At 69.4% G+C, this 57,077-nt stretch carries 49 protein-coding genes, 2 tRNA genes, 1 other RNA gene and 1 pseudogene (1 of these 53 running past the window's edge); 22 read left to right on the top strand and 31 right to left on the bottom strand.

Features of this window, described 5'->3' with window-relative positions; translation table 11 throughout:
* Positions 1-31: 31 nt before the first annotated feature.
* Positions 32-556, top strand: coding sequence for a hypothetical protein (locus tag ACIBF5_RS09160; protein ID WP_396809696.1), 525 nt, complete (start codon positions 32-34; stop codon positions 554-556).
* Positions 557-619: 63 nt separating this feature from the next.
* On the opposite strand, the gene ACIBF5_RS09165 is transcribed toward ACIBF5_RS09160, so the two are convergent.
* Genes ACIBF5_RS09165 through ACIBF5_RS09175 form a run of 3 tightly spaced genes read right to left on the bottom strand, consistent with a single transcriptional unit; the run spans position 620 to position 3,638 of the window.
* Entirely contained in the window at positions 620-1,828 is a 1,209-nt protein-coding gene (locus ACIBF5_RS09165; protein WP_396809697.1) for an ABC transporter permease, read from the bottom strand.
* Positions 1,825-2,496: an ABC transporter ATP-binding protein gene (locus ACIBF5_RS09170; protein WP_396809957.1), complete on the bottom strand. Its 672-nt coding sequence runs from the start codon at positions 2,494-2,496 to the stop codon at positions 1,825-1,827. Before ACIBF5_RS09170 ends, ACIBF5_RS09165 begins: the two co-directional genes overlap by 4 nt.
* A gap of 5 nt (positions 2,497-2,501) precedes the next feature.
* On the bottom strand, positions 2,502-3,638 hold the full coding sequence (locus tag ACIBF5_RS09175; RefSeq protein ID WP_396809699.1) for an efflux RND transporter periplasmic adaptor subunit: 1,137 nt from the start codon (positions 3,636-3,638) through the stop codon (positions 2,502-2,504).
* Positions 3,639-3,792: 154 nt separating this feature from the next.
* Between ACIBF5_RS09175 and ACIBF5_RS09180 the strand changes: the two genes are divergently transcribed.
* Positions 3,793-4,482 (top strand): response regulator transcription factor, encoded by a 690-nt coding sequence (locus tag ACIBF5_RS09180; protein WP_396809701.1) that lies wholly within the window; start codon positions 3,793-3,795, stop codon positions 4,480-4,482.
* 32 nt (positions 4,483-4,514) lie between these two features.
* Positions 4,515-6,299, top strand: a complete 1,785-nt coding sequence (locus tag ACIBF5_RS09185) for a sensor histidine kinase (RefSeq protein ID WP_396809703.1) — start codon at positions 4,515-4,517, stop codon at positions 6,297-6,299.
* Between the two features lie 62 nt (positions 6,300-6,361).
* Here ACIBF5_RS09185 and ACIBF5_RS09190 read toward each other — a convergent pair whose 3' ends face one another.
* The 3 genes from ACIBF5_RS09190 to ACIBF5_RS09200 all read right to left on the bottom strand — a co-directional run bounded on the left by ACIBF5_RS09190 (position 6,362) and on the right by ACIBF5_RS09200 (position 9,277).
* Entirely contained in the window at positions 6,362-7,183 is an 822-nt protein-coding gene (locus ACIBF5_RS09190; RefSeq protein ID WP_396809705.1) for a hypothetical protein, read from the bottom strand.
* A gap of 37 nt (positions 7,184-7,220) precedes the next feature.
* Entirely contained in the window at positions 7,221-8,054 is an 834-nt protein-coding gene (locus ACIBF5_RS09195) for a GNAT family N-acetyltransferase (protein WP_396809707.1), read from the bottom strand.
* A gap of 173 nt (positions 8,055-8,227) precedes the next feature.
* Positions 8,228-9,277, bottom strand: coding sequence for a YeiH family protein (locus tag ACIBF5_RS09200; RefSeq protein ID WP_396809709.1), 1,050 nt, complete (start codon positions 9,275-9,277; stop codon positions 8,228-8,230).
* A 97-nt stretch (positions 9,278-9,374) separates the two neighbouring features.
* Here ACIBF5_RS09200 and ACIBF5_RS09205 point away from each other — a divergent pair, with 97 nt between their 5' ends.
* The 3 genes from ACIBF5_RS09205 (at position 9,375) to ACIBF5_RS09215 (ending at position 11,993) form a co-directional block, all read left to right on the top strand.
* The gene (locus tag ACIBF5_RS09205) at positions 9,375-10,310 is read left to right on the top strand and encodes a LysR substrate-binding domain-containing protein (protein ID WP_396809711.1); all 936 of its coding nucleotides are present in this window, start codon (positions 9,375-9,377) and stop codon (positions 10,308-10,310) included.
* Positions 10,311-10,422: 112 nt separating this feature from the next.
* On the top strand, positions 10,423-10,956 hold the full coding sequence (locus ACIBF5_RS09210) for a hypothetical protein (RefSeq protein ID WP_396809713.1): 534 nt from the start codon (positions 10,423-10,425) through the stop codon (positions 10,954-10,956).
* Between the two features lie 92 nt (positions 10,957-11,048).
* A complete protein-coding gene (locus tag ACIBF5_RS09215) occupies positions 11,049-11,993 on the top strand; it encodes a LysR family transcriptional regulator (protein WP_396809715.1) in 945 nt (314 codons plus the stop codon).
* Positions 11,994-12,008: 15 nt separating this feature from the next.
* On the opposite strand, the gene ACIBF5_RS09220 is transcribed toward ACIBF5_RS09215, so the two are convergent.
* The 6 genes and pseudogenes from ACIBF5_RS09220 to ACIBF5_RS09245 all read right to left on the bottom strand — a co-directional run bounded on the left by ACIBF5_RS09220 (position 12,009) and on the right by ACIBF5_RS09245 (position 19,766).
* A complete protein-coding gene (locus ACIBF5_RS09220; RefSeq protein WP_396809717.1) occupies positions 12,009-13,703 on the bottom strand; it encodes a protein kinase in 1,695 nt (564 codons plus the stop codon).
* A 31-nt stretch (positions 13,704-13,734) separates the two neighbouring features.
* The gene (locus ACIBF5_RS09225; protein WP_396809719.1) at positions 13,735-14,202 is read right to left on the bottom strand and encodes a hypothetical protein; all 468 of its coding nucleotides are present in this window, start codon (positions 14,200-14,202) and stop codon (positions 13,735-13,737) included.
* Positions 14,203-14,418: 216 nt separating this feature from the next.
* Positions 14,419-18,060, bottom strand: a pseudogene (locus tag ACIBF5_RS09230) (adenylate/guanylate cyclase domain-containing protein); the annotation flags it as partial.
* An 8-nt stretch (positions 18,061-18,068) separates the two neighbouring features.
* Entirely contained in the window at positions 18,069-18,974 is a 906-nt protein-coding gene (locus ACIBF5_RS09235; RefSeq protein WP_396809721.1) for an MBL fold metallo-hydrolase, read from the bottom strand.
* A gap of 178 nt (positions 18,975-19,152) precedes the next feature.
* Positions 19,153-19,614, bottom strand: coding sequence for a RidA family protein (locus ACIBF5_RS09240; protein ID WP_396809723.1), 462 nt, complete (start codon positions 19,612-19,614; stop codon positions 19,153-19,155).
* The gene (locus ACIBF5_RS09245; protein WP_121157972.1) at positions 19,611-19,766 is read right to left on the bottom strand and encodes a DUF4177 domain-containing protein; all 156 of its coding nucleotides are present in this window, start codon (positions 19,764-19,766) and stop codon (positions 19,611-19,613) included. The genes ACIBF5_RS09240 and ACIBF5_RS09245 overlap by 4 nt, the downstream gene beginning before the upstream one ends.
* A gap of 327 nt (positions 19,767-20,093) precedes the next feature.
* Between ACIBF5_RS09245 and ACIBF5_RS09250 the strand changes: the two genes are divergently transcribed.
* The 3 genes from ACIBF5_RS09250 to ACIBF5_RS09260 are packed head-to-tail and all read left to right on the top strand — an operon-like array spanning position 20,094 to position 23,246.
* Complete coding sequence (locus tag ACIBF5_RS09250) at positions 20,094-21,035, top strand: hypothetical protein (RefSeq protein ID WP_396809725.1); 942 nt, start codon at positions 20,094-20,096, stop codon at positions 21,033-21,035.
* 27 nt (positions 21,036-21,062) lie between these two features.
* The gene (locus ACIBF5_RS09255) at positions 21,063-22,040 is read left to right on the top strand and encodes an ArsA family ATPase (RefSeq protein ID WP_396809727.1); all 978 of its coding nucleotides are present in this window, start codon (positions 21,063-21,065) and stop codon (positions 22,038-22,040) included.
* Between the two features lie 54 nt (positions 22,041-22,094).
* The gene (locus ACIBF5_RS09260; protein WP_396809729.1) at positions 22,095-23,246 is read left to right on the top strand and encodes an ArsA family ATPase; all 1,152 of its coding nucleotides are present in this window, start codon (positions 22,095-22,097) and stop codon (positions 23,244-23,246) included.
* Here the strand turns inward: ACIBF5_RS09260 and ACIBF5_RS09265 are convergent.
* On the bottom strand, positions 23,233-23,529 hold the full coding sequence (locus ACIBF5_RS09265; RefSeq protein WP_121157967.1) for a WhiB family transcriptional regulator: 297 nt from the start codon (positions 23,527-23,529) through the stop codon (positions 23,233-23,235). The two genes, ACIBF5_RS09260 and ACIBF5_RS09265, sit on opposite strands and share 14 nt — an antisense overlap.
* Before the next feature lie 409 nt (positions 23,530-23,938).
* On the opposite strand from ACIBF5_RS09265, the gene ACIBF5_RS09270 reads away from it, so the two are divergent.
* The 3 genes from ACIBF5_RS09270 (at position 23,939) to ACIBF5_RS09280 (ending at position 31,488) form a co-directional block, all read left to right on the top strand.
* Positions 23,939-26,374: a penicillin-binding protein gene (locus tag ACIBF5_RS09270; RefSeq protein ID WP_396809731.1), complete on the top strand. Its 2,436-nt coding sequence runs from the start codon at positions 23,939-23,941 to the stop codon at positions 26,372-26,374.
* A 630-nt stretch (positions 26,375-27,004) separates the two neighbouring features.
* The gene (locus ACIBF5_RS09275) at positions 27,005-30,988 is read left to right on the top strand and encodes an SGNH/GDSL hydrolase family protein (RefSeq protein ID WP_396809733.1); all 3,984 of its coding nucleotides are present in this window, start codon (positions 27,005-27,007) and stop codon (positions 30,986-30,988) included.
* Positions 30,985-31,488: a hypothetical protein gene (locus tag ACIBF5_RS09280; protein ID WP_396809735.1), complete on the top strand. Its 504-nt coding sequence runs from the start codon at positions 30,985-30,987 to the stop codon at positions 31,486-31,488. The genes ACIBF5_RS09275 and ACIBF5_RS09280 overlap by 4 nt, the downstream gene beginning before the upstream one ends.
* A gap of 14 nt (positions 31,489-31,502) precedes the next feature.
* Here ACIBF5_RS09280 and ACIBF5_RS09285 read toward each other — a convergent pair whose 3' ends face one another.
* Positions 31,503-31,958, bottom strand: a complete 456-nt coding sequence (locus ACIBF5_RS09285) for a GatB/YqeY domain-containing protein (RefSeq protein ID WP_396809737.1) — start codon at positions 31,956-31,958, stop codon at positions 31,503-31,505.
* Between the two features lie 25 nt (positions 31,959-31,983).
* On the opposite strand from ACIBF5_RS09285, the gene ACIBF5_RS09290 reads away from it, so the two are divergent.
* Complete coding sequence (locus ACIBF5_RS09290; protein ID WP_396809739.1) at positions 31,984-32,877, top strand: metallophosphoesterase; 894 nt, start codon at positions 31,984-31,986, stop codon at positions 32,875-32,877.
* 108 nt (positions 32,878-32,985) lie between these two features.
* A tRNA-Pro gene (locus ACIBF5_RS09295) sits at positions 32,986-33,059 on the top strand.
* 88 nt (positions 33,060-33,147) lie between these two features.
* Here ACIBF5_RS09295 and ACIBF5_RS09300 read toward each other — a convergent pair.
* Positions 33,148-33,699 carry an SMI1/KNR4 family protein gene (locus ACIBF5_RS09300; protein ID WP_396809741.1) on the bottom strand — a complete coding sequence of 184 codons (552 nt, stop codon included), beginning with the start codon at positions 33,697-33,699 and terminating at the stop codon, positions 33,148-33,150.
* 341 nt (positions 33,700-34,040) lie between these two features.
* Between ACIBF5_RS09300 and ACIBF5_RS09305 the strand changes: the two genes are divergently transcribed.
* Positions 34,041-35,420 (top strand): diguanylate cyclase, encoded by a 1,380-nt coding sequence (locus ACIBF5_RS09305; RefSeq protein WP_396809743.1) that lies wholly within the window; start codon positions 34,041-34,043, stop codon positions 35,418-35,420.
* 50 nt (positions 35,421-35,470) lie between these two features.
* Here ACIBF5_RS09305 and ACIBF5_RS09310 read toward each other — a convergent pair whose 3' ends face one another.
* Together ACIBF5_RS09310 and ACIBF5_RS09315 are read right to left on the bottom strand one after the other, a co-directional pair.
* Positions 35,471-36,541 carry an aspartate-semialdehyde dehydrogenase gene (locus ACIBF5_RS09310; RefSeq protein ID WP_396809745.1) on the bottom strand — a complete coding sequence of 357 codons (1,071 nt, stop codon included), beginning with the start codon at positions 36,539-36,541 and terminating at the stop codon, positions 35,471-35,473.
* Between the two features lie 6 nt (positions 36,542-36,547).
* Positions 36,548-37,813: an aspartate kinase gene (locus tag ACIBF5_RS09315; RefSeq protein WP_396809747.1), complete on the bottom strand. Its 1,266-nt coding sequence runs from the start codon at positions 37,811-37,813 to the stop codon at positions 36,548-36,550.
* A gap of 315 nt (positions 37,814-38,128) precedes the next feature.
* Between ACIBF5_RS09315 and ACIBF5_RS09320 the strand changes: the two genes are divergently transcribed.
* The 3 genes from ACIBF5_RS09320 to leuA all read left to right on the top strand — a co-directional run bounded on the left by ACIBF5_RS09320 (position 38,129) and on the right by leuA (position 41,726).
* Positions 38,129-39,034, top strand: coding sequence for a hypothetical protein (locus ACIBF5_RS09320; protein WP_396809749.1), 906 nt, complete (start codon positions 38,129-38,131; stop codon positions 39,032-39,034).
* 85 nt (positions 39,035-39,119) lie between these two features.
* Positions 39,120-39,665: a nitroreductase family protein gene (locus ACIBF5_RS09325; RefSeq protein ID WP_396809751.1), complete on the top strand. Its 546-nt coding sequence runs from the start codon at positions 39,120-39,122 to the stop codon at positions 39,663-39,665.
* A 312-nt stretch (positions 39,666-39,977) separates the two neighbouring features.
* The gene (gene leuA, locus ACIBF5_RS09330) at positions 39,978-41,726 is read left to right on the top strand and encodes a 2-isopropylmalate synthase (protein ID WP_396809753.1); all 1,749 of its coding nucleotides are present in this window, start codon (positions 39,978-39,980) and stop codon (positions 41,724-41,726) included.
* A gap of 111 nt (positions 41,727-41,837) precedes the next feature.
* Here leuA and ACIBF5_RS09335 read toward each other — a convergent pair whose 3' ends face one another.
* Entirely contained in the window at positions 41,838-43,313 is a 1,476-nt protein-coding gene (locus tag ACIBF5_RS09335; RefSeq protein WP_396809754.1) for an MFS transporter, read from the bottom strand.
* An 88-nt stretch (positions 43,314-43,401) separates the two neighbouring features.
* On the opposite strand from ACIBF5_RS09335, the gene ACIBF5_RS09340 reads away from it, so the two are divergent.
* Positions 43,402-44,055: an HNH endonuclease family protein gene (locus ACIBF5_RS09340; protein ID WP_396809756.1), complete on the top strand. Its 654-nt coding sequence runs from the start codon at positions 43,402-43,404 to the stop codon at positions 44,053-44,055.
* Positions 44,056-44,146: 91 nt separating this feature from the next.
* On the opposite strand, the gene ACIBF5_RS09345 is transcribed toward ACIBF5_RS09340, so the two are convergent.
* From ACIBF5_RS09345 to ffs, 11 genes are all read right to left on the bottom strand, one after another.
* Positions 44,147-45,223, bottom strand: coding sequence for an ABC transporter ATP-binding protein (locus ACIBF5_RS09345; RefSeq protein ID WP_396809959.1), 1,077 nt, complete (start codon positions 45,221-45,223; stop codon positions 44,147-44,149).
* An 83-nt stretch (positions 45,224-45,306) separates the two neighbouring features.
* On the bottom strand, positions 45,307-46,290 hold the full coding sequence (locus ACIBF5_RS09350) for an ABC transporter ATP-binding protein (RefSeq protein WP_396809758.1): 984 nt from the start codon (positions 46,288-46,290) through the stop codon (positions 45,307-45,309).
* Positions 46,291-46,357: 67 nt separating this feature from the next.
* Entirely contained in the window at positions 46,358-47,314 is a 957-nt protein-coding gene (locus tag ACIBF5_RS09355; RefSeq protein ID WP_396809961.1) for an ABC transporter permease, read from the bottom strand.
* A 77-nt stretch (positions 47,315-47,391) separates the two neighbouring features.
* Positions 47,392-48,399 (bottom strand): ABC transporter permease, encoded by a 1,008-nt coding sequence (locus ACIBF5_RS09360; RefSeq protein ID WP_396809760.1) that lies wholly within the window; start codon positions 48,397-48,399, stop codon positions 47,392-47,394.
* Positions 48,400-48,495: 96 nt separating this feature from the next.
* The gene (locus ACIBF5_RS09365; RefSeq protein ID WP_396809762.1) at positions 48,496-50,175 is read right to left on the bottom strand and encodes an ABC transporter substrate-binding protein; all 1,680 of its coding nucleotides are present in this window, start codon (positions 50,173-50,175) and stop codon (positions 48,496-48,498) included.
* 332 nt (positions 50,176-50,507) lie between these two features.
* A complete protein-coding gene (gene recR / locus ACIBF5_RS09370) occupies positions 50,508-51,101 on the bottom strand; it encodes a recombination mediator RecR (RefSeq protein WP_396809764.1) in 594 nt (197 codons plus the stop codon).
* Positions 51,102-51,111: 10 nt separating this feature from the next.
* Positions 51,112-51,420, bottom strand: a complete 309-nt coding sequence (locus tag ACIBF5_RS09375; RefSeq protein WP_396809766.1) for a YbaB/EbfC family nucleoid-associated protein — start codon at positions 51,418-51,420, stop codon at positions 51,112-51,114.
* A 156-nt stretch (positions 51,421-51,576) separates the two neighbouring features.
* Entirely contained in the window at positions 51,577-51,996 is a 420-nt protein-coding gene (locus ACIBF5_RS09380) for an RDD family protein (RefSeq protein WP_396809768.1), read from the bottom strand.
* A 27-nt stretch (positions 51,997-52,023) separates the two neighbouring features.
* The gene (locus ACIBF5_RS09385) at positions 52,024-52,425 is read right to left on the bottom strand and encodes a DUF2752 domain-containing protein (RefSeq protein WP_396809770.1); all 402 of its coding nucleotides are present in this window, start codon (positions 52,423-52,425) and stop codon (positions 52,024-52,026) included.
* A 143-nt stretch (positions 52,426-52,568) separates the two neighbouring features.
* On the bottom strand, positions 52,569-55,073 hold the full coding sequence (locus ACIBF5_RS09390; protein ID WP_396809772.1) for a DNA polymerase III subunit gamma and tau: 2,505 nt from the start codon (positions 55,071-55,073) through the stop codon (positions 52,569-52,571).
* A gap of 232 nt (positions 55,074-55,305) precedes the next feature.
* An RNA gene (gene ffs, locus ACIBF5_RS09395) (signal recognition particle sRNA small type) lies at positions 55,306-55,395 on the bottom strand.
* 84 nt (positions 55,396-55,479) lie between these two features.
* Between ffs and ACIBF5_RS09400 the strand changes: the two genes are divergently transcribed.
* Positions 55,480-55,567: transfer RNA gene (locus ACIBF5_RS09400), tRNA-Ser, on the top strand.
* 84 nt (positions 55,568-55,651) lie between these two features.
* Here the strand turns inward: ACIBF5_RS09400 and ACIBF5_RS09405 are convergent.
* Both ACIBF5_RS09405 and ACIBF5_RS09410 read right to left on the bottom strand, forming a co-directional pair.
* Positions 55,652-56,143: a hypothetical protein gene (locus ACIBF5_RS09405; protein WP_396809774.1), complete on the bottom strand. Its 492-nt coding sequence runs from the start codon at positions 56,141-56,143 to the stop codon at positions 55,652-55,654.
* Between the two features lie 402 nt (positions 56,144-56,545).
* A complete protein-coding gene (locus tag ACIBF5_RS09410) occupies positions 56,546-56,749 on the bottom strand; it encodes a helix-turn-helix transcriptional regulator (RefSeq protein WP_396809776.1) in 204 nt (67 codons plus the stop codon).
* A 130-nt stretch (positions 56,750-56,879) separates the two neighbouring features.
* On the opposite strand from ACIBF5_RS09410, the gene ACIBF5_RS09415 reads away from it, so the two are divergent.
* Both ACIBF5_RS09415 and ACIBF5_RS09420 read left to right on the top strand, forming a co-directional pair.
* Positions 56,880-57,023: a hypothetical protein gene (locus tag ACIBF5_RS09415; RefSeq protein ID WP_396809778.1), complete on the top strand. Its 144-nt coding sequence runs from the start codon at positions 56,880-56,882 to the stop codon at positions 57,021-57,023.
* A gap of 46 nt (positions 57,024-57,069) precedes the next feature.
* On the top strand, positions 57,070-57,077 hold the 5' portion of the coding sequence (locus ACIBF5_RS09420) for a hypothetical protein (RefSeq protein ID WP_396809780.1). Its footprint extends 187 nt past the window's final position; the window shows 8 of its 195 coding nt (coding positions 1-8); it begins with the start codon at positions 57,070-57,072; its stop codon lies off the right edge, out of view.

Consider the following 57,077-nt stretch of genomic DNA (forward strand, 5'->3'; position numbering starts at 1 on the left):
GGAAGGGACCACGATGGGGAAGGGGATCACGATGAGGCGGTTTTCGACCGCGGTGCTCATCGCGGCGGTCATGCTCGGCAGCACTGCATGTGCGTCTACACAGGACGACTCGGCCAAGTCAAACGAGGCGAGCGTCGCCACACTGCGCAGTGCCGAGCCCTCCGTCGCCGCGTCGGAGGCGTCCGCCGAGCGGGAGCGCTACCGTCTCGACGACACCCTTGAGGACCAGAAGGCACGCATGAAGCCGTGGGAGAAGTGTATGGCCGAACACGGCGTCGACATCAATGAACCTGGGTGGAAGAAAGACGGTCCCGTCAAGGACTGCGACAATCTGTTGCCGTTGCCGGCTTGGGAGTTGGACCCGACCAACCCGGAGGCCAAGGACTTCTCTCGCGACGTGGTGAAATGTCTCAAGGACAAGGGCGTTCAGTACGCCGAGGTCGCACCTGAGGGTGTGGGCTGGGAGCTCGGCGGCAAGGACAATGACCCGGAGTCGATCTCGAAGGGTATGACTCTCGGGCCAGTTTGCCAGCGCGAGGTCGCCGCGAAGAAGTAGCGGCAGACGATGAAGGGCGCCGTCCGCTGCGGACGGCGCCCTTCATCGTTTCGGGAGGCGGAATCAGGTAGAGGCGAGCGCCTTGGTCGGGGTGAGGTGGGAGGCCCTGACTGAGGGGTAGACCCCTGCGATCACACCGACCGCGACGGCGCCGCCGAGCCCGGCGAACGTCGCGGACAGCGAGACCACGATCGGCCAGCCGTGATAGACCGCGTAGCCAGCCGTGGCGACCAGGCCGATCGCGGTGCCGGCGATCCCACCCAGCGCGGCCAGCGCCACCGACTCGGTGAGGAACTGGGCCCGGATCTGTCCTCGGTTCGCGCCCAACGCCCGGCGCAGGCCGATCTCGGAACGGCGTTCGAGCACGGAGATGACCATCGTGTTGGCTACCCCGATTCCGCCGACGAGCAGGGCGACCGCGGCGAGGCCGAGGAACAGGGAGGTGAAGTTGCTCTCGGTAGCCCGTTTCGCGGCAAGGGCGTCGGACGGCCGGGTCACCATGACTTGCCCGGGGTCGACGGGCGAGATGGTTTCCGGCAGCACCGAGCGGACGGCTTCGATCGCCGATTCCTGGCATTGGATATAGAGGGTGGTGGGGTGCCCGTCGAAGCTGAGCTGGCTGCGGGCCGAGTCCCAGCCGACCAGGACCGAGCGGTCGATGTCCGGCGACAGCGGTGTCTGGTCGAGGATGCCGACGACGGTGAACCACTTGTCACCGATCATCACCAACGGGCCGGGGGCGGCGGTGGCCGGCAGGTCACCGAAACCGAGCCGGGTGGCGGCGACCGAACCGAGCACCACGGCCGGGAACTTCTCGGTGACGGCGGTGAGCCAGTGACCGGAGCGCACCTTCGTGTTGATGGCCTGGGGCAGGTCGAGTTGGGCGGCCAGCACGGTCAGGCCGGAGCCGTCTTGGGGATCGGTGCGGTCGTTACGCCGTACGCGAGCGTGGGTGTTGGCGACGGCACTCGCGACCGTAACGGGGCCGATGCGCTTGACCATCGCGACCGACTCCTCGGGAAGTTTCGGCGTCGTTCCCGGGCCCGTCATGTTCGTCTGGGCCATGGCCTGGAGATTGTTGGTGCCGAGCGCGGAGAGGTCACGCAGCAGCGCCGCCTGGCTGGAGGCGGGGATGCCGGTGACGACAACCATGGTGGCAATGCCGATCGCGATGCCCAGCGCGGAGAGGGCAGCCCGCATCCTGCGGGTGCGGATGCCGAGCAGCCCGACGTCGAGCATGTCGAGCGGGGAGAGCCGGATCCGGCGGATCATCGGGTGGCCGCCGTGTCGCGCACCAGCCGGCCGTCGCGGATCTCGACCCGGCGGGGCAGACCGGCGGCGATCTCGTTGTCGTGGGTGATGATGGCTATGGTGGTGCCCTCCTTGTTGAGCCGACGCAGCAGTTCCAACACAGCCTGTCCGTTGCCGGTGTCGAGCGCACCGGTGGGCTCGTCGGCCAGCACGAGGGCGGGGCCGTTGACCAGGGCGCGGGCGATGGCGACGCGTTGGCGTTCGCCACCGGAGAGCTGGGCCGGGCGGTGGCCGACGCGGTGGGCAAGGCCGACACGGTCCAGAGCTTCGAGGGCGAGCGGGCGTCGCTGTTTTCGCGGAACGCCGGCGTAGAGCAGACCGGTGGCCACGTTTTCGGCGGCGGTGAGGCCGTCGGTGAGGTGGAACTGCTGGAAGACGAAGCCGAGCCAGCGGCCGCGCAACGCGGAGAGCTGCCAGTCGGAGAGCGAAGCGATGTCCTGACCGCTGATTAGGACGGTGCCGGAGGTCGGCCGGTCCAGGGTGCCCATGATGTTGAGCAAGGTCGACTTGCCGGAGCCTGAGGGCCCGACGATGGCGAGCAGTTCACCCTTGGCGATGTCGAGGGAGACCCCGCGCAACGCGTCGACCTCGCCGGCGTAGCGCATGCCGACATTGCGGACAGCCAGCACGGTACTCACGAGGTGGTCACTACCTTCGTACCCTCGGCGAGGCCATCGCCTTTGATCTCGACGAAGCCCTTGGCGAAGATGCCGGTCTCGACCGCCACCAGGGCGCCGCCCTCGACCTGGACGGCGTAGCCGCCCTCACTGAGCGCCAACAGCGCACCGACCGGGGCGACGAGGATGCCCTTGTGGGTCTCGGCGACAAACTCAACCTGCACGTCGGCAAAGTTGATCTTGTCGACTGTGGCGGGCTGGTCGATGGTGATGGTCACCGTGACCTTGGGTGGGGTGCCTCCCGCGCCGGGGTCGCCCGCCGCACCTGTCACAGTGGTGCCGACGGTGGCGACTGCTCCACCGACCTTGCTCTCGTCGGGCAGCCGAACCGTGACCTTGTCGCCCTGTTCGATCGAGCCGGCGTTACCGAGATCCGCCTGAACGGTGATCACCTTGGCGGTCGGAGTGACCGACATCAACGGGACGTTCGCACTGTCGCCGGGCTCGACGGCGACAGAATCGACCCGGACCGCACCGGTGAACACGGCGACGTCCCCGGGCTCGATCGTGCCGGTCACCGGCACCTTCAGGTCGCTCTGCCAGCGCTTCACGGCATCGCGCAGCGCGGCGGTCAGGACACCGTCGCCCTTCTGCACAGTCACGCGGGCGGAGCCGGATGACGACGGAGTCAGCCGGGTACCAGGTGCCGGCTGATTACCGATGGCATAACCGAGGGCGCGCAGATTGTCAGCGACGATCCACACGTCCCGGCCGGTCATGTTGAGGTCGGTCAACGGGCGGAACAACGGCATCCCGCCGTAGAACAGCGGTACCGGCCTGTCGTCGATCCGGTAAAGCTGCTGGCCACGCTTGACGGACGTACCCGGGCTCGGCAGCCAGGTAACCGTGGCGTCTTTGCCACCCTTGACCATGCGGGGCGTGCCGTAGCCGAGGCTGCCCGACAGCGACTGTGACGTCGAGATGTCCTGCTTCACCAGCGCGATGCTCTGCACTCCGGTCGGTTCTTCGGCGACCGGGGGAGCAGTGGAGCCGCGACCAGTCCAGACGATTCCGGCCGCAGCGACGAGCCCGGCAAGGACGACAGCGGGAATGACTACTTTCAGGTAGCGACGGCGTGGCGGATCAGACCTCACGGCAGGTATGACCTGGGTCTCTGAATCCGACGGCGGCACCGTTCGGGGCAATGGCATGGCGCCGATTGTGGCGAGGAAATATGAGGATCTTGTCAGTCTTGGTGAGATACCTATCTCACGGTAAATCGCGCTTCACCTGCATATAGTCGCCGCCATGTGTGCACGGGTGTTGCTCGCCGAGGACGACGTACGGCAAGCCGAGGCATTGCGTCGTTACCTCGTGGCAGAGGGCCACGAGGCCACCGTGGTACATGACGGTGAGGCGGCACTGCGGCGGGCCAGGCAGGAGATGTTCGACCTGCTCGTGCTGGACGTGATGATGCCGAAACTGGACGGACTGCACGTCTGCCGGGTACTGCGGCAGGAGTCGGACGTCCTGGTGTTGATGCTGACCGCCCGCGCGAGCGAAGACGACCTGCTACTCGGGCTGGACCTGGGCGCCGACGACTATCTGACCAAGCCGTTCAGCCCACGGGAGCTGATAGCCCGGATCCGGACGCTGCTGCGCCGGGCCCGCACGACGCCGCAGCAGTCGCCAGTACACCGGGTCGGGCTCCTCACCGTGGACGAGGCTCGACACACGGTGACCGTCGACGGGATCAGGGTCGACTGCACCACCGGCGAGTTCGCGATCCTGGCCGCGTTGATCCGCCAGCCCGGCCGGGTCTTCACCCGAGGACAGTTACTGGAGCACACCCGCGGCGTCGACCGGGAGTCGACCGAACGCACCATCGACGTGCACGTGATGAACCTGCGCCGAAAGGTCGAGGCGAACCCGCGCCGACCACGACAACTGCTGACCGTGTACGGAGTCGGCTACAAGCTGAGCGCCGGCGCGCTGTGAGACGCCAGCGAGTTCCACTGCATCGCAGTTTGGTGACCCGGCTGTTGGTCACCTCGGTCCTGGTGGCTGTGTGCGCGATTCTGGCGACCGCGTGGTTAGCCGTGCAGTCGACCACCCACGCGATCCAGCAGGAGCAGGGCCGCTCGCTGGCCGACGACAAGAGCGTCTACGACACGCTCCTGGGCTACGCCGCCACCCATCACGACTGGTCGGGGGTGAGCGCCATTGCCACGGAGCGGGCCGGCGAGCTCGACCGGCGGATCACCCTGATGACCCAGGACCGGCAGTTGATCGCCGACTCCGCGCCGGCCGGCCCCTCGCTGCAGACGGCTCGACCATCGGCGACCGTCGACCCGCTGCAGGTGGATCTGGGCCTGACCGGCGGGACCGAGCGGATCGACGCGCGTGCGGTCGGGCCGTTCCAGCTGAGCCCGCAGGAACGCGACGCCACCCGGAGGTGGGCCGGCGAGCAACTCGACTGCATCCGCGACCAAACCCCGTTGGACGGGGAGATCGTGGTGAGCCCGACGGGGCGGGCATCGGTGCGGGTGATCGGGTGGGACTCCCGGAACGTGGCGGACACCTGCCTGCCGACCGAGCTGGCGAGGCCGACGCCGAGTGAAGCCAATTGGATCAAGGAGTTGTCGACGGCGACCAAGGCATGCCTGCATGATCCGGACGCCAGTCTCAAAATCAAGCTGGACCTCACGGCGGTGAGTGTCGGGGACGCCGATTTCGACAAGCGGATCGACAGTTGTCTGCTGAAGTCACGGCAAAATCAACTGAAGGCGTACGTGGCGCCGCCTGCACTACTGTTCGTCACCGACAAATCACAGGAGACCACCGAGGTAGCGTTCAATCTGTCTCGCGCTAACAAGATCCGGATTGCCGCGGTGACAGCGGCGGTGCTGGCCGCCGCCGTACTGATCACGATCTTGGTTGGACGTCGCCTCGTACGGCCGCTGCGGGTGCTGACCGACGCCGCTCGCCAGCCCCTGGACGAGCAGACCCGGGTACCCGTGACCACCCGCGACGAGATCGGCCACCTGGCCACCGCCCTCAACGAACTTGCCACCCGCCGCGAGCAGACCGAGGCGTTGCGCAAGAGCATGGTCAACGACGTGGCGCATGAGCTGCGAACACCGGTGAGCACCATACGTAGCTGGCTGGAGGCCGCCCAGGATGGTCTGGCCCAGCTCGACCCCCAACTACTCAACCTCCTGCTGGAGGAGACGTTGCTTCTCCAGCACATCATCGACGACCTGCGGGACCTTGCCGCCGCCGATGCCGGCGACCTGCGTATCCACCACGAGACGTGCTACGTGGCCGACCTGCTCGAACAGGTCGTCGAGGCGCACCGGGGCGCCGCCGAGCTCGCCGGGGTACGGCTGAACAGCGACACCGCCGCCGACCCGGAGGTGGCGGTGGACCCTGCCCGGCTGCGCCAACTCGTCGGCAATCTCGTCGCCAACGCCGTCCGACACACCTCTGCGGGCGGCTCGGTCACCGTCCGCTGCACGGTGCTCGGCGACGAACTGACCATCGCCGTGATTGACACCGGAACCGGCATAGCACCCGCCGACGTGCCCAGGGTCTTCGACCGTTTCTGGCGGGCCGACGACTCACGGACCCGCAGCACCGGGGGCAGCGGGCTCGGCCTGTCGATCGCCCGCAAACTCGCCGAGGCCCACGGTGGGACGATCACCGTCGAGAGCGTCCTCGGTCAGGGCAGCGTCTTCACCGTCCGGCTGCCGATCGTCGCGCCGCCCGACTTCGCGCACCGCGCACCGCGCACGTATTCGTCGCACCTGCGGTGAAGTGTGACTCGCGCTGGCCGGTGCTGGCGGCAGTGCCTTCCGGCCGCCAGCACCAGACCGGATCAGTCCGTCGTGGCCGGGGCCTGCCAGATCCAGTCTTGGCGGTCGTACAACGGGGTGAGCCCCAGGCGGATCAGGTTGTTCAGGGACGGGTTCGAGTCGCCCGACTCGGGCCGGCCGGTTTCGGCGACCAACCAGCGGCATCCGGCATCCGCCGCCGCCCGTGCCCGCACCGCGATCAGCGCTGACTGCGCGCCCCGTCCACGGTGGCTCTCCAGGGTGGCGTCGGAGTTCAGTGAGGCGACCTCACCGTGGACGAAGAGGTTCGCGCCCGCCACCATCTCGTCGCCGTCCCAGGCGGCGTACCCACGGAAGGCGGGCAGGCCCACCGAGGCGGTGCTCGCCACGGCGAAGAGCTCCGGCATTCCGAACACGTCCGCCATCAGCGACGCCCACTGCCCGGCCTGCGTCGACGTGACCGGCGCGACCCGCAGATCCGTCGTACGCGGCACGATGGCATCGACCTCGCCGGCGAGTTTCACGCTCCACCGACCGCCGGTCAGCCCGTGTACGGCACAGATCTCGTCCCAGTTCGACGGCAGGGCCTCCGGGGCGATCTGGATCCGGAGCGCGGTGCTGCCGTACGAGCGGTGCCAGTCGATGACCTCGCCGATCAGCGTCTCGGTGACCGGCTCGGTGAGGCCGAGCCCGAGCGTCTTGTGCAGGTTGCCGTCCCGGTAGGCGAGGGACGCGCCGCCGCCGACGCGACGCACGGCGAAGCCGTACTTCTCCTGGTCGCTCGCGGGTACCAACGCCACAATCGCCGCGTTGACCTCAAGTTCGACGAACTCGGCGAGGGCGGTTGAGATCTTCTCTGCTGACATGGAAAACCCCGTGAATGCGACTGGTACGAACACAGGCTCAGGCGGCGACGACGCCCCCCGGCTTCCAGATCCAGCTCTGCCGCGCGTACAGCAGGGTGAATCCGGAACGGAGCATGTTGTTGTACGACGAATTCGACTCGCCCTCGGTGGGCTTACCGGTCTCGGTCACGAGCCAGCGGCAGCCGGCTTCGGCGGCGGCCTGTGCCCGGGCTGTGAGGAGGGCCGACTGGATGCCACGGTTGCGGTGACTTGCCTTCGTGGCGCCGGTGTTGAGCGACGCGACGTCGCCGTCGATGAAGAGGCTGCCTCCGGCGACCATCTCGTCCCCGTCCCAGGCGGCGAGGGGGCGGAAGTCGGGCCGGCGGCCGGTGCCCGCGATCATCGAGTCGAAGTGTTCGGGCATGCCGAAGATGACGCTGAGCATGGTCGCCCACTTGTCGACGTCCTGCGGATCGACCAAGCCGACCCGCAGGTCGGTCGTACCCGGCTTGAAGTCCTCGACCGCGCAGGCGAACTTCATCATGTGGCCGCCGGGGGTGAGCCCGAATGCCTCACGGATGTCCTCCCAGTCCGGGGGGAGGAGTTCCGGGGCGATCTGGACCTGGGCCGACGGGCTGCCGTGCTCCCGGTGGAAGTCGACGACCTCACCGATCAGCTTCTTCGTGACCGGTTCGGCGAAGCCGATGCCCAGCGTCTTGTTCCAGCCACCGCCGGTCGGGTCGTTCCGCATCGCCAGGGAGAAGCCGCCACCGATGTCGGCGGCACTGATGCCGAGCGCCACCCTGCCGCGCTCGGAGGTCGCCGTCACGTACTGGCGGTTGACTTCGGCTTCGGTGAGTTCGGCGAGCCGGGTGAGGTCACGTGGCGACACGAGGCATCCCTATAAATATTAGCCAGATTGCACGGATCAGACTGGTGCGCCGCAATAGAACCTGTTGATCAGTGTTATGGGTAGGCCCGGTGGGGAAGTGTGAGCTGGATCGCCGGACAAATTGGGCGGGTCGGCCACAACGCCAACCCGCCCTCCGGGGCGCATCCCACCGTTTAGGAACCGGCCCCGACCAGCAGCAGTCCACCGAGCGACGCGGTGGCCAGGACCACGGTGCCGGCAGCGCCGGTGGCGAGCGCGCGGCCACTGCTCCGGGTGACCGTACGGAGATCGACCGAAGTGCCGACGGCGAACATCGCCGCGGCGAGCAGCAGACCGGCGACCGCCGAGACCATGGTGACCAGCCCGTGCGGCAGGACCCCGGTGGAGCGCAGTGCCATCGCGACAAGAAATCCGACGACGAACCAGGGCAGCACCGGCGGACGGGAACGTTGCCCGTCAGCCGTTGGAGTCGAGGTACGGCGGCGGCCGGCCGCTACGAGGGCGACCAGCGGGGCGAGCAGGGCCACCCGGCAGAGTTTCACCACGACGGCGGTAGCGAGGGCCGCCGCTCCGATCGCACCGCCGACCGCGACGACCTGACCGACCTCGTGGATGCTCGCCCCGGCCCAGAGGCCGATCAGGGTGTGATCGAGGCCGAAGAGCAGGCCCAGGCCGGGAATGAGCAGCAGGCAGAGGGTGCCGAGGACGGTGACCACGCCGATCGCGGTGACCACGTCCTCCTCCTCGCCGTCGGCGACCTCGTTCATGCCGATGACGGCGGAGGCACCGCAGATGGAGACACCGGTAGCGACCAGCAGCGCGGTCGCCGGGCGCAGGCCGAGTCGCCGCCCGACCCAGCGGGTGACGAGCCACGCCGCCGCCACGCTGACCACGACGACCGCGATCGGACCGATGCCGAGGTCGAGGATGTCGGCGGCGACGAGTTGCAGGCCGAGCAGCACGATGCCGGCCCGGAGCAGCCCTTTGGCGGCGAAGGTCAGCCCGGGTCGCATCCACTCCCGGTAGCCGCCGAGGCTGCGTACGCCGACGCCGAGCAGGATCGCCACGATCATCGGACTGACCGGGCTGGCAAGTTGGTTGACGCCGTACCCGATCAGCGCGACGGCTGCGGCGACGGCGAGCCCGGGCAGGGTGGCGGTGCGTCTGGGCCGGGTCGGGATTGGTGCCCGTTCGATGACCCGTGCCTGTGCCGCTACCGCCACCCCGCCACCCCCTCGTTCCGGTACTGCACTCTTAGGTTGCGCCGCTGGTCAGGGAGCCAGTAGTCCTCGATCACGGTCGACCCCATAGCCTGTGGCTATGAGCGACCTTCCGGATCTCGAATCCCTCCGGCTGCTGGTCGACGTCGCCGAACTGGGCAGCATCGGCCAGGCGGCACGGGCCGCCGGCATCGCCCAACCGTCGGCCACCAAGCGGCTCGCCGCCCTCGAACGCTGGGCCGGGGTGCCGCTGCTCCTCCGCACCCACCGGGGATCGCCGCTCACCGACGACGGACGGGTGGTGGTCGGTTGGGCGATCCGGCTGCTCGGCGCGGCCGACGAGTTCCAGCACAGCCTCGTCGCCCTCCGCGAGGCACGGGCCGCCCAGTTGCGGGTCGCCGCGAGCATGACCGTCGCCGAGGCGCTGCTGCCCCGGTGGCTGCACCACCTGCGGATGACGTACCCGGACATCCGGGTCGGCCTGACGGTGATCAACTCGACCGAGGTGGCCCGACTGGTCCTCGCCGACGAGGGGATCGACGTGGGCTTCGTCGAGGGGCCGACGGTGCCGGAAGGGCTCGACAGCCTGGTCGTCGGGCACGACCAGTTGATCGTGGTGGTGGCACCGGGACACCGGTGGGCGCGGCGACGACAACCGCTGGAGCCGACCGAACTGGCCGGCACCCGACTGGTGGTCCGCGAGGTCGGATCGGGCACCCGGGAAACCCTCGAACGGGCTCTCGCCGATCTCGACCCACTCCCCCCGGAGCTGGCCCTCGGCTCCAACGCCGCGGTCAAGGGCGCGGCCATGGCCGGGACCGCCCCGGCGGTGCTCAGCCGCTACGCGGTGGAGATGGAACTGGCCGCGAAACTGCTGGTCGCGATCCCGGTACGGGGGCTGACGTTGAGCCGTACGCTGCGCGCCGTCTGGCCGCGCGGACGGCGCCTCACCGGCTCCGCCACCGCACTGCTCCAGGCGATCGCCCATTCCGGCCGGGCGGAGCGCGCCGAGTCGGGCGGACCAGCCGAACCATAAGCTGCGCTTTGATCCGGCCAAGAAATCGCAATTGGTACTGAGGAAGGCCGATCCGCAGACTGGCCTCAGGGCCCGAGTCGTCGTACCTCGGCCCCGAGGGGGCACGGGAAAGATGTCAACGAACCAGATCGACGACCTGGTCCGGAGCGTGCGGACCGCGGCCAACCAGGTCTGTCCGCCCGAGGAGACCGCGCGACTGGTCAGCGCCGCGCTCCGAGCCAACCTGCCCACCCGGGAGATCCTCACCCCGGAGCAGTTGGCCGGCGACCCGGACAGCTACGTCCAGCACGTGTTGCACGTCGAACCGGACGGCCTCTTCTCCGTCGTCGCCCTGGTCTGGCGCCCGGGGCAGGTCACCCCGATCCACGACCACCTCTGCTGGTGCGTCGTCGGCGTCGTCGACGGCGTCGAGTCCGAGGTCCGGTACGAGGTCACCGAACGCGACGGCGAGGTGTTCCTCACCCAGGCGGAGGTGACCGAGAACCCCACCGGCAGCGTCTGCGGCATCGCCCCGCCCGGCGACATCCACGAGGTACGCAACGCCGGCGCCGACACCGCCGTCTCGATCCACATCTACGGCGCGGACATCTCCCGCGTCGGCACCAGCATCCGCCGCCGCTACCACCTCCCTGTCCTGGTCGGCTGAGCGGACCAGGACAGGGAGAACGGGCCCAGAGCGGCTAGGCGAGCCTCATCACATCCCGGGAAAGGCCCATAAGCAGCGGTTATGCTTCCCGCGTGTTCGACCTGCGCCAGCTTGTGATGTTCCGCCAGGTGGTGGAAAGCGGATCGTTCTCCGCGGCGGCCCGCTCGATGCACTGCACCCAGCCGGCGGTCAGCCAACAGATCAAGGCACTGGAGCGGACCGTCGGCGGACCGCTCTTCGCCCGGGTCGGACGTACCCTGCGGCTCACCGAGGCAGGCACCACGCTGGCCCGGCACGCCGCCGACATCCTCGACAACATGGCCGTCGCCCAACAACAGGTACGGGCGGTCGCCACCCTCGAAACCGGCACCGTACGGGTCTGCGCCTTCCCCAGCGCCAACGCGACCCTGGTGCCGTACGCCGCTGCCGCGCTCAAGGAGCGGCACCCGCAGGTACGGCTGGAGCTGCTGGAGGCCGAGCCACCCGAGTCGTACCAGGTGCTCCGCCGGGCGGAATGTGACGTGGTGGTCGCCTTCACGTACGAGTCGGAGCTGCCCCGCACGGCGGAGACCGGGCCGGCCGAGGCGGGCATGTTGGAGGTGCCGCTCCTGGTGGACTCGCTGGTGCTGCTGGTGCCGAGCGGTCACCCACTGGCCGGGCGGCGCTCGGTCCAGCTCGCCGACCTGGCCGGGGAGACCTGGATCGCCGGCTGTCCCAAGTGTCGGAGCAGTTTCGTCGACGCCTGTACGGGCAGCGGGTTCAGCCCCACCATCGCCTGCGCCACCGACGACAACCTGGCGTTGCAGGGCCTGGTCGCGGCGGGGCTCGGCGTCGCCCTGCTGCCGAGTCTGGTGCTCGCCTTCCTCCAGCACCCGGACGTGGTCCCGGTACGGGTCGAGCCGGTGCTGCGACGGACCGTGTCCGCGTACACCTGGCCGGACCTGGCCCGGACCAGCGCGATCACGGCGATGCTGGAGGCGCTGCGCTCCGCCGCCGAGTCGATCGGCCCGACCGCCTTCCCGACGACCTCCCCCTGAGGGGCCTCGGGCGGTTCAGCGGCCGAGGGTGGGGCCGTTCAACGCGTTGGTGCCCTTGCCCGCGAGGCAGCGGAACACCCGCTCGCCCGGTGCCAGCTCGTCGCCGTTGGGCGGCAGTACCTGAAGCTGCCAGTCGCCGGCACTGAGCAACTGGGTGGTGAGCCGGAAGGTGTTCGCGTTGCAGATGCCCTGCACCGTCGCGTCCTTCCAGATCGCCTGATGGTTCGCGGCGTCGACCTCGGCTGGCAGGTCACCGGCGGCGTACGTCTCCCAGGTGTGCCGACCGGTGCAGGAGACCCGGTTCGCTCCCGCGTGCGTGCCCTGGATCTGCATCGGGCCGAAGCACTCCAGCTCTTCGGTGCAGCGCCCACCATTGGGCAGCGGCACCAGCCGGCAACCGGGCAGGGCGCCACCGGGGGGCGCCTTCGCACCGCCGGAGAGGGTCGGCGGCACCGGGGAGTGGGTCACGGTGGCGCTGGCTCCGGGCAGCGCGGTCCGGTCGACTCGGGCGGCGTACCAGGATCCGGTGGCGGTCGCGAGCATCAGGGCGAGTACGCCGAGCCCGCCGAAGAACCAGCGCAGCCGGCGCCGCCGGGGGTTGGTCCGTACGGTCGGGTGGTTGTCGTCGTAGCGTGCGCTGACCGGCGGCCGGGGTCCGGGCGGGGCGGGGTAGCCAGCGCTCGGGGCGGTGGTGTCCGGGTGGCTGCGGTGTTCCGGTCCCGGCTGCCCGGGAACCGTGCCGTTGATGCCGCTGGTCGGACCGGTGGCGGGCGAGACCGGGTAGGGCGAGTTCGGGAACGACGAACCCGGGAACGGCGGACTGGAGATCGGTGAGCCGCTGTACGGGGTGCCGGAGACGGGCGCGCCGGAAATCGGCGCGACCGGGCCGAGCGGCAGTGCGGCGAGCAGGTCGCGTAGTTGTGCCGCGGTGGGTCGGGCCTCGGGGTCGTTGGCCATGCCGTAGCGGAGCACCTCGACCAGTTCCGGTGGCACGCCGGGCAGTTCGGGGATCGGCTCGTTGAAGAGGTCCATCAGCGTGACGAGGCTCGGGTTGCGGTCGGTGCGCCAGCGTGGCGGCTGACCGTGCATCACCGCGTAGAGGGTGGCCGAGAGGGCGTAGACGTCGACGGCCGGAGAGGGCGGGCTGTGCCGGAACATCTCCGGCGGGGCGTACGCCGGGGTCAGCACCTCCAGGGTGACCTGGGTGTCGCGGACCTCGGCGAGGACGGCAAGCCCGAAGTCGGCGAGGACGGCCGGGTTGAAGTGCGAGTGCAGGATGTTCGCGGGTTTGACGTCGCGGTGCAGCACGCCCATGGCGTGTGAGTGGGCGAGCGCGTCGGCGATCTTCACGCCAAGGTCGCGGGCCTCGGCCGGCCCGAGCGGGGAGTTGCGCATCCGTTCCGCGTACGAGCCGTCGCAGAGTTCCATGATCAGGTACGGGTGCTGGTCCTCGGTGACCCCGGCGTCGAAGAGATCGACCACGTGCGGGTGGGAGGACATCCGGCCGGCGGCACGTGCCTCGCGGAGGAATCGTCGTTGGTCGCGCTCGCTACCGAGGGTCCGGTTCTCGACCTTGACCGCGACCTCGCGCCCGACCGACCCCTGGGTGGCGCGGTAGACGGTGGCGTAACCACCTCGGGCAAACACGTGCAAATCCGTCAGACCGGGCACCACTGGCTTCGGTAGCGCGCCTGCCGGGTTGTCCGTCACAACAACGAAAATACCGAAGAGGTCGGACGCCTCAGTGGCCCGCATCGGTCGGCGACCGGACAGCACCGGTCGCCGGCGAGGTCGGAGCCACCCTCCCCCGGCGGGCGTCGAGCCACAGCCCCACGCCCGTGGCCACCGCACCCAGCCCTTCCCAGAGCGCGACACCGAAGAATTTCCCGGGCGCGGAACCGGTCAGCACCACAATGGAGAACACGCTGAAGGTGACCAACCGGAAAATCACCGTGAACCGGAAGAAGGCTCGCCATTCAGTGTGCGCGGCAACCAGGTAGTAAACCCCCATGTTCACCGCCGCCATCGACGACGCGGCCATATAGGTACGGGTGTAGTCCCCACTCGCCCGCTCCGCCGCCGCGATCACCTCGAAACCCAGCAGACGCAGCAACGCCTCCGGACGGATCAGCCCGACCAGACCGAGCACCAGGGCGAGCAGGCCGAAGACGGCAATCGTCCAGCCGGCAGCGGAACGCGGCAGCCTCATCCGTCTCCTCCAGACACTCCCCGTGGGTCGCGGCCACCCACCGCGACTGCCCGGCCAACGGAGGGCCCGCCCCGGAACCGAAGACGTCCGCAGTGGACCGTGGAAGATCTACGCTAGCGGCTGTGTGGACGAGCCGGACTCGGCCAGACCGGCAGACTCCGCCAGACCGGCCGCCGCCGCGAGCGCGGCCACGTCGATCGGAGCCGGCAGGTACGGCGCCAGCCTCGCGCAGAGCGCATCCGCACCGGCCCGCTCACTCACCTGCTGGGTCGAGTACGCCAACCGCACCGCCTCCGCCGCAGCCGCACCCGCCTCGGCGTACTCGCCGACCGCGGCCAGGGTCTCGGCCAACGTCCCCGCCGCGAGCACCGCACTGCGTACGTCCTCCGCCGGGGCGGTCGACGCCCGCCGCGCCCAGTCCAGCGCCTGCACCGGCTGCCCCTCGGCGAGCAGCGCGGACGCGTACCGGGCCAGGGTCTGCTGCCGGGAGAAGAGCAACGACGGGGAACTCACGGTGGTCGCCAGCGGTGCCAGCAACCCCACCGCCGTGCCCGGATCACCGGCGGTCAACCGGGCGGTGGCGAGCAGCACCCGGGGACCGACCTGCACCGGCGCCAACGGATTGTGCGGCTCGACCGCGGCCAGCACCGCCCGCGCGTCCCGCTCGGCGGTCTCCACATCCCCCCGCTGCAACGCCACGAACCCGCGCAACGTGCCCGCCAGCCCGGTCAGCAACGGGTGCGCGGTCCGCTCGCCGTACTCCAGGGCATCGGTGAGCAGGTCGAGCGCGTGCTCCGGCTCACCCAGTCCACGCGCCACCACACCACGTACGACCAGGGCGAACCCCCTGCCCCAGTCATCCGAGACGGCGGCGAAGTCCCGGTACGCCCGACGCGCCTCCCGGTCGGACTCGGTCAACTCACCCAACTCGGCCGCGGCGAACGCCTCGACCGCGCGCAACGTGCCGACCGCCCACGCCTCGCCGACCCGCTCACCGAACGGCAGGAAGACCCGAGCCAGCCGGCGAGCCTCGGCGAGCCGTCCGGCCAGCAGCCGGGCGAACGCGGTGGTGCCCCGCAACCACGCCTGACCGACCGGGTCGTGGGTCTCGGCGAAGAGCCGCGCCGCCCGACCGAGCACCGCGTCTGTGCCGGCGAAATCGCCCCGGGTGGTGGTCACCCAGGCAAGGTTCTGCAACGACCACGCCTGCCCGCGCCGGTCGTCGGCGGCCCGGTTGACCTGGTACGCCCCGGCGAACCGGCTGCTCGCCTGACTCAACCGCCCATTGAAGAAGTCGGCCATGCCGAGCCGGCGCATCGCCGAGGCCCGGGGCGCCGGCAGGTCGGCGGCGGTCGCCACCTGCAACGCTTCCTGCCACGACGCCACCGCCCGCTGGTGGTCGCCGATCGCCTGGTACGCCTGCCCGGCGACGAGCAGCGCACCGGCCCGCTTGACCGCGTCCTCGCCGGCATTGGCGCCGATCTTCTCGGCGAAGCAGAGGGCGTCGGCTGGGCGACCGATCTGCAACAGGGCTCGGGCGTGCACCAACTGGTCCGGGCCCGACACCTCGTCGCCGCCGAGCACGGCCGCGCGTTCGGCGTACTCGACCGCGAGCGTCGGTTCCCCGGCGGCGATGGCCTTGCGGGCGGATCGGCTCAGCGCCGTCACGCCCAGCGGCGCCACCGTACGGGCAACGGAGTCGGTCCGGAGGCCGACCGCGTCGGCGAGCGCGCTCGCCCGTTCGACATGCTCGGCGACAAACGCGTCCCGTAGCTCGTCCGGCAGGCCCGATCGGTCGGCACCGGCCGTCGTCGTGCCGTCGTCGACGGCGGTCCCCCCACCGGCCGCCGCCGGGACGTCGACCCGGGCCGCCCACCGGGCCAGCGCGGCGTGCCGTTCGGCGAGGTCGGCCTTGCCCAGACCGGCATACGCGGCCTCCCGCATGAGCGGGGTGGCGAAGGTGTAACCGTCCCGGGTGCGGTGCAGCATCCGTCGCTGCAACAGCTCTTCGAGCGCCCGGTCCAGCTCGACGGTATCCACTGTGGCGGCACCACCGTCCCGGCCGATCCGGCGCTCACGCAGCGCCTCCAACGCACCCGCCGGCACGGTGTCGCCGATGACCGCGGCGTCGCGCAGCACCGAACGGGCGTCAACCGGAAGTGCGTCGATCCGGGCGGCGAGGACAGCGGCCAGGTCGCGGGAGAGCAGGCGACTGCCGAGCGATCCGGGCACGAGCTGCCAGGCGGCGCCGGTACCGGTCACGGCGGTGCCGCCGACCGGGCCCGCCTCTCCGTCCCGTACGGCGGTCAGGGCGCCGCGCTCGATCAGCAGGGTGACAAGCTCAGCGAGGTAGAACGGGTTGCCCTGGGCGGTGGCGAGCAGCCGGTCCGCGTCCGCCTGCGGCAACCGGCCGCCCCCGAGGTACGCGGTCAGCAGCCGGGCCGCGTCGGCGCCCCGCAACGGCGGCAACGGGAACACCTCGGCGTCCGCCACCCCCGTCAGTGTGCCGGCCGTACGGACCAGTTCGGGACGGCCGAGCAGCAGCACCAGCACCGGTCCGGTCAACCGGGACAGCATCCCGCCGAGCGCCTCCACCGTCTCCGGGGTGGCGTCGTGCAGGTCGTCGACGATGACCACCATCGGAGTCTCGGCGGCGAGCGTACTGAGCAGGTCGGCGACGGCCGCCGGCACCGCGTTGGCGTCCGGTACGGGACCGGTCGGCGCCCATTCCGCCCCGACCGGGACACCGGAGGCCGGCGCCAGGTCGCCGTGGCCGAGCAGGGCGAGCAGCAGTTCGGACGCGATCGGCGGCTGGTCCACCCGGAAGCGGGCGAGCCGTTGGCCGAGCCGGCGCAGCCGCTCCTCGACCACCGGTCGGGTCACCGCCGCACCGCCCCCACTGGGCAGACCCACCGCCGCCCGGACCAGGTCGGCCAGGGGGGCGAGCCGGCGCCGTTCGCCGAAGGCCGCACAGCGTACGGAGAGCACCCGCGCACCGGTGTGCGCGGCGAACCGGCCGGTTCCGACGTCGTACCCCGCGGCGAGCCGTTCGACCTCGGCGCCGAAGCGGGACTTGCCCACCCCGGCCTCGGCGGTCATCAGCAACACCCGGGAGTCGTTCCGGTCGATCACTTCGGCGAGCCGTCCGGCGACCCGCCCGATCTCGGTCTCCCGGCCGACGAAGGGCGCCTCGTCCCCGAGTCCGGAGCGGGTGCCGGGTGCGTCCAGGAGCCCGAGCAGTTCGTACGCCTCGACCGGCTGGCGTTTGCCCTTGAGCCGCAGCGGCCGTAACTGCCGCCACGACGCGACGTGCCGGGTGACGGCGGCGGTGCCGGCACCGGCGTAGACCGCACCGATCGCGGAGGCGTCGGCGAGCCGGGCGGCGGTGTTCACGGTGTCGCCGATGACCGTGTACTCGATCGCGGCCTGGATGCCGGCGACCACGTCACCGGTGTTGAGCCCGACCCGCAGGCCGAGCGGGGCACCACCGCCACGCTCGTCGTCGAGGACCCGGCGGACCGCCTTCTGCATGGAGAGCGCCGCCCGGACCGCCCGCTCGGCGTCGTCCTCGTGCGCGACGGGGGCACCGAACACGGCCATGATGCCGTCGCCGGTGAGCTTGTCGACGTGTCCGCCGAAGGTCTTGACCGCGCCCGCGAGGGCGGCGAGGACCCGGTCGGTGACCGCGCCTACCCGTTCCGGGTCGAGGTCCTCCGACCAGGAGGTGAAATCGGACAGGTCGCCGAAGAGGACGGTAACCACCCGGCGTTCGGCCGCCGGCAGGGTCGCGGCGGCCGGCAGCGCGGCGCCACAGTTGTGGCAGAACCGCGCGCCGGGCACGGCGACGGTTCCACACACCGGGCAGGTCACGGGAGGTCCAACCCGCTGACCCCCGGTCCCGATTCCCGTTCCTGCCCGCTGGATCCGACTTCCTGCCCCGCCCCCGCCGGGTCGTCGTCGCGTTCCCGCCGTTCGAGGTAGTCGAGCTGGGCCCGGACCGACCATTCGGCCGCCCACCAGAGCGAGCGGTCCACGTCGGCGTAGACCACGGCGACGACCTCGGGAGCGGTGGTCGCGCCGGCGGCGACCGCCTGCCGTACCTGGTCGAGGCGGGCCCGGCGGTGGGCCAGGTAGAACCGCGCGGCGGCGGCACAGTCGGCCAGTGCCGGGCCGTGGCCGGGCAGGGCCGGCAACCCGTCGTACGCGGTGAGCAGTTCCAGGCTGTCGAGGTACTGCCCCAGGTCGCCGTCGGGGTGGGCGACGACGGTGGTGCCCCGACCGAGGATGGTGTCCCCGGTGAAGACGGCGGCCTGCGCCTGTCCGTCCATCGGGGTCGTCGGCTCGACCAGGAAGCAGACCGAGTCACGGGTGTGGCCGGGGGTGTCCAGGGCGTCGAATTCCAGCCCGTACGCGTCGAAACTCTCGGTCGGGTCGAGCGGTGCGGTTCCGACGCAGTGGGTCGGGTCAGCCGCGAAGACCCGCACTCCGCCCAGCAGGTCGGAGAGGCGACGGGCGCCCTCGACGTGATCGGCGTGCCCGTGGGTGATCAGGATGAAACCGATCGGGCCTTGGGCGGCGATCCGGGCGAGGTGTTCCTCGTCGGCCGGACCGGGGTCGATGACGACGCCCGTTTCCTGCCCCGGCGCCCGCAGTAGCCAGGTGTTGGTGCCGTCCAGGGTCATCGGTCCCGGATTGGGTGCCCTGAGCAGGGTGACCCAGCTCGGTAGCTGGTCGACCAGCGCCGCGGCCGGCGCGCTCACGTGCCCAGTCATGGCTGGAATCGTACGGCCAGCAGATGACGACGCCGAGTCGAGTTGGCGGGCGTACCCGCCCTGACGGCGCGAACCCGCACACCTGGGGTGCCGGACGTACCCGGTCGAGGGGTTGGTCCGGGCAGCCCAGGTGTGCCGGTTCGCGCCACCGGATCGGCCGGTGGTCGGCCGGTACGGGTCAGGCGACCTCGACGATGACCTCGACCTCGACCGGGGCGTCCAGCGGCAGCTCGGCCACGCCGACCGCGCTGCGCGCATGCCGGCCGGCCTCACCGAAGACCGCACCGAAGAGGTTCGAGGCGCCGTTGATGACACCGGGCTGGCCGGTGAAGCCCTCCGCCGAGGCGACGAAACCGGTCACCTTGACGATCTTGACGACGTTCTCCAGGCCGACCAGCGAGTCGATGGCCGCGAGCGCGTTCAGGGCGCACTGCTCGGCCAGGTCCTTCGCCTGTTCGGCGGAGACGCCGTTGCCCACCTTGCCGGTGGCGAGCAGCTTCCCGTCGACCATGGGCAACTGGCCGGAGACGTACACATGGCGACCGGACTGCACCGCCGGCACGTACGAGGCGAGCGGTGGGACCACCTCGGGCAGGCTCAGCCCCAGCTCGGCGAGCTTGGCGTGTGGACCGTTGCTCATGCCTTGGGCCGCTTCAGGTAGGCGACGAGCTGCTCCGGATTCGGACCCGGCACCACACCCACCAGCTCCCAACCGTCCTCGCCCCAGTTGTCGAGAATCTGCTTGGTCGCGTGCGTGAGCAGCGGCACCGTGGCGTACTCCCACTTCTGCATCGCTGGCTGGCCCCCTCGTTGTCGGCTGCTGCGCCGGACGGCGTACGGATGTGCCGGACAGCCTACGGGCATTCGCCCCAGGGTCCCGGTGCCGGCCACCCCCGCATGCTCCAACGGACACCCGGCGGCAACGGCAACGCCGGAATCGAGATCACACTGCTGGCGGTACGCCACGACCTTCGGTTGGCACGCGACAACTACCCTCAGCCGCGAGCGGGCACGTATGCTCTCTCGCCAAGCCTGATCACTGCGCCAGCTCGCGCGGCCCGCCGGTGCACCGAAGGGGCTGCCGCAGGGCCGGCGTACCGAGGCCCTACGGGGGAGACGATGACTCAACCGCCCAACGGCGGCCCTGCCGAACCGCCGGGTGGTCAGCCGCCCCGCGACGAGGAGCCCACCCCGGCAGCTCCGACCACACCGGACGCGGCGCCTGTCACGCTGGACGCCGCGCCTGTCACGCCGGACGCCGCGCCTGTCACGCCGGACGCCGAGGCCCCCGGGCCAGAGGCGGGGCTCACCGCAGCGGACGCACCGACGGAGCCCACCGCCGCGACCGAGGCGCCCAAGCCGGAGACGCCGACCCAGCCGATTCCCGTAGCGCCGGTCCCGACGCCACCGGTCCCGACCCAGCCGATTCCGACCCAGCCGATCCCGCCACAGAACTGGCCTGGACAGCCCGCGCCTGGGACCCCGTACCCGGGACAACCCGGTCAGCCGGTGCCGGGTGCGCCGTACCCGGGGCAGCCGGTCCCGGGATCGGCGGAGTTCGGGCAGCCCGGCTACCCGTTGCCACCGGGATACCCACCGCCGGAGCAGGCGCCGCCGAAGAAGAAGCGCGGCCTGCTCATCGCCTCGATCGTGCTGGCCGCAGCGCTGGTGCTCTGCGGCGGGGGCGGCACCGCCGCGTTCCTTCTTCTGCGTAACACCGAGGTCGGCGAGGGCGCGACCAACCCCGCGGGCGCGGTCGACAACTTCCTGAAGGCGGTCTACGTCGACAAGGACGCGGAGAAGGCCGCCGCGCTGGTCTGCTCGCAGGCGGGCAACGAGGAAGACATCGCCGACAAGGTGGAAGAGGTGGAAAAGCTCTCAACCACCTACAAAACTCCGCGATTCAAGTGGCAGAAGCCGAAGGTCGAAAACCAGACCGATGTCCAGGCAACGGTCTCGGTCCAGCTCACCATGACCACCGCTGACGAGAAGACCGTCGACCAGCAGTTGAAGTTCACCGTGATCCAGAAGACCGGATGGCGGGTCTGCGAGGTCAGCTAGCCGGCACGGCTGGTTACGCTCGTATACGTGCGAGCAGGTGACGACGCGTCGGAGGGTCAGCCCGGTACGGGCTGGCCCGCCCGTCTGCACGTGGTGACCGGCAAGGGCGGGACGGGGAAGACGAGCGTCGCCGCCGCGCTGGCGCTCGCCCTGGCCGCTGACGGACGGCGCACCCTCTTGGTCGAGGTGGAGGGCCGGCAGGGCATCGCCCAGCTCTTCGGCACCGGTCCGCTGCCGTACGAGGAACGACGGATCGTCGCGCTTCCCGGCGGCGGGGAGGTACGCGCACTCGCCGTCGATCCCGAAGAGGCCCTCCTCGAATACCTGGACATGTTCTACAAACTCGGTGCCGCCGGCCGGGCGCTGCGCAAGCTCGGTGCGATCGACTTCGCCACCACCATCGCACCGGGACTACGGGACGTGCTGCTCACCGGCAAGGTGAAGGAGGCGACCACCCGGACGGCCGAGAAGCGCCGGGTGTACGACTCGGTCGTGCTGGACGCACCGCCGACCGGCCGGATCGGCCGGTTCCTCAACGTCACCGCCGAGGCCGCCCGGCTGGCCAAGGTCGGGCCGATCAAGACCCAGAGCGAGGGTGTGGCGGCCCTGTTGCGCTCGCCGATCACCTCGGTGCACGTGGTGACGCTGCTGGAGGAGATGCCGGTCCAGGAGACGGTCGACGCGATCGCCGAGCTGAACAAACTGCGCATCCCGATCGGTCGGGTGATCGTCAACGGCGCCCGTCCGCCGCTGCTGGCGGCGAAGGTCAGCCAGGCGGAGTTGCGTCGGGGGCTGGCCGCTGCGGGGTTGGCCGCCGACCGCGCCACCGTCGCCGCGCTGCACGCCGAGGCCCGTGACCAGCTCACCCGACGCGAACTGGAGGAATCGCTCCGCTCCGACCTGGTGGAGCTGGGGCTGCCGATAACGGTGTTACCACTGTTGCCGGAAGGGGTCGACCGGTCCGGCCTGGATCGGCTGGCAGCAGTGCTGGCCAGCGCCGATTGACTCACACCTGAGCGCTGCCCCGGGCAGTGGGAGCCCCAATCCCGATACGCTCGGATGGTGCCTTCCGATCAACCAGCGCCACAGCTGGATGTCGACCAGATCCTCGCCGATTCCGGTGTGCGGATCGTGGTCTGCTGTGGCTCGGGTGGCGTGGGTAAGACCACCACCGCCGCAGCAATCGCGCTACGCGCGGCCGAGGTGCACGGACGACGTACGGTCGTGCTCACCATCGACCCGGCCCGCCGGCTGGCCCAGTCACTCGGCCTGACCGAACTGGACAACACGCCACGGCAGGTCAAGGGGATCGACGTGGAGGCGAGTGGCGGCGAGTTGCACGCCATGATGCTGGACATGAAGCGGACCTTCGACGACGTGGTGCTCGCGCACAGCGACCCGGTGAAGGCCGCCGAGATCTTCGCCAACCCCTTCTACCAGGCGATGAGTTCGACCTTCGCCGGTACGCAGGAGTACATGGCGATGGAGAAGCTGGGACAGTTGCACGCCCGGGGCGAGTGGGACCTGATCGTGGTCGACACGCCACCGTCCCGGTCGGCCCTGGATTTCCTGGACGCACCGGCCCGGCTCTCCCGTTTCCTCGACGGGCGGATGCTGCGGCTGCTGCTGGCCCCGGCCCGGTCCGGCGGCCGGAGCATGTTCAGCCTGGTCACGGCGTCGTTCGGGATGTTCTCTCGGGCGGTGCAGAGGGTGCTCGGCGCCCAGTTGCTCACTGACCTGTCCGGGTTCGTCGCGGCCCTCGACTCGATGTTCGGCGGTTTCCGGCAGCGGGCGGAGCAGACGTACCGCATCCTGCAAGCGCAGGAGACGGCGTTTTTGCTGGTCGCGGCGCCGGAGCCGGACGCGGTACGCGAAGCGGCGTACTTCGCCGGGCGGCTCGGCGAGGACCGGATGCCGCTCGCCGGGCTGGTGCTCAACCGGGTGCACCAGACCACGGCGGCCGATCTCTCGGCGGAGCAGAGCCTGGCCGCCGCGGAGCGGCTGGCGGAGCTGGGTGGTCACGAGACCACGGTGGAGACGCTTCGGGTGCACGCCGCGTTGGCTCAGCAGGCGGCCCGGGAGCAGCGGGTGGCCGCGGTCTTCACCGACGCGTACCCGATGGTGCCGATGGTGGCGGTCACGGCGCAGCCCGCCGACGTGCATGACGTCGACGGGCTGCGAACGATAGGCGCCGCGATCAGCCGGCCGTGACCAGAGACTTGTCCTTGTTCTTCAAGGCGGCCTCGAACATCTTGCGCCAGCTGGCCACCTGCGGGTGCCGACGGAGCAGCGCCCGCCGTTCACGCTCGGTCATGCCACCCCAGACGCCGAACTCGATTCGATTGTCGAGCGCGTCGGCCAGGCACTCGTAGCGCACCGGGCAACTTCGGCAGATCCGCTTCGCCACGTTCTGTTCGGCGCCCTGTACGAACAGCGCGTCAGGGTCACCGTTCTGACATGCCGCCAAAGTGGGCCAGTCTGTGATCATGCCCATCTGTTCACGTCCCCCCTTGCTTTTCCCGCTACCGACTCGTGCCGATCAGCCGGCCACTAACCCCCCGGCCATCCGTCGCGCCTGCCCCCAGGCGGCACGGACGACGTGCGATTTCCCTCGCCGGACCATCATGCTCTGTAGTCGACTGATTACGCAACGTTGTCGGCCAAATTCATTAATCCGGACACTCCGGGCTCTTTGCCCGGGCGTCCGCGCTGTCTACCCAGTTGCGATGTACGAAAACGCTGCGGAGATCCGTCGGATGTAGGAGACTCGGCAGCACGGTGCCCGCAACCGCACGCCTGGGTCCGTGCGTTTAGCACAACGAGACCAGCGCCCGCAGGAAATGGGGAAAGTACGCGGAGCGCGACCTCGATGCTGACTCACGTACCCTGACGAGGTGACCCGGATGCGGAAACGCGACCACAATGTCTTTGCCAATGGCGCATCGTTGCTGATCTGTGGCCTACTGGCCGGGGTGGTGGTCGCTGCGGCTGCCTTCCCCGCGGTGGCGATGTCCGGCCTGGCCGCCAAGGCCGGTGCCGAGACCTTCGACAAGCTGCCGACCGAACTGACGGTCAAGATGGCACCGCAGATCAGCTACCTCTACGCGTCCGACGGCAAGACAGTGCTGGCGACGATGTACGACGAGAACCGGCGCGACGTCCCGATCGCCGACATCGCTCCGGTGATGCAGCAGGCGATCATCGCCGCCGAGGACCACGACTTCTACAAACACAACGGCGTTGACATGAAGGGCATCGCCCGCGCCTTCGCCGCGAACCAGAGCGCCAATGAGACCCAGCAGGGCGCCTCCACCCTCACCATGCAGTATGTGCGGCAGGCAATCGCCTACTCGGCGACCCACCCGCAGGACGTGGTGGCGGCAACCGAGGACACCACCGCACGCAAGCTCCGCGAGATGCGGTATGCGATCCAGATCGACAGCGAGCTCTCCAAAGAGGAGATCCTCGAGCGCTACCTCAACATCGCCCCCTTCGGCCGTGGCGCGTACGGCATCTTCGCGGCGAGTCAGGTCTACTTCAACAAGCACCCGAAGGACCTGAAGATCGAGGAAGCGGCAATGCTCGCCGGCATGGTCAAGGCGCCGTCGCAGAACGACCCGACCACGACCGACGGTTTCGACCGGGCGTTGAAGCGGCGCGACTACGTGATCGACAACATGCGCGACATCGGCGCCATCACGCCGGAGCAGGCGACCGCCGCGAAGGCCGCCGAGATGGTCATCACCGGCCACCGGGCGCCGAACGGCTGTGTCGCCACCAGCAGGAACCACTGGGGCTTCTTCTGCGACTTCTTCTACCGCTGGTGGATGGATCAGGAGACCTTCGGCGCCACCACGTACGACCGGGAGCGGCGGCTGAAGTCGGGCGGCTACAGCATCGTCACCACGCTCGACGTCACCACGCAGGAGGCGGCGAAGAAGGCCGTCGAGAAGCACATGAAGACCGGCAACCCGGAAGCGCTGATGCTGGCCGGCATCGAACCGGGCACCGGCCGCGTACGCGCCCTCGCGGTGAACCGGAACTACAAGCTCGACGACCCGAACAAGCCGCAGAACGGGCTCTCCACCAACAAGAAGGCGCCGAAGGGCACCCGGGGCACCTACCCGAACACCACCAACCCGTTGATCACCGGCGGTGGCGACATCACCGGTTACCAGGCCGGCTCGACCTTCAAGATCTTCCCGCTGGTGGCCGCGCTGGAGAAGGGCTACCCGCTGGCCTACTCCATCAACGCGCCGGAGATGTACCACTCCAAATACCCGGTGAAGTTCAACGGGGACGGAGCCTGCCCCGGCACCGACGACTACTGCCCGCGCAACGCCAGCAAGAGCATGACCGGTACGCACAACATGTGGAGCGCCTTCGGCGCGTCGGTCAACACGTACTTCGTGCCGCTACAGGAGCGGGTCGGCGCACTCAACTCGATCAACGTGGCCAAGCGGCTCGGCATCCAGTTCCGGTCACAGAAGGACGCCGACATGACCACCGAGGAGGGCGGCGCCGACAACTGGGGCGCATTCACCCTCGGTGTCTCCGCGACCACACCGCTCGACGTGGCCAACGCGTACGCGACCCTCGCCGCGGACGGCAAGTACTGCGAGCCGATCCCGGTGCAGGAGATCCGCGACCAGTCCGGCAAGACCCTCGACGTGGCGAGCCCCCGGTGTGAGCAGCGGTTCAAGACGGAGGTCGCGCGCGCGGCGATCGACGCCGCCCGTTGCCCGGTCGGCGACAACTCCTCGACCTCGCAGTGCAAGGGTCGCACCACCCAGGCCGTACGCGGCGAGGTCGACAAGCCGGTCGCCGGTAAGAGCGGCACCACCGACTCGGACCGGACGGCCGCCCTGGTGGTCACCACCAAGCAGCTCGCCGTCGCCGGCATCCTGGCCGACCCGGACTGGCCCGAGACCACCGAGAAGATGCGCCACGACAAGGTCGACCCGGCGGTCTACGAAACGCTGCGGGACGCCATGAAGGGCAAACCGTCCCAGCAGTTCACCCCGCCCAACGGCAAGATTGTCCAGGGCGACCAGCGCTCGATTCCGAACGTGGAGTGCCAGCCGGTCGACACGGCCCGGAGCCGGGTCAAGGGCGCGGGCTTCGAGGTCGAGGTCTCGACCAAGCAGGTCGACTCGAAGTGCCCCGTGGGCACTGCCGCCGGCACCAACCCGAGCGGGCGCACCATCAAGGGCGGGGCGGTGACGATCGAGATCAGCAACGGCAAGGGGTCGAACTCCCCCTCGCCCGGCAACAACGCTCCCGGGCAGCCTGGTGACGGTCCCCGGGGCCCGAACCTGGGCCGCCCGCCGGGCCAGTAGCCAGAGGTCGTACGCGAGACAGTGATGGGCGGGCACCCGAGGGGGCCCGCCCATCGTCGTACCCGGGCACGGACACCTGCGACGCCACCATCGGGTAGGTAACCCCGGATCAACCACCCGTTTCACTCACGACCACCACGACGTAGATCGATGGATAGAGACCTTCGTCACAAGTCCCGACACCTTGCAACCAAGGTCAACATGCACCAGGGTGAGAGTCGGCTCCGTCACCGGCGCCACACGGGGAGTAATACCGTTTCACCGGAACGAGGGCTCAGCGCAGCGAACCATCCTCATCACGACACCCATCACCCCAGGCCCTGTTCGCCGGCCCACACGCCCCGACGGGTGGTGCCACCGCGCGGATCGGTCCCGGCTCGCCGACATGACGCAGTCCCTCACTTCCGGCGCTGTCGGAATAACGGCAACCAAGCGAAAACGGCAGACAAAGCCCTCTTGCATGATCCTCTATTCATAGTGGATCATCGATGCGACAGGGATTCGCAAGAATCCGACCGGTAACGGGGGAATCGCACCGACCACCCAGGTCGGTCACACTTTCGCGTGCACCTCCTCGTCGTGCGCGAATGCTCCCCGGGCCCGCCCGAATGCCGCATGGGGAGGACTTACGTGAACAATCGAAGTCGACATCGGACTCGACTCGCCGCCGCAACAATCGCTTCGGTACTCGCCATTGGCCTACTCGCACCGCCCAGCGCGGGCGCTGCGCCGACCCCACCCGAGCCCACCTCCGCATCCGGATCCACCAGGCAGAGCGCGGCATCCGCCTCGTCGAACACCATCGCCCCCGACGCCCGAGCCCGGGTCCTGCCAACGGGCTGGGCACGGTCAGCAGACCTGGCCTGGGCCACCACCGGCGACGCGAACGGATTCCATATAGTCACCGCTTCGGCGAAAAGCGGCTACACCTGGAAAACAATCGCCACTCTCGCCGAGCCCGGTTTCGACACCGACCTGTGGATCGGCAACGCCTGTCTGACCGGTTCTGGCCGCCGGCTGGTAGTGGTCTACGCGCCGCGTACATTCACGAACGAAGCGGATCTGTTCGACCGTGGCGCATTCACCGCAGTCGTCGACCTAACCACCGGAACCGTCCGGAAACTTCCGGTGCAGTCGACCCTTGCGTACTTCAATCCGGGCTGCGGGATCGGTGAAACAGCCGTCATCACACAACTGGGCGGGGAGCAGTCGGAGGCACTCAGCAGCTTGCCCGGCAGATCCCGCCTGGTGACCGTGGACACGACCAAGGGCAGTCTTTCCAGCCCGATCACGGTCGACGCCGAGGTCACTTCGGCAATTCCCATCGGCAACGGAATAGTCGCCGCCGGCGGCACCGGACTCGTCGCGGTCGAGCCGACCGGGAAGCTGAACCGGCTCACCGCCACCCAGGGCGTGGCGTTCCATCTTCACCCCGACGCCGACGGCGGTGTGGTGTACCTGGACCGGGTCGGCGACCAGGCGCGCGTGCAGCGGGCCCGTCCCGAGCCGGGGGCGGTCCCCCAGACGCTCGCGACCGGCCGGCTCACCGAACTCGGCATCTCCCCGGCGGCGGCCGGACGGGTTTTTGTCACCGGCCGATCGAACACGCGGTCCGACTTCCCGAAATCGGTCCGCCAGATCGACGTCTCCCCGGACTCCGTGATCTCCTCCCTCGGCGAAATCGCGGTGACCCGGGTCGGCCGGGCCGACACGCCGGGATCCCCCCTCCTCGTCGCGGGCGGTCCGCACGAGAGCCAAACGGTCCGGATCGAGGGCAAGGTGCTCGCCACCGGCGCGGAGGTCGCGTTCCGGGTGCTGCCCGGAGGGGTTCGTACTGATGAAGGGCTGGTCTCCCATCCGAAGCTGTCTGGTGGCCGACCCGCAGACGGCCGGCGAGCCGCCGCTGCCGAGGATTGGGAGCCCGGTTCACCAACCAACCCGGTGGACACCGAGCGGTGGTGTTCGGTGCCCCGAAACGATCCGCAGAACCAGACGATGCAGCCCAAGCCCCGGCAGGTCGAGTGGGCGGTGGACCAGGCGATCACCAACACTCCCTACGCCGAGCGCCCGGCGAACTGGAAGAACCTGGGTATGCCGGCGTACTCACCGCTGGCGTTGTTCCCGAGGATCGAACTGGTAGGCGGCGGACGAGTGCCGTCACAGGTCATGCTCGGCATCCTGGCCCAGGAGTCGAATCTCTGGCAGGCCACCGGGGCGGCCGTGCCGGGAGTGACCGCGAACCCCCTGATCGGCAACTTCTACGGGCGGGACATCTACAACGGGGATGAGGCCGACGACTGGGACATCCGCTGGGAAGAGTCCGACTGCGGTTATGGCGTCGCGCAGGTCACCGACGGCATGCGGCGGGCCGGATTCGAGAAGGAGGGTGAGACCTCGTACCCGTACCAGACCCAACGGGCGGTGGCGCTGGACTTCGCGGTGAACGTCGCCGCCGGGGCTCGCATCCTCCAGTCCAAGTGGAATCAGACCCGCAGCGCCGGGCTGACCGTCAACGGCGGCGACGCGGACGGGCTGGAGAGCTGGTTCTTCGCCCTGTGGGCCTACAACTCCGGCTTCTTCCCGGACAAGGGCGACGGCTCGCCGTGGGGGCTGGGTTGGGGAAACAATCCGGTCAACCCGCGATACCCGGCAAATCGGAACGCGTTCCTCGAAACCAGCTACGCGGACGCGAAGAACCCGCAGCGCTGGCCCTACCCCGAGAAGGTGCTGGGCTTCGCCGGGCACCCGCCGGACCTGCTGGAGGGGCCGGACCGGCTCGTCTCCGCCTTCATACCGGCCTGGTGGGTCACCGGTACCGACCGGGCGACGGTCAAGCCGCCGGTAGACCTGTTCTGCACCACCAGCAACAATTGCCACCCGGGCGGACGCTACCTGCCCGACGACCCGGACGTGGTGGGCGAGCCGGCGGGACCGTGCGCCAACCGCAACCAGCTTGGCTACTACGACCTGCGGTGCTGGTGGCACGAATCCACCCAGTGGAAGGACCGGGACCAGGGCGGTTTCGAGCAACTCCGCTTCGACCCCGGGTGGGAGTACCAGGCGGACGCCACCCCCTATCAACCCAACTGCTCGCTGTCGGGTCTGCCCGCAGGAGCCCTCGTGATCGATGACGTACCGGACGGCACGGCCTCGGTCCGCCCCGACTGCGGTCGCCCGTGGACCAACTCCGGACAGTTCGGCCTCCAGTTTCCGGAGGACCACGTGGTCGCCGGGACCTACCCGGCAAAGGTCGACTTCCACCAGGTCGGCGGAGGGTTCGGCGGACACTTCTGGTTCGGCCACACCAGGGTTCCCAACGCCGAGGGTCAACGAATGAAGGTCACCGGTACCTGGACCCTCAATCAACAGATCAACGGGTGGGCGAGAGTCCTGGTGCACATTCCCGACCTCGGCGCGCACACCCAGCAGGCGACGTACGAGGTGAACCTCGGCCAAGGCTTCGCAGCCGGTAAACGGCGGGTGGTCCTGCAACGGACACAGGAGCATCGATGGGTCTCCCTCGGCGCGTTCCAGTTCACCGGCACGCCAGCCGTACGACTCTCGACCGAGACGTTGGACGGCACGGGAGTGGACGATGTCGCCTGGGACGCGATCGCCTTCGAGAAGCTGCCGGGCAAGCCGCGACACCAGGTGGTGGCGCTCGGCGACTCGTACACCTCCGGCGAGGGGGCTTCGACCAACCGGGGGTCCGACTACTACAAGGAGTCCGACTACAAGGAGATCGTCAATGGGGACGAGGTCCAGTTCCAGAATGTCTGCCACCGCTCGAAGCAGGCGTGGCCCCGGCAGGCGAAGTTGTCCGACAGCACAAAGAACCTCGGGGCCCGAGCGGACGAGTGGGACCAGCAACTGGACTTCCAGTTCCATCCCTGTTCCGGTGCGGTGAGCGAGAACCTCCTGCCCTACTACACGGTGCCGGCCGGTCAGCCCAAGCCGACGAACGGCTTCGGCAGCGAGGGGGTGGGGCAGTACGGCGAAATGTCCCAACTGGACAAGGGGTATCTCGACGAGAACACCACCCTGGTGGTGTTCTCGATCGGCGGAAACGACGCCAGGTTCGCGGACATCGTCAAGCAGTGCGTCCTGGATCCCGTCGGGCTCTGCCAGAACGACACGCTGGAGGGCGACAACAAGCCGCTCGCCGAGATGACCATCGATCGGATCAACGGACCGATCAAGGCGTCCATCAGGACGGTGCTGCGGCAGATCCACGAACGGGCACCGAACGCGAAGATCATGTTGATGGGGTACCCGAGGCTCCTCGAAAACCACGGTACGTGCATCTTCGGTATCGGAGCGGCCGAGGCACCCTGGCTCAACAGCACCGCCGACTATCTGGCCGCCAAGATGGACGAAGCGGTCCAGGAGGTTAAAGCCGAGGGTGTCCAGGTCTGGTTCGGTAACCCGATCGCCAGGTTCGCCGGCAAGGCGGTCTGCGGAGACCCGGAGACGGTGAACGGCGTGATCGCCGAACAGACGCCCGGCGAGAAGCCCTCGCCGACCTCACAGCAGTCGTTCCATCCGAAGATCAGTGGCGCGGGGATCTACGCTGACGTGATGAACGACGTCACGCGTGACCAGATGGGCCTGTGAGGTTCGACCGCCGCCCGGCGACCGCGAGGAGGCGAATCAGCCTCCTCGCGGTCGCCGGGATCACGATCACCGCGCTCGGCGCCGCCGCCGGCTGCGGGCGAAGCGACCGGGAACAGGCTCTCGATCAAGCCACCGAACAGGTACGACAGCGGGCGGCGCTGACCGAAGAGAGCATCTCTGGCACCCTCGCCAGCCCCCGGGCCCCCTCGGACCAGGCGCTGCTCGACGCCGTCGCCGGCGTGGCAGAGGGTGGCGAACGCCATGCCATCGTGTTCGAGCGACAGGTGGAATCGGTCGACCGGATCCGCCTCGACCTCGCCTTCGACGCCCGCTCCGAAACCGGCGGCATGGCTCGGGCCACCGTCGTCGTCCGGCTCTGTGTGCGGCTGACCGGAACCCGTGGACCGGATCCGGGAGTGACCATGACCGACATCGCGTGCGGCCGGATTCCGGAGAACCCGTTGGGTAAGCCGGATGAGATCGTCGGGCTGGCCGGCTGAGGCGGAGGAGACGCTCAGGCGTCGAGCTGGCGCCGTACCTCGGCGGCCACCCTGCCCCCCTCGGCCCGGCCGGCCACCGCGGCCTGGCTGGCCTTCATCGCCGGGCCCAACTGGGCCTTGCCCTCGAAGCCGCCCGTGGCGAGCGCACCCCGCACCAGCTCGGCCAAATCCTCGTCGCTGAGCTGCTTCGGCAGATAGCGGTCGAGCACCTCACCCTCGGCCCGCTCCTTCTCGGCCTGCTCGACCCGACCGGCGTCGGCGAAGGCGGTCGCCGCCTCCCGGCGCTTCTTCGCCTCCTTCGTCAGGACAGAGAGCACCTCGTCGTCGGAGAGCTCCCGCTTGGCCTTGCCGGCTACCTCGGCGTTGCCGATCGCGGCGAGCGCCATCCGGAGGGTCGAGGTGGTCAGCTCGTCGCGTGCCTTGAGGGCGTTGCGCATGTCAGCGGTCAGGAGGTCCTTCAGCGTGCTCATGACTCGTCAAACTACCCTGGGCGCCATGCAGAAGCGCACCGTATTCCGACTGGCCGCCGGCACCGTCGCGGCCGGGGCAGCCACTTTCGCGTACGCCTCGCTCGTCGAGCGGAACCTGTTCACCCTCCGCCGTTTCGACGTGCCGGTGCTCGCCACCGACGCGGAACCGCTGCGCATCCTGCACCTGTCTGACCTGCACATGACACCGGACCAGCGACGTAAGCAGCGGTGGGTGGCATCGCTCGCGGCCACCGACCCGGACCTGGTCGTGGTGACCGGCGACAACCTGGCGCACCCGGGCGGCGTACCCGGGGTGCTGCGGGCGCTCCAGCCGCTGCTGGACGTACCGGGAGCCTTCGTCTTCGGCTCGAACGACTACAAGGGCCCGGTCTGGAAGAACCCGCTGAGCTACGTGCTGCCGGAGCGGGAGTACGTCCAGGGCGTCGACCTGCCGACCGAGGACCTGCGCGAGGTGCTGGTCGGTGCCGGCTGGGCCGACCTGAACAACGCCCGTACGACGCTCAAGGCCGGTGGCCGTACGGTCGAGCTGGTCGGGGTGGACGACCCGCACGTCGAGCGGGACGACTACGGCTCGGTCGCCGGCCCCACCTCGGAGCAGGCGGACCTTTCGATCGCGCTCACCCACTCGCCCGAGCCGCCGCTGCTGGACGAGATGGCCGCCGACGGTTTCCAGTTGCTGCTCGCCGGACACACCCACGGCGGCCAGGTCTGCGTGCCGTTCTACGGCGCGCTGACCACCAACTGCGACCTGCCGCTCTCCATGGCCAAGGGCCTGCACCGGTGGCCGAACTCGGACGCCTGGCTGCACGTCTCGGCCGGGGTCGGCACCCACCCGACCGCACCGATCCGCTTCGCCTGCCGACCTGAGGCGTCGCTGCTGACCCTGATTCCCCGCTGACCGTTCGGGCCAGTTCGGCACCGGGCAACGCGCTGGGCTGCCGGGGAGCACCCGCCGGGATACCGAATTTGACCACCGGGGCTGGTGGGCTAGTATTTGTCAGCAGCTCGGGGTGTAGCGCAGCTTGGTAGCGCGCTTCGTTCGGGACGAAGAGGTCGTCGGTTCGAATCCGGCCACCCCGACGAGTTGGTGTAATTCGGGTCGGTCTCCTTCACGGGATACCGACCCGAATTGTTTCCCAGGGCACGGTGCTCAGTTACCTCCTGCCGGTCACCTGGCCGCCCGTTCCCTGGACTCTGGCCAGGGCGGCATCTCGTCAAGATCCTCGCCCTCCTCAGCTTTGATCCACCAGCCTGTGTCGTTCACGTAGTGCTCGAACCACTCCAAGAGGCTGGGCGAGTCGACGAACCACGCGGCGTCGGGATCGCCGGGATTGGGTTCGAAGAGAAGAACAGTCCCCTCGGCGCTGCGGCAGTCGACGCACGCGTACATGCCACATCCCCAGGTCATGATCGGAAGGACGCCCTCCGGCCACGCCCACTCGGTGCCGGCGTACCCGCTCCGTGCCCGGAGGTAGCTGTCGACGGCCTGCTCCGACGTCGGGCCACCGGTCAGGCTGAACAGCCGATATTCGGGGCCGAATCCACCGTTCGCGAAGTCTCGGTATATCGCCTTCAGCAGGGGATGCAGCCCGAATCCCAACTGTCGCTCGGCCCGGTCGATCTCGCGCTGGGACAGCCGCGCGGGCAGACCGTCGGCGGGCAAGGCATCGTCGTCCGCCCGCATGGCGATGTCGGCAAGGATGGAGGCGTAATCCGTCACGGTCAGCGATCCTGCCAGCCGGGTACGTCAGTCTCGTCCGATCCGGCGGGGTGCGGATCAGCGCCGGGTACGTGGCGCTCGGCCCACCTCTCGGGTTAGGTGACGGCAACCACACGACCGGTGATCGCCATCGGCACCAAGAACGACCATCCCTGCTCCTGGAACTGGCGGTGGATCTCCCTATGATCCACTCAAAGGAACTGCTGAGAACCCGTGGGTAATCTTGGAGTCGCGCCGCCCGGCCTGCCACCGGTCGACCACCCCCTCAGCCCCTCCTGGAACGACAAAAGGTGCCCCCGGAACACGAACGAGTCATCTCCGCTGTGACGGCCTGCCTTCCCATGGCGTCGGCCGCCTCGGAGGCCTGCCAGCTGACCGTCACCGCCCTCGGGCGGTACGCGCCAGCACACGTCTCCGTGCTCCTACCGCTGCACGACCGGCTTCGGCGGGTCGCGGCGACCGGCTCATGGCAGATCTTCGCCACCCTCCCCCTGCGCACCGGACTGGCCGGGCGGGTCTTCGTCTCCGGCCGGGCCGAGACAGTTCACCCGACAACCGACGGGCCGACGCTGCCACCGGACGTCTACTCCCAGACCTGCGTACCACTGCTCAGCCCGACCGGCGCGGTGGTCGGCGTACTGACGCTGGACTGGACCGAGCCGGCGGCCCTGCCGGCCTGGCAGGCAACCGCCGAGCAGGTCGGGGCCCGGCTGGGAGCACGGATCGCCCAGCTCGGCGGCCCGCCGGTGGAGAGCCGCGACGAGAAGCTGCTGCGGCATGCCGCCAACCTGACCGCCGCCGTCGACGAAGCGGGCCTGGTCGACGCCGCGGTCGACGCCGCCCGGGACGTGTCCGGGCTCACCTCGGCGATCCTGCTGCTCGCCCGCCCCAGCGGGCTCCGGCTCGTCGAACCGGAGCGCCCCCACGACGCCCAGGGTGACCTTGAACACCGGATCCGCAAGAGCCTGACCCGACACCAGTCCCACCCGACCCTGGAACGGCTGACGGCGTGGGTGCACGAACGGGGCGCCGCCTACACCCTCGCCGAGGACGGGGCGGTCGGCCTCGGCGAGCAGGAACTTCCGCTGCCGGACGGGGTCAGCACCCTGATCGCCGTACCACTGGGTCCGGCCGAGACCGGCGGCCTGCTGCTGGTCGCCGACGAACTGGTGCGGCGACCGGATCCGACCACGGTCAACCTGCTGGAGTTGCTCGCCGCCCAGGCATGGATCTGCCTCGACCGGCTCCGTAGCCTCGCTGGCCTGCGGAAACGGGCCGGTTCGGATCCGCTGACCGGGCTACGCCACTACGGCTCTTTCGGCGAGCGGATCACCGATACGACTCCCGGGAGCACCGCGCTGCTCGCCATCGACGTGGATGATTTCAAAATCATCAATGACACGTACGGGCACCAGGCCGGCGACCAGGTTCTGGTGGAACTGGCCCGGGCGTTGGAAACGGCGCTCCGTCAGGGCGACGAGCTGTACCGGGTCGGTGGCGACGAGTTCATCGCGGTGATCGAGGTCGGCCGGCCGGAGGAGGCGGCGGGGATCGCCGAACGGCTGGTCACGGCGGCCCGGCGGGTCGGCCGGACGATCAGCGTCGGCGTGGCGGTGCAGAACGACGCCGAGTCACCGGAACGTACCCTGCGCCGCGCCGACGCCGCGCTCTACGACGTCAAGCGCGAGGGCCGGGACGGCGTACGTCTCGCCGCCGCCTGACCCGTCACCTGCCCGCCCCTGCTATCTGCCGCCGCTCTGAATGGAACGGTTCAGCGGGCCGCGCCGGCGAGGTACTCGGCGGCGAGCAGCTCGGCGATCTGGGCGGTGTTGAGGGCGGCACCCTTGCGCAGGTTGTCCCCGGTGATGAAGAGGTCCAGGGCACGGGGGTCGTCCATCGAACGACGGATCCGCCCGACCCAGGACGGGTCCGTTCCGACCGCGTCGATCGGCATCGGGAACTCGCCCCGCTCCGGGTCGTCGACCAGGATCACCCCGGGCGCGTTGCGCAACGCCTCCCGGGCCCCCTCAGCGTCCACCTCGGCGCCGAAGACTGCGTGTACGGCAACCGAGTGCCCGGTCACCACCGGCACCCGTACGCAGGTCGCGGAGACCTTCAGGTCGGGCAGGCCGAGGATCTTGCGCGACTCGTTGCGCATCTTGAGTTCCTCGGACGACCAGCCGCCGTCGGCGAGCGACCCGGCCCACGGGACCACGTTCAGCGCCATCGGTGCCGGGAACGGACCCAGATCGTCGCCGACCGCCTGCCGTACGTTGCCGGACCGGGAGCCGAGCCCCCGGTCACCGGCGATCTTGGTCAACTGGTCGTGCAGGGTGTCGACCCCGAGCTGACCCGCCCCGGAGACCGCCTGGTACGACGCGAGCACGAGTTCGCGCAGGCCGTACTCGCGGTGCAGTGGCGCCACGGCGACGATCATGCCGAGCGTGGTGCAGTTCGCGTTGGCGATGATCCCCTTGGGGCGGTTGCGTACCTGTTCCGGGTTGATCTCCGGGACGACCAACGGCACGTCCCGGTCCATCCGGAAGGCCCCGGAGTTGTCGACGGTGACCGCGCCCCGGGAGACGGCGATCGGCGCCCACTCGGCCGACACCTCGTCCGGGACGTCGAACATGGCGACGTCGACCCCGTCGAAAACCTCCGGGGTCAACGCCCGCACGGTCAACTGCTCGCCCCGACAGAGCCGCTGCTGCCCGACCGACCGCTCGGAAGCGATCAGTCGGATCTCACCCCAGACGTTCTTCCGCGACGAGAGCAGGTCGCACATCACGGTGCCGACGGCACCGGTCGCCCCGACGATCGCAAGGGTGGGCAGCTGGCCCATGAGGAGTTACCTCCCGGTTCCGGCGTACACGACGGCTTCCTCTGTGCCCCCGAGGTCGAACGCGTCGTGCACTGCGCGGACCGCGGCGTCCAGGTCGGTGTCCCGGCACACGACGGAGACGCGGATCTCCGAGGTGGAAATCATCTCGATGTTCACCCCAGCCTCGCCGAGCGCCGCGAAAAAGTTGGCCGCGACGCCCGGGTGGGAGCGCATGCCGGCACCGATCAGCGACACCTTACCGACGTGGTCGTCGTAGAGCAGCCCCTTGAACTTGACCGATTCCTGGATCTTGCTGAGCGCGGCCATCGCCGTCGGACCGTCGGTCTTCGGCAGGGTGAACGAGATGTCGGTGCGACCGGTCCCCTCGGTGGAGACGTTCTGCACGATCATGTCGAGGTTGATCTCGGCACTCGCCACGGTCTCGAAGATCCGGGCCGCCGCACCGGGCTCGTCCGGTACGCCCACCACGGTGATCTTCGCCTCGCTGCGGTCGTGGGCGACCCCGGTGATCAGTGCTTGCTCCACAGCGGGTTCCTCCATCGATCCGGTGACCATCGTGCCGGTGTTGAGCGAATATGACGAGCGGACATGAATCGGCAGTTGCGCCCGGCGGGCGTACTCGACGCTGCGCAAGTGCAGCACCTTCGCGCCGCAGGCGGCCAACTCCAGCATCTCTTCGTACGTGATCTGCTTGATGTGACGTGCGTTCGGGACGATCCGGGGGTCGGCGGTGAAGATCCCGTCGACGTCGGTGTAGATCTCGCAGACGTCCGCGTTCAGTGCCGCGGCGAGCGCGACCGCGGTGGTGTCCGAGCCACCCCGACCGAGCGTCGTGATGTCCTTGGTGTCCTGCGACACGCCCTGGAAGCCGGCCACGATCGCGACCGCGCCCTCGTTCAACGCGCCCTGCAACCGACCCGGGGTCACGTCGATGATCCGCGCCTTGCCGTGCACCGAGGTGGTCAGCACGCCCGCCTGCGAGCCGGTGTACGACCGAGCCTCGTAGCCGAGGTTGTGGATCGCCATGGCGAGCAGCGCCATCGAGATCCGCTCCCCGGAGGTGAGCAGCATGTCCAGCTCGCGGCCGGGTGGCAGCGGACTGACCTGGTGGGCCAGGTCGAGGAGTTCATCCGTGGTGTCCCCCATCGCGGAGACCACCACCACCACGTCGTCACCGGCCTTGCGAGCGGCGACGATCCGCTCGGCCACCCGTTTGATCCGTTCGGCGTCGCCGACGGAGGATCCGCCGTACTTCTGCACCACCAGTGCCACGACGGTCTACTCCTTCCACCGGCGGGCGTCCGCCCAGCCGGCCACCACGCTGCCGACCGGGCCGTTTCCGCCGGCTCTGGGCAGCCTGCTCCATTGAACCCGGAGCGTGCCGACGCCGCCGGCCACAAACCGGCGGCGCCGTATGAACGACCCTCAGGGTACCGGCCCGGCAGGGACCGGGGGCAGCCACGATCCCACCATCCGGCCTGCCGGGCGACTCAGCGTGCCCCTGCTGAGGTGGCGCTCGCGACACGCCGGGGGACGGCCCGCCCGACTGACTGATCAGTAGGCCCGGACAGGCCCGACAATGGCACGATGCGCCCGGCAGCCGCCCCTCCCGCCACCGCCCCCACCGCCGACCCGCCCGGCCGGTCCGGCCGACATGCGCCGAGCGCCGGTCCTTCGGGAGCGGGCGGGCGGCTGGTTGCCGGCATGGTGGTGATCAGCGGCCTGATGCTGCTCGGCGGTTGTGGCAGTGGTGACGCACCTCCCGCCGACCCGGGTGCGACGTCACCGGCCGGTGTCGCGGTCACCGCGACCGGCACGTCCTCGGTGAGCGGGGACACCGACGCCCGTACGCAGCTCGCGGCGCTGGCGGCGGCGGCCGAGGACCGGCACCTGCGCGCCTTCTACACGCTCTCCCGCAGCGGGCAGCCGGACCGGACGGTCACGCTGACCAGCGCTCCCGACGGCACCTGGCGGGTCGACGTACCCGGCGGCGCACTCGGCGGCACCGCCGACGTCGCTATCGCGTCAACCCGGGACGGGGTCTTCCAGTGCGCGTTGCCCTCGTCCACCCGCCCGGACCCGACCACCTGTGTCCGGGTCGCGGCCCCGGACAAGCCGCTGCCCGCGAGCGTCGATCCTCGGGTGCAGCACGTCTTCACCGACTGGCGGGAGGTGTTCACCGACCGCCAGGCGTCGTTGGCGGTCTCGACCACCCGCGCGCTGCCGCACTCGCGGGGTACCTGTTTCTCGGTCGACTCCACCGCCGCCTCGCTCAGCGCCCCGCTGGACATCGGCATCTACTGCTTCGACACCGACGGGACGCTCACCGCGGCCCGGGTGGCGTTCGGCACGCTCCTGCTCAACGGCCAGCCCACCGACGCGCCACGGACGGTGACCCTGCCCGGTCCGGTGGTGGCCGGTGCCGCCCTGCGTACGGCCGCGCCCCCCACACCGAGCGTCGCGACCACCCCGACCAGCGCGCCAACGAGTTGATCTCCCTTTACGGTACGGGTGCAATCGTTCACAACTGGTGACCCCGGCGATACGACAGATCGCCCCATACGGCACACTCGACCCCATGGTGGAGCTGTCCCCGCTGCTCGCGGCCAGGTGGAGCCCGCACGCATTCGATCCGTCGGCGACATTGACCGACGCGGAAGTGCTCTCGCTGCTGGAGGCGGCCCGCTGGGCCCCCTCGGCCGGCAACAACCAGCCGTGGCGCTTCATCCTGGGTCAGCGCGACGACGAGACGTACAAGCGGATCCTGACCAACGTCGGCGCGGCGAACCAGCGCTGGGCGGGGAACGCGTCGCTGCTACTGCTCGCGGCGCACACCACCACCGTCCCGACCGGTTGCCCGCCCTCGCAGGCGGCGTACGACCTCGGCCAGTCGGTGGCACACATCACCATCCAGGCCACCGCTCTGCACCTGCACGCCCACCAGCTCGCCGGCGTCGACCTGGCCGGACTCAGGACCGACCTGGAGCTGCCGGTCGACGTACGACCACACGCGGTGGTGGCGATCGGCCGACTCGGCGACCCGCTCTCCCTCCCGGCCGACCTGCGCCGCTGGGAGACCGGCCTGCGCCAACGGCGCCCACTGGCCGACCTCCTGCTCAACTGAGCGGGAGCGGCGCTCCCCGGGTGACGACGGCTCCTCGGTCGACCCACCGGGCACCACCTGGAAGAATGCGATCCGCATCCCAGACTGCGGACCGAGCTTCCCGAACTGGAAATGCTCACGTAGGGTGACCGATGTCATGTGGCAGGCGCTTCTCCTTCGCTGCCGCGACGAGGCCCATCTGGCCGGCACCTCGTCGCGGAGTTGACGCGCGCCGTCCAGCCCCGCCGGTTGACCATCGTCGACCAGCCGGTTCCCGCCCGACACCTCGCTCTTCCCGGCGCTGACGCCGCATGACCACGGGAGTCTTCGACCATGCCCAACCCGTCCGACACCGACACTGATCCGATCGCCCGGCAGCGCCCCAGCCGGATGCCGTACCAGCGCTACCAGGCGTACCAGCAGCAGTTCTCCGTCGACCTGCCGGACCGGAGTTGGCCGACCCGCCAGGTCACGGCCGCGCCCCGCTGGTGCGCGGTGGACCTGCGCGACGGCAACCAGGCGCTGATCGACCCGATGTCCCCGGAGCGCAAGCGGCGGATGTTCCAGCTGCTCGTCCAGATGGGCTACAAGGAGATCGAGGTCGGCTTCCCGTCGGCCAGCCAGACCGACTTCGACTTCGTCCGGCAACTGATCGAGCAGGACCTGATCCCGGACGACGTGACCATCCAGGTGCTGACCCAGTGCCGCGAGCACCTGATCGAACGGACCTTCGAGTCGCTACGCGGGGCCAAGCGGGCGATCGTGCACTTCTACAACTCGACCTCCACCCTGCAACGGCGGGTCGTGTTCGGGCTGGACCGGGACGGAATCACCGACATCGCCACCCAGGGTGCCCGGCTCTGCCAGAAGTACGCCGAGATCCACACCCCGGACACCGACATCTACTACGAGTACTCGCCGGAGTCGTACACCGGCACCGAACTCGACTACGCCCTGGAGGTCTGCGCCGCGGTGATCGAGGTCATCGACCCGACACCGGATCGGCCGCTGATCATCAACCTGCCGGCCACGGTCGAGATGGCCACCCCGAACGTCTACGCCGACTCGATCGAGTGGATGGACCGCCACCTGCCCCGGCGGGACAGCGTCATCCTCTCCCTGCACCCGCACAACGACCGGGGCACCGGCGTCGCCGCCGCCGAACTCGGGCTGCTGGCCGGCGCCGACCGGATCGAGGGCTGCCTCTTCGGCAACGGCGAACGTACCGGCAACGTCGACCTGGTCACGCTGGGCCTGAACCTCTTCTCCCAGGGAATCGACCCGGAGATCGACTTCTCCTCGATCGACGAGATCAAGCGTGCCGTCGAGTACTGCAACCAACTGCCCGTACACGAACGGCACCCGTACGCGGGGGATCTGGTCTACACCGCCTTCTCCGGGTCGCACCAGGACGCGATCAAGAAGGGCCTCGACGCCCTCGACGCGGACGCCCGCGCCGCCGGGGTGCCGATCGACGAGTACACCTGGGGGGTGCCGTACCTGCCGATCGACCCGAAGGACGTGGGCCGTACCTACGAGGCGGTCATCCGGGTCAACTCGCAGTCCGGCAAGGGCGGCGTCGCGTACATCATGAAGGCGGAACACAACCTGGACCTGCCGCGCCGCCTCCAGATCGAGTTCTCCGGCGTGGTGCAGCAGGTCACCGACGGTGCCGGTGGCGAGGTCGAGCCGACCCGGATGTGGGACATCTTCGCCAGCCACTACCTGGCCGACCACCAGCCGCAGCCGGTGCTGTCGCTGCTCACGTACCGCACCGGAACCGTCGACGGCAAAGTCGAGATCGAGGCCGACGTCCGGTTCGGTGGCGAGATCCGAACCCTCGCCTCGGTCGGCAACGGCCCGATCGACGCGTACGTCAACGCACTGGAAACCCTCGGCGTAAGGGTCCGGGTGCTGGACTACCACGAGCACGCCCTCTCCTCCGGTGGTGACGCCCAGGCGGCGGCGTACGTCGAGGCCGAGGTCGACGGTCGTACGGTCTGGGGTGTCGGCCTCGACGCGAACATCGTCACCGCCTCGATCACGGCCGTGACCAGCGCGGTCAACCGCGTTCGCGGCTGAACTCGGCAGTGGGCGACCGACCGGTGGGAGAATCCGCCAGCCGGTCGGTCGTCCGGCCACCGTCGGTCGTCCAGCCACCGCACCCTTACGGCACCTCCTCCGGCCGTGGCGTTACCGCTGCGATCCCTGGGCTGCCCGCTCCGGTCGGTGGATGAGGAAGACGGCGAGCAGCGCACCGACGATCATCAGTCCGGCGCACCAGAGCATCGCGGCCCGGAACGCCTGGGCCAGTTCGGCCGGCATCCGGTACGCGGCGCCGGAGAGGCCGACCAGCAGCGGCAGGGCCGCCACCGCGAGCACCCCGCCGGCCCGGGACGCGGCGTTGTTGAAGCCGCTCGCCACACCGGCGAACTGGTCCTCGACGGCGGCCAGCACCGAGGTGGTGAGCGGCGCGACCACCAGGGTCAACCCGAGCCCGAAGAGGAAGACACCGGGCACCACGTCGACCCAGAACGAGGCATGCGGTCCGATCCCCCGCAGCAGCAGCACACCCCCGGCGGCGATCACCGGTCCGACGGTCAACGGCAGACGGGGGCCGATCCGGGCGGCCAGGGCGCCGGCCCGGGGCGAGCCGAGGAGCAGCAGCCCGGTCATCGGCAGGTTCGCCAGGCCGGTCTTCAACGCCGAGAAGCCGGCCACGTTCTGCAGGTGCACGGAGAGGAAGAAGCTGAACCCGCCGAGGCTCGCGTACACCACGACGGTGTAGATGTTCAGCACGGAGAAGAGCCTGCGTCGGAAGAGCTTCGGGGGCAGCATCGCGGCGTCGCCCTTGCGCCGCTCCAGCAGGACGAACGCGATCGCCGCCACCACCCCGACCACCCCGGCGACCGGCGCCAGTACGGACGCGCTGCCGGTGCGCTGCGCCGCCTCGATCAGGGCGAAGGTGATCCCGGCGAGGCCGAGTGCCCCGAGCAGCGCGCCGGTGATGTCGAACCGGGTGCCGACGTTGCCCGCCTCCGCTCCGGCTTGGTTCGTCGCGCCAGCGGCGCGGCTCTCCGGTGCCCAGCGCAGCGCGGCGAACACCACCACCACCGCGAGCGGCACGTTGATCAGGAAGATCCAGCGCCAGGAGAGAGCGTCGATCAACCAGCCGCCGAGCAGGGGGCCGAGCGCTGTCGACACGCCGGAGAAGCCGGACCAGGCACCGATCGCCCGGCCCCGGTCATCGGGGTGGAAGCTGGCCTGGATCAGGGCGAGCGATCCCGGCGTCAGCAGCGCACCGCCCGCGCCCTGGAGAAAACGGGCGGCGATCAGCCACTCGATGTTCTGCGCCACGCCGCAGAGGACCGAGGCCGAGGTGAAGCAGACCACGCCGATCAGGAAGATCCGGCGGCGGCCGTACCGGTCCCCGAGTGCGCCGCCGAGCAGCACGAACGCGGCCAGGGTCAGCATGTAGCCGTCGACTGTCCACTGTAGGCCCGAGACATTCGCGTCGAGACCTCGGCCGATGTGCGGCAGGGCCACGTTGACGACGGTCGTGTCCAGGAAGACCATCCCGGAGGCGAGGACCGTCGCGAAGAGCAGACCCCGGCCGGACGCGCTGGCGAGTCGAAGGGGAGTTGACGGTTGAGGCACGCTGTTCAACATGCCTCGCGCGATACGGCGAATGTTACGAAACGCCGAAACCTCTACCGGATACTGTGCGGATACCCCGAACAGACCGCAAGCTTGGCTGGTGTCGTACCCGCGTACCAGACCAGGAGCCCGACAGCTCGCCTCGGCCGCGCTCGCCACGGCGCTCGCCCTCGGTGCCGCCGGCTGTGGGCCGGGTGGCACGGCCGCCCCGGAACCCAGCTCGACCGGGACCGGCAACGCGTCCAGCCAGCTCGAACAGCTGACGGTCGCGCAGGCCAGTTCGATGAAGGGGTACGACCGGGACCACTTCCCACACTGGCGCGACGCCGGGAAGAACTGCGACGTACGCGACACCGTGCTGCAACGCGACGGCGAGGACATCAAGCTTTCCGGCTGCAACGTGGTCAGTGGCCGTTGGACCAGCGTCTACGACAACCGGACGGTGACCGATCCGGCCGGCGTCGACATCGACCACATGGTGCCGCTCGCGAACGCGTGGCGCTCCGGTGCGGACGAGTGGAACGACGCCGAACGGGGTGACTTCGCCAACGACCTGACCCGACCGCAGCTCCTGGCCGTGTCGGCGGCCAGCAACCGGAGCAAGGGTGACCAGGGACCGGAGGAGTGGAAACCGCCGAACCGCGACTACTGGTGCACGTACGCCGAGAGCTGGGTCGCGGTGAAGCACTACTGGAAACTCACCGTCACCCCGACCGAGAAGTCCACCCTCGCCGAGATGCTCGCCACCTGCTGACCCGTGTGAACAAGGGCCCCTTCCTCTCGCTCATGCGGTAGGAAGGGGCCCTTTCCCACACTTCCACCGCGTGGGCGGTGGGGTGCCGTGGTCAGACGGTCGGGATCAGTTCACCGGTCTCACCGGGGCTGGCCAGGTCGGTCGGACGGACCAGCTCCGGCTCCACCTCGTGAGCCCGGATCCGGCCGGCGGCGATCTCCTCGGCGAAGTGGCAGGCCACCTTGTGCCCGGCGACGGTTTCCCGCAACGCCGGCCGCTCGTCCCGGCAGCGGGTCGGCTGCGCCCACGGACAGCGGGTGTGGAACCGGCACCCGGACGGCGGGTTGGTCGGCGAGGGCAGGTCACCGGCGAGCAGGATGCGCTCCCGCCGGTCCTCCACCACCGGGTCCGGCACCGGCACCGCGGACATCAGTGCCTTGGTGTACGGGTGCAGCGGCTCCCGGTAGAGGTCGTCGCTGGATGCCTCCTCCACCAGTCCACCGAGGTACATCACGCCCACTGTGTCGGCGATGTGCCGAACCACGGCCAGGTCGTGCGCGATGATCAGGTACGTCAGCCCCCGCTCGCCCTGCAGATCCTCCAACAGGTTGATCACCTGCGCCTGGATCGAGACGTCGAGGGCCGAGACCGGCTCGTCGGCGACGATCAGGTCCGGTCCGAGCACCAGCGCGCGGGCGATGCCGATCCGCTGGCGCTGGCCGCCGGAGAACTCGTGCGGAAACTTGCGCAACGCCGAGGCCGGCAACCCGACCGCGTCCAGGGTCTCCCGGAGCCGCCGCAGGGTGTCCGCCTTGTCGTTGGCCAGCCCGTGCGCCTTGAGCCCTTCGATCAGCAGCGACTGCACCGACTGGCGCGGGTCGAGGCTGGAGAGCGGGTCCTGGAAAATCATCTGCATCCGGCGCCGGGCCAGGCGCATCGCCTCGCCCTTGAGCGAGCGGACGTCGGTGCCGTCGAAGACGATCTCTCCGTCGGTCGGTTCGACCAGCCGCAGCAGACCTCGGCCGAGGGTCGACTTGCCACAGCCGGACTCGCCGACCAGACCGTACGTCTCCCCTGACCTGATCGACAGGGAGACCCCGTCAACCGCGTAGACGTACCCGACGGTGCGGTCGAAGAGGACCCCGCTCTTGATCGGGAAGTGCACCTTCAGGTCACGCAACTCGACCAACGGCGCCTGCGCCCCGGCCTCGGGCGCCGGCCTCGGCGCGGGAGTTCGGGCGGTCGACTCGGACACCTCTGCGGTGGACTCGGTCACGCCGCCACCTCCTCAAGTACCGGGTTGTTGCAACGCAGCCGCCCACCTGGCGCGGTCGGCTCCAGCGGCGGAGCGCCCTCCAGGCACGCGTCGACCACCCGGTCGCAGCGCGGAGCGAAGGCGCACCCCTCCGTCCAGGGAATGTTGTCCGAGACCGAACCCCGGATCGCGTGCAGTCGCTCTCCGCGCAGGGAGTCCAGCCGGGGCACCGAACTCAACAACCCATGGGTGTACGGGTGACGCGGGCGGGCGAAGAGTTCGTGCCGCTCGGCGGTCTCGACCACCTTGCCGCCGTACAGGACGTTGACGGTGTCGCAGAGTCCGGCGACCACCCCGAGATCGTGGGTGATCATGATGAGCGCCGTCCCGGAGGAGTCGACGAGTTCCTTGAGCAGGGTCAGGATCTGCGCCTGGATGGTCACGTCGAGCGCCGTGGTGGGCTCGTCGGCGATCAGCAGGCGCGGCTTGCAAGCCAGTGCGATCGCGATCAGCGCCCGCTGGCGCATGCCGCCCGAGATCTGGTGCGGATATTCGCCCAACCGTCGGTCCGGGTCCGGGATGCCGACCGCGTCGAGCAGGTCACGTGCCTCACGCAACGCCTGCTTGCGGTCCCGCCCCTGGTGCCGTTCCAGCACCTCGGCGACCTGGAGGCCGATCGGCAGGACCGGGTTGAGCGACGAGAGCGGGTCCTGGAAGATCATGCCGATCTCCCGGCCCCGCCGGTCCCGCATGTCGTTGGGACGGAGCTTGAGCAGATCGGTCCCGTCGAAGCTGACCTCACCGGTGACCTTGTTGCCGCGCTTCGGCAGCAACCCCATGATCGCCAGGCTGGTCACGCTCTTGCCACAACCGGACTCGCCGACCAGGCCGACGGTCTGCCCCGGTTCCACGGAGAAGCTGACCTGGTCGACCGCGGTGAACGCACGCTCACCCCTGCGGTTGAAGACCACACTCAGATCCCGTACGTCGAGCAGGCTCATGCTGCTTCCCCCTCTTGCCCGTGGTGCCCGGGCGAAGCGACCGGGTGTGCGTACGAAAGCATCTCGGTCACCGCCGGTTCTTCGGGTCGATCGCCTCGCGCATCGCCTCACCGAGCAGGGTGAAGCCGAGCGCCACGACGATGATCGCGAGGGCGGGATAGTAGGCCAGTTCCGGCCGCACCTCGAAATAGCGCTGACCGTCGACGCCGAGCATCAGACCCCACTCGGCCCGGTTGATGTCCGGGTCGCCGAGGCCGAGGAAGGAGAGCGCGGCAGCCTCCAGGATCGCCACCGCGAAGGTGAGCGTGGCCTGGGCGATGACCGGGGTCAGCGAGTTGGGCAGCATGTGCCGCAACACGATGGACCGCTCCTTCACACCGAGCGCGCGGGCCGCGAGCACGTGGTCGCTCTCCCGTTGCGCCAGCATCGCGCCGCGCAGCAGCCGGGCGAAGATCGGCACACTGACGATCGAGACCGCGAAGATGACCGTCCACTGGCTCGACCGGCTGGCCAGCGCGACCAGGGTGATGGCGAGCAGCAGGCCCGGCAGGGCGAGCATGACGTCGGTGAGCCGCATCAGGACGACGTCGACCCAGCCACCGAACGCCCCCGCGACCGCCCCGATCAGCACACCCAGGGCGAGCCCGATCAGGGTGGCCAGCACACCGACCAGGAGCGTCTGCCGGGCGCCGTAGACGAGCCGGGAGGCGAAGTCGCGCCCGAGCGGGTCCGAACCCAACGGGAACCCGTCCTGGGCGCCCGGGATGGTGTCTGCCGTCAGGCCGTCGAGCAGAGCGTCGAACCGCTGGTTCGGATCGTGCGGGGCGATCAGCGGAGCGAAGATCGCCACCAGGACGAAGAGACCGACGATCACCGCCCCGGTCACCGCCACCGGATTACGGGCCAACCTCCGCACGATGTCGCGGAACATGCTCACGCCACCGGGCTCGGCGCTCGCTCGCGCCAGTTCGTCCAGCCGGGCCTTCTTCCGATCGGCGAGCGCGGTGACGCCACGGCCGGTCATCCCGCCACTTCGCGCGTTCGGCGCGCCGACGCCGCTGTCCTGTTCGTTCGACTCGCTCACGTTGCCGCCTTGTTCGCTCATCGCACACGCACCCGGGGATCGATGACCGCGTAGGAGAGGTCGACCAGCAGGTTGACCACGATGAAGACCAGCGCGGCGACCAGAATCAGCGCCTGTAGCACCGGATAGTCCCGGCTTCCGGTGATCGAGTCGGTGATCAGTGTGCCGAGCCCGCCCCAGTTGTAAACCTTCTCGGTGAGCACCGCGCCGGCCAGCAGCGCACCGGTCTGGAGACCGATCGTGGTCACCACCGGCAGCAGCGCGTTACGCAGTACGTGCCGACCTCGAATGGTCTGGTGGCGCAGGCCCTTGGCCTCGGCGGTACGGATGAAGTCCTCGTTGAGCACGTCCAGCACGCTGGCCCGGGTGATCCGTACGATCACCGCCAGCGGGATGGTGGCCAGGGTGACCGCCGGCAGGATCAGGTGCCAGAGGGCGTCGGCCGTGGCGTCGAATTCGCGGGTGAGCAGCCCGTCGAGTACGAAGAACCCGGTGACGTTGGTGTTGTCCAGTCCGGTGCTGACCCGCCCGGACGGCGGGAACCAGTGGATGTTCTGGGTGAAGACGTCCTTGAGCAGATAGCCCAGGAAGAAGATCGGGATCGAGATGCCGAGCAGCGTCCCGCCGACGGTCAGGTTGTCCAGGGTCCGACCGCGGTGCCGGGCAGCGAGGTAGCCGAGCGGGATACCGAGTCCGACCGCGATGATCATCGCGGCGAGGGCCAGCTCGACCGTTGCCGGAAAGGCCCGTCCGAGTACTTCGACGACCGAGTCGCCGGTGCGAATCGAGTTGCCGAAGTCGCCGGTCAGGATTCGCTGCATGAACTTGCCGTACTGGACCAGGATCGGCTGGTCGTACCCGAGTGCCTTGGTCAGGAGTTCCCGCCGCTCGGGCGTGGCCCGTTCGCCGAGCAGTGCGTCGACAGGGCCGCCGGGCAGGTTCCGGAGCCAGACGAAGATCAGCGCGGTCAGCGCGATCAGGGTCACCACCAGCTGTAGCAGGCGGCGGACTATGACTCGCAACATCTCTCACACACCATGTTCTCGATACCCGCAGGCGCGGCCCGAGCCGGACAGGTTCGCCCGGCCCGGGCCGCAGCTGTACGCGGGGTGACCGCTGGGTCAGCTGGCCGAAACAGTCACCGTGTTGAACTCCTCGGCCGTCAGCGGGCTGGCGACCAGACCCTTGACGTCCTTGGTGACGACGATCGCCGGCGGCGCGTGCCAGACCGGGATGGCCGGCAGCCACTTGCTGGCGATGTCCCGGTTGACCTGCTCCCAGGCCGCCTTCTTGCCGGCCTCGTCGACGGTCGCGTCGGCCGCGGTGATGGCGGCGAACATGTCGGTCATCTTCTCGTCGCCGAACTCCGGCTTGCCCCGACCGAAGAACGTTCCGACGAAGTTGCCCGGGTCGTTGTAGTCACCGGTCCAGCCAAGGATGTGCAGGTCGTGCTTGCCGAACTGCTGCACGTCGTCCTTGAAGCCACCGTTCCACGGGCGCGGCACACCGTTGACCTTGAGGCCCACGGCCTGGAGGTCGTTGGCGAGCACGGTGAAGATCTCCTGCGGGTTCGGCATGTACGGCCGGGAGACGTCCGGCGGGTAGTAGAAGTTGAGCGTCATGCCCTCGGCGCCAGCCTCCTTGAGGAGCTGCTTCGCCTTGTCCGGGCTGTACTCGTACTTCTGCGCGTCCGGCGCGTAGCCGAGCACGGTGTTCGGCAGGAACTGGCTGGCCACACTGGAGCCACCCGGCGCCTTGGTCTGGACCAACTGCTCGCGGTTGAGCGCGTAGGCAAGCGCCTGCCGCACCCGCAGGTCCGCGAGCTTCGGGTTGTTCTTCTGGTTGATGCCCAGGTAGAGGATGTTGAAGGCCGGGCGGTTGAGAACCTGGAAGCCCTCGGTCTCCAGCGCCTTGCGGTCGGCCGGCGCCGGGAAGTCGATGCCCTGGACGGTGCCCGCGCGCAGCTCCTGCTTACGGGTCGTCTCGTCCTTGATGACCTTGATGATCACCTTGTCGACCTTGGCCTTGTCGCCCCAGTAGTCCGCGTAGCGGTTCAGGGTGATCTCGTTCTTGGCCTTGTCCCAACCACCGAAGGTGAACGGGCCGGTGCCGACCGGGTTGGTGTTGGCGAAGGCGCTGTACTCGAACGAGTCGCCGCTCTGCGTCACCTTGTCGGCGTCGTACTTCTTCAGCGCCTCCGGGCTGGCGATGGAGAGCGAGGTGAGCGCGAAGGCACCCGGGAACGCGCCCTTGTACGTGTTCAGCGAGACGACGGCGGTGCCCTCGTCCTTGGCCTCGCACTTGTCGTAGATCGACTTACCGGCGGTCTCCGCCTCGTTGGTCGCGAAACCGCCGAAGACGTCCTGGTAGTAGAGCATCTGGCTCTGCGCCGCAGCGCCCTTCATGTTGTACCAGCGGTCGAAGTTGTAGCAGACCGCGGCAGCGTTGAAGGCGGTGCCGTCGTGGAACTTGACGTTCTTGCGGAGCTTGAACGTCCAGATCTTTCCGGTCGCGTCGTGCTCCCAGCTCTCCGCCAGGCCGCCGACGACATCGGCGGTGCCCGGCTTGTGGGTCACCAGCGTCTCGAACATCTGCCGGACCGCCCGGAACGACTCACCGTCATCGTTGAAGATCGGGTCGAAGTTCTTGGGGTCACCGGCACCAGCGAAGATGAAAGTGCCACCGGCGGCGCTTCCCTCTCCACCCTCGTCCCGGTCACTCGCCGCACATCCCGCCACGCCGGCGGCCATCACGGCAACGGCCGCGACGGCGATCGCCGACCTGAGCCCTCTCGCCTGCATCTCTCACCTCTGTCATGCGCATGACCAACGCCGGGGTTTTGGCACGGTCCGTGTGCGGGAGGCTAATGGGCTCAGGACCTCGAACGGAACGGCCAGATCCGAATCTCTACCAAGCCGACACCTAGAAGATGATCTATAACGCCTGGCCATGCGGTTCAACGACCGCTGTCACATCGGTCGGCCTGGTGCTGAGTGGACGGTCAGCCCGCGTTCCGCATGGGGACTGAGCGGGAGCCAGCGACTCGCGGCTCCGGGGGACGGCGAAGGCCGCACCCCCGAAGCCGGCGGGCATGGATCGTGACCGGTGTTGCGGAAGTGACGCCGGGAGGAGATCAGACGGTCCGACGGCCGGCGAAGGCACGGCCGAGGGTGATCTCGTCGGCGTACTCCAGGTCGCCACCGACCGGCAGGCCACTGGCGAGCCTGGTGACCGCGATCCCCATCGGCTTGACCAGCAGGGCCAGGTAGGTCGCGGTGGCCTCGCCCTCGGTGTTCGGGTCGGTCGCCAGGATGAGCTCCTTGACCTCACCAGCGGCGAGACGGGCCATCAGCTCGCGGATACGCAGGTTGTCCGGGCCGATTCCCTCGAGCGGATTGATGGCCCCGCCGAGCACGTGGTAGCGGCCCCGGAACTCCCCGGTCCGCTCGATCGCGACCACGTCCTTCGGCTCCTCGACCACGCAGAGCACCTCGACGCCACGGCGCGGGTCACGACAGATCCGGCACTGCTCGGACTCCGCCACGTTGAAGCAACTGGTGCAGAAGCGCACCAGCTCCTTGACCTTGCGCAGCGCCGTCGCCAGCCGGGTGACGTCGACCGGGTCGGCCGACAGCACGTGGAACGCGATCCGCTGGGCGCTCTTCGGGCCCACGCCCGGCAGTCGCCCCAACTCGTCGATCAGGTCCTGGATCGCACCTTCGTACATCTCGGGGGGCTCAGAAACCGGGCAGGCCGAGGCCGCCCATGCCACCGGTGACCGGGCCCATCTTCTCCTCGGTCAGCTTGCGAACCGCATCGCTGGCGTTGTGTACGGCGGCCAGCACCAGGTCCTCCAGCGTCTCCACGTCCTCCGGGTCGACCACCTTGGGGTCGATCTTGACGGAGGTGATCTCGCCGGCGCCGGTGATCGTGACGGTGACCAGGCCACCGCCGGCGGTGCCGGTCAGTACGGCCTCAGCCAGCTCCGCCTGTGCCACCGCAAGCTGCTGCTGCATCTTCTGCGCCTGCTTCAACATCTGCTGCATATTGGGCTGTCCACCCGGACGCACGGCGACTCCTCGGAAGAGCGAAAACGGTCCACCCCAGCCTAGGCCATGTCCCGCCGATCACTTGTCGACGGGACATGGCCCGTTACCGGCGATCACGGGCGATTTACCGCACCCATGACCACCCGAGGGCAATTAGCCCTTCACCACGACCGTCTTGACGATCTTGTCAGCGAGGGTCTGCCGCTTGCTGTCCCAGAGCGGGAAGAGGTAACCGACGTAGCAGATGATGCTGTCGACGAAGTGCGCGAGGTCGCGCAGGAACGCCTTGCCGGCGCCGATCGGCTGGCCGGAGACCTCGTCGACGAGGCGGATGCCGAGCGCCTTCTTGCCCCAGCTCTGGCCCGTCTTGCCCGCCAGGAACCAGCGGTTGTATCCGGACAGCGCGATGGCGAGCACGATGAAGACCCAGTAGAGCGGGCCGCGGCCGGAGGGGAGTCCGGTCTCGGCGTCGGTGCCCGGGCCGCCGAAGACGACGGCGAGGATTCCGAAGGGTGCGGCGACCAGGGCGTCGACGAAATACGCGCCGACCCGCGTGATCCAGTTGGCAAACATCAGGGGTGTACTCCTTGGGGAGGATGCTCAGCCGACGCCGAGCCGAATCAACTGGAAAGCCCAGCTCGCCAGGGCGAGCAGAGCCACCCCCCAACCCGTTGCCCGGCGTCCCCGGGAGGACCAGGCGACCGGTGCACGGAGCAGACCGATCGCCCGGAGCCCGAGCATCGGACCCACGGCCACCGCCAGCGCGGCAAGGCCGAAGATCACCGGATTGGCCCGAAGTGCGCCGATCACGTCACCGTGGACCAGGGCCACCGAGGCCGTGGTGAGACCGCAACCGGGGCAGGGCACACCGGTCAGCCAACGCAGCGGGCATGGCGCGGCCAGCCCGGTGGCACCGGTCAGCAGCGGCCAGATCGCCGCCGCCGCAGCGACGGCCACACCGAAGAGGCCGAGCCGCTCTGGCACCGAAAGTTCGCGCTGCACTGGTCCTGACCGTTCTGAGAGGGGGCGGCTGAGCATAAGAGATCACGGACCGGTTGGCTAACCGGTTCACCATCCCTCGCAAATGGACAGTCGACCCATTCATCATGGTCGTCACATATCGTGAATCACCGAACTATCGGCACTTACTTCGTATTGTCGATTTCGCCGATCCGCTCCGCGCCCAGCGTCTCCTGGAGCAACTGCACCGCCTGCTGCTCACTCGTCTGCCGAGCGGTCCGCTCGTCAACCACCTCGTCAAGCGGCTCGTCCCCCGGGTCGAAACCCTCGTAACCGGCGTTCGCCGACCGGACCGGACCGTCGTAATCCGGGTCGTACGGCGGCTCACCGGCCCACTCCCGGTCTGCCGTACGCACCTGGGCCTGCTGGGGGCGGGGACCACGACCAGCCGCCGCCGCACGCGCCGCCGCGAGACCGGCGCTCGGTTTGCCGCCACCCACCGGACCACCGGGTACGGACACACTCGCCGTCCCGTTCGGAGCGCCCTGCACGCTCTCCACCCGGGCAGCCGGTGCAGGCGGGCTCGGGCTCTGGCTCGGGCTCGCGCTCGGGCTCTGGCTCTGGCTCGCGCTGGCGCCGCCGGGGCGGACCGGCTCCGGCCAGTCGCCACCCGTCTCGGCCGGTACGGCAGCGGCTGCCGCCCCACCCGGGCGCGCCGCCTCCGGCCACCCGTTCTCCTCCACGTCAGCCGCCGGTGTCGCACCGGCACCCCGTCCGGGGCCGCCGTTCGCGTGCTCGACCGCCGGCTGTGCCCGACCCTGCTGGCTCTCCCCGGTACTCACGGGCGTGGTGTCCCAGGGCGGCGAGTCGGCCGGCGCCGCCGACCGGGGCGGCGGCGCGCTCCGGGCCCCGGCGTCACGGGCGACGTTCTCCCGGGCCGGAGCGCTGTTCTCCCGAGCCGGAGCGGCCGGGGTGGGGCGGGGTCCGGCCGAGCCGGCACCGGTCCGCTGGTCACCGGCAACCTCGCAGCGGATCTGCCACCGCTCGCCAAACTCCTGGTAGATGGCGTCCGACAGCACCTCAACGTGGCTGACGACCATCTGGGCGAGGACCGGCGACTTGACCGTCAACACCAGGGTGCCGTTGTCGACGTCGCGCACCACAGCGTCCCGTACCAGGGCGGCGAGGCGCTTGTTGGTCCGATTGATCATGCCGACGACCTCGCCCCACTGCCGCCGTACGGCAACGGCGTCCAGCACCCCCGGGGTGCCCGAGCCGGGAGCGGGCGGATCGGGGGTGACCGGATCGGGCATGACCGCCGCCGGGGGCGCCACCGGACGAGACGGTGCCGCCGTCGGCGCGGACGACACCGGAGCCCGGTCGGCAGTCGCACCAACCGAAGTAGCTGCGCCAACCGAAGCAGTTGGGGCAGGAGCCGGCGCAGCGTGGGCGGCGGGCGCTGGACGTACCGGAGCGGCTTCGGCGACCGGCATGGAGCCGGCGGCGGCCAACGGCCCCGGGTCCCCGCCGAGCGTCAGCCGACGCTCCATCCGCTCCAACCGTTGCAGCAGGCCACGGCTGGAGTCGTCGACACCGGGCAGCAGCATCCGGGCACAGACCAACTCCAGCAGCAGCCGGGGTGCGGTGGTGCCACGCATCTCGACCAGGCCGTTGTGAACAATGTCCGCACACCGGGAGAGGGTCGCCGGGCCGATCCGCTGCGCCTGCGCGGTCATCCGCTCGATCTGGTCCGACGGACCGTCGATCAGGCCCTTCGCCGCCGCGTCCGGCACCTGCTGCAGGACGATCAGGTCACGGAGCCGTTCCAGCAGGTCGGTGGCGAACCGTCGGGGATCGTGACCGGCCTCGGCCACCCGGTCGACGGTGCTGTACGCGGCAGCCCCATCCCCGGCGGCGAGCGCGTCACACATCTCGTCGATCAGCGCGCCGTCGGTCACCCCGAGCAGGGCCACCGCGCGGGCGTAGCTGACCCCCTCCGGACCGGCACCGGCGATAAGCTGGTCCAGCACCGATAGCGAGTCCCGGGCGCTCCCGCCACCGGCCCGAACCACCAGCGGGAAGACCGCCGGGTCGACCGTGACCCCCTCGGCCTCGGTGAGCTGTTCCAGGTACGGCCGCAGCACCCCCGGCGGAATCAACCGGAACGGGTAGTGGTGGGTACGCGACTTGATCGTGCCGAGGACCTTCTCCGGCTCGGTCGTGGCGAAGATGAACTTGACGTACTCCGGTGGCTCCTCGACCAGCTTGAGCAGGGCGTTGAAGCCGGCCGACGAGACCATGTGCGCCTCGTCGATGACGTAGATCTTGAAACGGCTGTTGGCCGGCGCGAAGAAGGCCCGCTCCCGCAGTTCCCGGGCGTCATCGACGCCACCGTGGCTGGCCGCGTCGATCTCGATCACGTCGATCGAACCGGCTCCGTCCCCGGCCAGTGCGCGACACGAGTCACAGACACCACAGGGCTCCGGGGTCGGCCCCTGCTCACAGTTGAGCGAGCGCGCCAGGATCCGGGCGCTGGAGGTCTTACCGCAGCCACGTGGACCAGAGAAGAGGTACGCATGGTTCAGCCGCCCGGTACGCAGCGCCTGCGACAGCGGTTCGGTGACGTGCTCCTGCCCGATCACCTCGGCGAAGGTGCGCGGCCGGTACTTGCGGTAGAGCGCGAGTGCCACTCGTCCCGCCTCCTCTCGACCGAGCCATTCTCGCCCCGCCTCGCCCCAACGACCACCTCGCCCCGCCCGCACTCCGAAGGAAGGGCCCCTTGTTATCGCTTCCGGTAGTACAAGGGCCCCTTGTTAACACCCGGCGGCGTTGGTCGCGGCGCTGGGCGTGCGTGAAAGCTGGGCGCGGGGGATCTGCGCTGACCGGGCGGAACGTGACACACGACACACGACACCGGGACGCAAAGGCCCCCCGTGCACCCGCCAGAGCCCGCTTATCCTTGCTGCCTTCCGGCCCTGGGGAGGTTCACAGGTTGACGCCGCACGGGGGGTGCGCCAAGTGTACCCGCTCGGGTCTTCGATCTTCACCAGCGGTACTGGGTTAGGAGATCTCGCCGGAACCTGTATCCTGGCCGGCGGAGGATTCGCCTAGAGGCCTAGGGCGCACGCTTGGAAAGCGTGTTGGGTTTACACCCTCACGAGTTCGAATCTCGTATCCTCCGCCAGAGGCGACATAGCATCGGGCCAGGTCAGAAGCGGTTTTCTGACCTGGCCCGATGATCTTTAGGGGACTGGTAGGGGAACTGAGTTCATCGCCGCTCGGCGCTGCCACCCGCGACGTGCAGCGGCACGGGGCGCAGCCCTCCCCCGGCAGGACGCGGCCCCACGCCGAGGCGCTGCCCGACGCCGGACACATAGCCGTCCGCATGCCCCGCCTTGTATCCCTCTGCCCGGGCCTCCCGGATCTCGGCCTGGCGGCGCCGATCAGCCTCAGCCCAGGTCTCCACCATCCGCCGTAGCTCCTCAGCGCGCTCGCGCTCCGCCTGGCGCAGCCGGGCCACCTCAGTTACCAGTTGCCGTTGAGTCTCAGCCAGCGCCGCCAGCAACCGCGTCGTGCCCGCCGCACGGCCGGCGGTGACCCGCAGCGCGAGCATCGTGAGGACGATCATGACCGCACTCAACAGGCAGACGATCGCGATCCGCCCCACCAGGGAGTACATCTGCTCGTGGCGAGGTCGGGACAGGACGGCCAGCACCCCAACCGCAACAGCACCGGCAAGCCCCAGCGTCGACGCGAGCACTGCGAGAGGGTCGGGAGATCCGGCCGATCGAGTGGTGACGTCGGATTGATCAGATATACGCACGGGCCCCCACCTCGTGTGGATACGGCAGCCCGTCGGGCTGTCGCTTGTGAGGGGCTTATGACACTCCGGTGATCTTGTACCGGCAACCCGTATGATCGGCGGCGAAGTCCACCCAATCGGCGGTGGCAGTAACGGCCACATGTGTGATAACCCTTCACGCATGTGCGTCAATGCGCACTACACAGTCAGTAACAGCGAGGCCTCTCGAACACCTGTTCGAAGACCTGACTTGTGATTCACATCACGCCGCTATTCGACCCGCATTGCCGCTAATCGCTACGCGCGACCTATTGCACTATTTACGCGCACCACATCGGACCGGGCTACTCGGGCGCCTTGCTACTCGTCATCCTGGCCGTCATCGACGAGACCGGGACGGTGCTCGCGGATCCACTGCTCAACTTCGGCCGTGAGCCAAATCCGACCAGCTCGGATGTGGTCGACGGGCTTAGGGAAATCCGGTCGCGAGACGATCTGGTCGACGCGCGTGGTGGAGACGCCAAGCCGGTCCGCCAGCTCCGCCATCCCCATCAACACGCCCATGATCAGGGAGCCTAGGTAACCCCAAACTGGGTGATCACACAGTGGACGGTCGCCCATTGGTGGTTGACAAGGGGTGATCGGGTAACGACGCTGAGGTCGAGGTGCGTGACCCCTGTCCTGGAGGTGCGACATGACCGAGATCACCCCGGCGGAACCGCCGCCGCGCCCCGTCCCTACTCCCAACCAGCATCCGGCCATGCCGACCGTGCCCATGGAACTGCTACGGATCATGCGGAACGCGGGTGTCACCCGGTGGACCAGGCGGCGGCGATGAACACCGACCAGCACGCACTAACGATGATGCCCCGGGAGGCGCGGCAGTGAGCCC

It is taken from the genome of Micromonospora sp. NPDC050417 (genome assembly GCF_044458865.1).
Lineage (GTDB): Bacteria > Actinomycetota > Actinomycetes > Mycobacteriales > Micromonosporaceae > Micromonospora_G.

Bases quoted from the DNA above. Each gene is read 5' to 3' on its own strand.
- ACIBF5_RS09245 (WP_121157972.1), bottom strand. From the start codon at position 19,766: ATGCAGAAGTGGGAGTACGCCACGGTGCCGCTGCTCACGCACGCGACC.
- ACIBF5_RS09285 (WP_396809737.1), bottom strand. From the start codon at position 31,958: ATGAGCACGCTGAAGGACCTCCTGACCGCTGACATGCGCAACGCCCTC.
- ACIBF5_RS09270 (WP_396809731.1), top strand. From the start codon at position 23,939: ATGCGGAAACGCGACCACAATGTCTTTGCCAATGGCGCATCGTTGCTG.
- ACIBF5_RS09380 (WP_396809768.1), bottom strand. From the start codon at position 51,996: ATGTTTGCCAACTGGATCACGCGGGTCGGCGCGTATTTCGTCGACGCC.
- ACIBF5_RS09205 (WP_396809711.1), top strand. From the start codon at position 9,375: ATGAGCGACCTTCCGGATCTCGAATCCCTCCGGCTGCTGGTCGACGTC.
- ACIBF5_RS09180 (WP_396809701.1), top strand. From the start codon at position 3,793: ATGTGTGCACGGGTGTTGCTCGCCGAGGACGACGTACGGCAAGCCGAG.
- ACIBF5_RS09160 (WP_396809696.1), top strand. From the start codon at position 32: ATGAGGCGGTTTTCGACCGCGGTGCTCATCGCGGCGGTCATGCTCGGC.
- ACIBF5_RS09375 (WP_396809766.1), bottom strand. From the start codon at position 51,420: ATGCAGCAGATGTTGAAGCAGGCGCAGAAGATGCAGCAGCAGCTTGCG.
- ACIBF5_RS09410 (WP_396809776.1), bottom strand. From the start codon at position 56,749: ATGGGCGTGTTGATGGGGATGGCGGAGCTGGCGGACCGGCTTGGCGTC.
- ACIBF5_RS09415 (WP_396809778.1), top strand. From the start codon at position 56,880: ATGACCGAGATCACCCCGGCGGAACCGCCGCCGCGCCCCGTCCCTACT.
- ACIBF5_RS09305 (WP_396809743.1), top strand. From the start codon at position 34,041: ATGGCGTCGGCCGCCTCGGAGGCCTGCCAGCTGACCGTCACCGCCCTC.
- ACIBF5_RS09360 (WP_396809760.1), bottom strand. From the start codon at position 48,399: ATGTTGCGAGTCATAGTCCGCCGCCTGCTACAGCTGGTGGTGACCCTG.
- ACIBF5_RS09225 (WP_396809719.1), bottom strand. From the start codon at position 14,202: ATGAGGCTGCCGCGTTCCGCTGCCGGCTGGACGATTGCCGTCTTCGGC.
- ACIBF5_RS09320 (WP_396809749.1), top strand. From the start codon at position 38,129: ATGCGCCCGGCAGCCGCCCCTCCCGCCACCGCCCCCACCGCCGACCCG.
- ACIBF5_RS09335 (WP_396809754.1), bottom strand. From the start codon at position 43,313: ATGTTGAACAGCGTGCCTCAACCGTCAACTCCCCTTCGACTCGCCAGC.
- ACIBF5_RS09310 (WP_396809745.1), bottom strand. From the start codon at position 36,541: ATGGGCCAGCTGCCCACCCTTGCGATCGTCGGGGCGACCGGTGCCGTC.
- ACIBF5_RS09250 (WP_396809725.1), top strand. From the start codon at position 20,094: ATGACTCAACCGCCCAACGGCGGCCCTGCCGAACCGCCGGGTGGTCAG.
- ACIBF5_RS09235 (WP_396809721.1), bottom strand. From the start codon at position 18,974: ATGACTGGGCACGTGAGCGCGCCGGCCGCGGCGCTGGTCGACCAGCTA.
- ACIBF5_RS09210 (WP_396809713.1), top strand. From the start codon at position 10,423: ATGTCAACGAACCAGATCGACGACCTGGTCCGGAGCGTGCGGACCGCG.
- ACIBF5_RS09350 (WP_396809758.1), bottom strand. From the start codon at position 46,290: ATGAGCCTGCTCGACGTACGGGATCTGAGTGTGGTCTTCAACCGCAGG.
- ACIBF5_RS09240 (WP_396809723.1), bottom strand. From the start codon at position 19,614: ATGAGCAACGGTCCACACGCCAAGCTCGCCGAGCTGGGGCTGAGCCTG.
- ACIBF5_RS09325 (WP_396809751.1), top strand. From the start codon at position 39,120: ATGGTGGAGCTGTCCCCGCTGCTCGCGGCCAGGTGGAGCCCGCACGCA.
- ACIBF5_RS09265 (WP_121157967.1), bottom strand. From the start codon at position 23,529: ATGGGCATGATCACAGACTGGCCCACTTTGGCGGCATGTCAGAACGGT.
- ACIBF5_RS09260 (WP_396809729.1), top strand. From the start codon at position 22,095: ATGGTGCCTTCCGATCAACCAGCGCCACAGCTGGATGTCGACCAGATC.
- ACIBF5_RS09365 (WP_396809762.1), bottom strand. From the start codon at position 50,175: ATGCAGGCGAGAGGGCTCAGGTCGGCGATCGCCGTCGCGGCCGTTGCC.
- ACIBF5_RS09355 (WP_396809961.1), bottom strand. From the start codon at position 47,314: ATGACCGGCCGTGGCGTCACCGCGCTCGCCGATCGGAAGAAGGCCCGG.
- leuA (WP_396809753.1), top strand. From the start codon at position 39,978: ATGCCCAACCCGTCCGACACCGACACTGATCCGATCGCCCGGCAGCGC.
- ACIBF5_RS09190 (WP_396809705.1), bottom strand. From the start codon at position 7,183: ATGTCAGCAGAGAAGATCTCAACCGCCCTCGCCGAGTTCGTCGAACTT.
- recR (WP_396809764.1), bottom strand. From the start codon at position 51,101: ATGTACGAAGGTGCGATCCAGGACCTGATCGACGAGTTGGGGCGACTG.
- ACIBF5_RS09290 (WP_396809739.1), top strand. From the start codon at position 31,984: ATGCAGAAGCGCACCGTATTCCGACTGGCCGCCGGCACCGTCGCGGCC.
- ACIBF5_RS09165 (WP_396809697.1), bottom strand. From the start codon at position 1,828: ATGATCCGCCGGATCCGGCTCTCCCCGCTCGACATGCTCGACGTCGGG.